General features: G+C 53.4%; 49 protein-coding genes (2 of these 49 cut by a window edge). 28 read left to right on the top strand and 21 right to left on the bottom strand.

All coding sequences use genetic code 11. The features are described from left to right. From TALK_RS15145 to TALK_RS15155, 3 genes are all read left to right on the top strand, one after another. A protein-coding gene (locus TALK_RS15145; protein WP_245829946.1) for a nucleotidyltransferase family protein crosses the window boundary here: on the top strand, positions 1-220 show its 3' portion. It extends 413 nt beyond the left edge of the window; only the last 220 of its 633 coding nucleotides appear in the window; its start codon lies off the left edge, out of view; it ends in the stop codon at positions 218-220. 36 nt (positions 221-256) lie between these two features. After that, positions 257-937 (top strand): response regulator transcription factor, encoded by a 681-nt coding sequence (locus TALK_RS15150; protein WP_085619984.1) that lies wholly within the window; start codon positions 257-259, stop codon positions 935-937. Between the two features lie 62 nt (positions 938-999). Continuing rightward, complete coding sequence (locus TALK_RS15155) at positions 1,000-2,241, top strand: sensor histidine kinase (protein WP_085620044.1); 1,242 nt, start codon at positions 1,000-1,002, stop codon at positions 2,239-2,241. A gap of 12 nt (positions 2,242-2,253) precedes the next feature. Here the strand turns inward: TALK_RS15155 and TALK_RS15160 are convergent, their stop codons facing one another. Beyond that, entirely contained in the window at positions 2,254-3,474 is a 1,221-nt protein-coding gene (locus TALK_RS15160; RefSeq protein WP_085619985.1) for an amidohydrolase family protein, read from the bottom strand. Between the two features lie 241 nt (positions 3,475-3,715). Between TALK_RS15160 and TALK_RS15165 the strand changes: the two genes are divergently transcribed. Further along, entirely contained in the window at positions 3,716-4,117 is a 402-nt protein-coding gene (locus TALK_RS15165) for a nuclear transport factor 2 family protein (RefSeq protein WP_085619986.1), read from the top strand. Positions 4,118-4,163: 46 nt separating this feature from the next. Here the strand turns inward: TALK_RS15165 and TALK_RS15170 are convergent, their stop codons facing one another. Further along, positions 4,164-4,877, bottom strand: coding sequence for a GntR family transcriptional regulator (locus TALK_RS15170; RefSeq protein ID WP_085619987.1), 714 nt, complete (start codon positions 4,875-4,877; stop codon positions 4,164-4,166). 126 nt (positions 4,878-5,003) lie between these two features. On the opposite strand from TALK_RS15170, the gene TALK_RS15175 reads away from it, so the two are divergent. The 14 genes from TALK_RS15175 to TALK_RS15240 all read left to right on the top strand — a co-directional run bounded on the left by TALK_RS15175 (position 5,004) and on the right by TALK_RS15240 (position 21,039). After that, positions 5,004-6,593, top strand: a complete 1,590-nt coding sequence (locus tag TALK_RS15175; RefSeq protein WP_085620045.1) for a gamma-glutamyltransferase family protein — start codon at positions 5,004-5,006, stop codon at positions 6,591-6,593. Positions 6,594-6,860: 267 nt separating this feature from the next. Beyond that, positions 6,861-7,919, top strand: a complete 1,059-nt coding sequence (locus TALK_RS15180) for a LacI family DNA-binding transcriptional regulator (protein WP_139833852.1) — start codon at positions 6,861-6,863, stop codon at positions 7,917-7,919. Continuing rightward, the gene (locus tag TALK_RS15185; RefSeq protein ID WP_245829947.1) at positions 7,919-8,944 is read left to right on the top strand and encodes an ABC transporter substrate-binding protein; all 1,026 of its coding nucleotides are present in this window, start codon (positions 7,919-7,921) and stop codon (positions 8,942-8,944) included. The genes TALK_RS15180 and TALK_RS15185 overlap by 1 nt, the downstream gene beginning before the upstream one ends. 109 nt (positions 8,945-9,053) lie before the next feature. After that, positions 9,054-9,881 carry an ABC transporter permease gene (locus TALK_RS15190; RefSeq protein ID WP_085619988.1) on the top strand — a complete coding sequence of 276 codons (828 nt, stop codon included), beginning with the start codon at positions 9,054-9,056 and terminating at the stop codon, positions 9,879-9,881. Continuing rightward, positions 9,878-10,657, top strand: a complete 780-nt coding sequence (locus tag TALK_RS15195) for an ABC transporter permease (protein ID WP_085619989.1) — start codon at positions 9,878-9,880, stop codon at positions 10,655-10,657. The genes TALK_RS15190 and TALK_RS15195 overlap by 4 nt, the downstream gene beginning before the upstream one ends. Next, positions 10,650-11,684 carry an ABC transporter ATP-binding protein gene (locus TALK_RS15200; RefSeq protein WP_085619990.1) on the top strand — a complete coding sequence of 345 codons (1,035 nt, stop codon included), beginning with the start codon at positions 10,650-10,652 and terminating at the stop codon, positions 11,682-11,684. The genes TALK_RS15195 and TALK_RS15200 overlap by 8 nt, the downstream gene beginning before the upstream one ends. Further along, positions 11,684-12,613 (top strand): nucleoside hydrolase, encoded by a 930-nt coding sequence (locus TALK_RS15205; RefSeq protein ID WP_085619991.1) that lies wholly within the window; start codon positions 11,684-11,686, stop codon positions 12,611-12,613. Before TALK_RS15200 ends, TALK_RS15205 begins: the two co-directional genes overlap by 1 nt. Further along, positions 12,610-14,400, top strand: a complete 1,791-nt coding sequence (locus TALK_RS15210) for an adenine deaminase (protein ID WP_085619992.1) — start codon at positions 12,610-12,612, stop codon at positions 14,398-14,400. Before TALK_RS15205 ends, TALK_RS15210 begins: the two co-directional genes overlap by 4 nt. Before the next feature lie 47 nt (positions 14,401-14,447). Next, complete coding sequence (locus TALK_RS15215) at positions 14,448-15,383, top strand: LysR family transcriptional regulator (RefSeq protein WP_245829948.1); 936 nt, start codon at positions 14,448-14,450, stop codon at positions 15,381-15,383. Positions 15,384-15,579: 196 nt separating this feature from the next. Further along, a complete protein-coding gene (locus TALK_RS15220) occupies positions 15,580-16,740 on the top strand; it encodes an ABC transporter substrate-binding protein (RefSeq protein ID WP_085619993.1) in 1,161 nt (386 codons plus the stop codon). 73 nt (positions 16,741-16,813) lie between these two features. Then, positions 16,814-17,803 (top strand): ABC transporter ATP-binding protein, encoded by a 990-nt coding sequence (locus TALK_RS15225; protein ID WP_085619994.1) that lies wholly within the window; start codon positions 16,814-16,816, stop codon positions 17,801-17,803. After that, entirely contained in the window at positions 17,800-18,783 is a 984-nt protein-coding gene (locus TALK_RS15230) for an ABC transporter permease (protein WP_085619995.1), read from the top strand. Before TALK_RS15225 ends, TALK_RS15230 begins: the two co-directional genes overlap by 4 nt. After that, positions 18,773-19,588 carry an ABC transporter permease gene (locus TALK_RS15235; protein WP_085619996.1) on the top strand — a complete coding sequence of 272 codons (816 nt, stop codon included), beginning with the start codon at positions 18,773-18,775 and terminating at the stop codon, positions 19,586-19,588. Before TALK_RS15230 ends, TALK_RS15235 begins: the two co-directional genes overlap by 11 nt. Positions 19,589-19,611: 23 nt before the next feature. Continuing rightward, positions 19,612-21,039 carry a gamma-aminobutyraldehyde dehydrogenase gene (locus TALK_RS15240; protein WP_085619997.1) on the top strand — a complete coding sequence of 476 codons (1,428 nt, stop codon included), beginning with the start codon at positions 19,612-19,614 and terminating at the stop codon, positions 21,037-21,039. Positions 21,040-21,116: 77 nt separating this feature from the next. Here the strand turns inward: TALK_RS15240 and TALK_RS15245 are convergent, their stop codons facing one another. From TALK_RS15245 to TALK_RS15255, 3 genes are read right to left on the bottom strand one after another with little or no spacing between them, the layout of a single operon-like run. Beyond that, positions 21,117-21,422 (bottom strand): antibiotic biosynthesis monooxygenase, encoded by a 306-nt coding sequence (locus TALK_RS15245; RefSeq protein WP_085619998.1) that lies wholly within the window; start codon positions 21,420-21,422, stop codon positions 21,117-21,119. 51 nt (positions 21,423-21,473) lie between these two features. After that, positions 21,474-23,039, bottom strand: a complete 1,566-nt coding sequence (lsrK, locus tag TALK_RS15250) for an autoinducer-2 kinase (protein ID WP_085619999.1) — start codon at positions 23,037-23,039, stop codon at positions 21,474-21,476. A gap of 3 nt (positions 23,040-23,042) precedes the next feature. Next, on the bottom strand, positions 23,043-23,987 hold the full coding sequence (locus TALK_RS15255; protein WP_085620000.1) for a sugar-binding transcriptional regulator: 945 nt from the start codon (positions 23,985-23,987) through the stop codon (positions 23,043-23,045). A 235-nt stretch (positions 23,988-24,222) separates the two neighbouring features. Here TALK_RS15255 and lsrA point away from each other — a divergent pair, with 235 nt between their 5' ends. The 5 genes from lsrA to TALK_RS15280 all read left to right on the top strand — a co-directional run bounded on the left by lsrA (position 24,223) and on the right by TALK_RS15280 (position 30,149). Continuing rightward, complete coding sequence (gene lsrA / locus TALK_RS15260) at positions 24,223-25,728, top strand: autoinducer 2 ABC transporter ATP-binding protein LsrA (protein WP_085620001.1); 1,506 nt, start codon at positions 24,223-24,225, stop codon at positions 25,726-25,728. Next, positions 25,721-26,773 (top strand): autoinducer 2 ABC transporter permease LsrC, encoded by a 1,053-nt coding sequence (gene lsrC / locus TALK_RS15265; RefSeq protein ID WP_085620002.1) that lies wholly within the window; start codon positions 25,721-25,723, stop codon positions 26,771-26,773. The genes lsrA and lsrC overlap by 8 nt, the downstream gene beginning before the upstream one ends. Then, positions 26,770-27,774 (top strand): ABC transporter permease subunit, encoded by a 1,005-nt coding sequence (locus tag TALK_RS15270; RefSeq protein WP_211274831.1) that lies wholly within the window; start codon positions 26,770-26,772, stop codon positions 27,772-27,774. Before lsrC ends, TALK_RS15270 begins: the two co-directional genes overlap by 4 nt. Before the next feature lie 11 nt (positions 27,775-27,785). Continuing rightward, positions 27,786-28,811 (top strand): autoinducer 2 ABC transporter substrate-binding protein LsrB, encoded by a 1,026-nt coding sequence (gene lsrB / locus TALK_RS15275; protein WP_085620003.1) that lies wholly within the window; start codon positions 27,786-27,788, stop codon positions 28,809-28,811. Between the two features lie 90 nt (positions 28,812-28,901). After that, the gene (locus tag TALK_RS15280) at positions 28,902-30,149 is read left to right on the top strand and encodes a class II aldolase (protein WP_085620004.1); all 1,248 of its coding nucleotides are present in this window, start codon (positions 28,902-28,904) and stop codon (positions 30,147-30,149) included. A 75-nt stretch (positions 30,150-30,224) separates the two neighbouring features. On the opposite strand, the gene TALK_RS15285 is transcribed toward TALK_RS15280, so the two are convergent. From TALK_RS15285 to uxuA, 13 genes are all read right to left on the bottom strand, one after another. Further along, positions 30,225-31,361 carry an ABC transporter substrate-binding protein gene (locus TALK_RS15285; protein WP_085620005.1) on the bottom strand — a complete coding sequence of 379 codons (1,137 nt, stop codon included), beginning with the start codon at positions 31,359-31,361 and terminating at the stop codon, positions 30,225-30,227. 2 nt (positions 31,362-31,363) lie between these two features. Next, positions 31,364-32,605: an MFS transporter gene (locus TALK_RS15290; RefSeq protein ID WP_169715046.1), complete on the bottom strand. Its 1,242-nt coding sequence runs from the start codon at positions 32,603-32,605 to the stop codon at positions 31,364-31,366. After that, a complete protein-coding gene (locus TALK_RS15295) occupies positions 32,602-34,515 on the bottom strand; it encodes an IucA/IucC family protein (RefSeq protein WP_085620006.1) in 1,914 nt (637 codons plus the stop codon). Before TALK_RS15295 ends, TALK_RS15290 begins: the two co-directional genes overlap by 4 nt. Beyond that, entirely contained in the window at positions 34,512-35,690 is a 1,179-nt protein-coding gene (locus tag TALK_RS15300) for an NAD/NADP octopine/nopaline dehydrogenase family protein (protein ID WP_085620007.1), read from the bottom strand. The genes TALK_RS15295 and TALK_RS15300 overlap by 4 nt, the downstream gene beginning before the upstream one ends. Further along, positions 35,687-36,160, bottom strand: coding sequence for a ParB N-terminal domain-containing protein (locus TALK_RS15305; protein WP_169715047.1), 474 nt, complete (start codon positions 36,158-36,160; stop codon positions 35,687-35,689). Before TALK_RS15305 ends, TALK_RS15300 begins: the two co-directional genes overlap by 4 nt. Next, on the bottom strand, positions 36,160-37,200 hold the full coding sequence (locus TALK_RS15310; RefSeq protein WP_085620009.1) for a PLP-dependent cysteine synthase family protein: 1,041 nt from the start codon (positions 37,198-37,200) through the stop codon (positions 36,160-36,162). Before TALK_RS15310 ends, TALK_RS15305 begins: the two co-directional genes overlap by 1 nt. Further along, positions 37,197-38,633, bottom strand: coding sequence for an alanine racemase (locus TALK_RS15315; RefSeq protein WP_085620010.1), 1,437 nt, complete (start codon positions 38,631-38,633; stop codon positions 37,197-37,199). Before TALK_RS15315 ends, TALK_RS15310 begins: the two co-directional genes overlap by 4 nt. A 97-nt stretch (positions 38,634-38,730) precedes the next feature. Then, a complete protein-coding gene (locus tag TALK_RS15320; protein WP_085620011.1) occupies positions 38,731-41,154 on the bottom strand; it encodes a TonB-dependent receptor in 2,424 nt (807 codons plus the stop codon). A 121-nt stretch (positions 41,155-41,275) separates the two neighbouring features. Then, entirely contained in the window at positions 41,276-42,235 is a 960-nt protein-coding gene (locus tag TALK_RS15325; protein WP_085620012.1) for a FecR family protein, read from the bottom strand. A 125-nt stretch (positions 42,236-42,360) separates the two neighbouring features. Beyond that, positions 42,361-42,879, bottom strand: coding sequence for an RNA polymerase sigma factor (locus TALK_RS15330; RefSeq protein ID WP_085620013.1), 519 nt, complete (start codon positions 42,877-42,879; stop codon positions 42,361-42,363). Positions 42,880-43,128: 249 nt separating this feature from the next. Continuing rightward, a complete protein-coding gene (locus TALK_RS15335) occupies positions 43,129-44,028 on the bottom strand; it encodes a sugar kinase (RefSeq protein WP_085620014.1) in 900 nt (299 codons plus the stop codon). Next, positions 44,025-45,479, bottom strand: coding sequence for a mannitol dehydrogenase family protein (locus TALK_RS15340; protein WP_085620015.1), 1,455 nt, complete (start codon positions 45,477-45,479; stop codon positions 44,025-44,027). Before TALK_RS15340 ends, TALK_RS15335 begins: the two co-directional genes overlap by 4 nt. Then, positions 45,476-46,711 carry a mannonate dehydratase gene (gene uxuA / locus TALK_RS15345; protein ID WP_085620016.1) on the bottom strand — a complete coding sequence of 412 codons (1,236 nt, stop codon included), beginning with the start codon at positions 46,709-46,711 and terminating at the stop codon, positions 45,476-45,478. Before uxuA ends, TALK_RS15340 begins: the two co-directional genes overlap by 4 nt. A gap of 127 nt (positions 46,712-46,838) precedes the next feature. Between uxuA and TALK_RS15350 the strand changes: the two genes are divergently transcribed. The 5 genes from TALK_RS15350 to TALK_RS15370 are packed head-to-tail and all read left to right on the top strand — an operon-like array spanning position 46,839 to position 51,436. Further along, positions 46,839-47,549, top strand: a complete 711-nt coding sequence (locus TALK_RS15350) for a GntR family transcriptional regulator (RefSeq protein ID WP_085620017.1) — start codon at positions 46,839-46,841, stop codon at positions 47,547-47,549. Between the two features lie 24 nt (positions 47,550-47,573). Next, complete coding sequence (locus TALK_RS15355) at positions 47,574-48,551, top strand: TRAP transporter substrate-binding protein (RefSeq protein WP_085620018.1); 978 nt, start codon at positions 47,574-47,576, stop codon at positions 48,549-48,551. A gap of 57 nt (positions 48,552-48,608) precedes the next feature. Further along, entirely contained in the window at positions 48,609-49,118 is a 510-nt protein-coding gene (locus TALK_RS15360; RefSeq protein ID WP_085620019.1) for a TRAP transporter small permease, read from the top strand. Next, entirely contained in the window at positions 49,115-50,389 is a 1,275-nt protein-coding gene (locus tag TALK_RS15365; RefSeq protein ID WP_085620020.1) for a TRAP transporter large permease, read from the top strand. Before TALK_RS15360 ends, TALK_RS15365 begins: the two co-directional genes overlap by 4 nt. A gap of 3 nt (positions 50,390-50,392) precedes the next feature. Further along, complete coding sequence (locus tag TALK_RS15370) at positions 50,393-51,436, top strand: L-idonate 5-dehydrogenase (protein ID WP_085620021.1); 1,044 nt, start codon at positions 50,393-50,395, stop codon at positions 51,434-51,436. 134 nt (positions 51,437-51,570) lie between these two features. On the opposite strand, the gene TALK_RS15375 is transcribed toward TALK_RS15370, so the two are convergent. The 3 genes from TALK_RS15375 to TALK_RS15385 all read right to left on the bottom strand — a co-directional run. Further along, the gene (locus tag TALK_RS15375) at positions 51,571-54,162 is read right to left on the bottom strand and encodes a hypothetical protein (protein WP_085620022.1); all 2,592 of its coding nucleotides are present in this window, start codon (positions 54,160-54,162) and stop codon (positions 51,571-51,573) included. A 38-nt stretch (positions 54,163-54,200) separates the two neighbouring features. Further along, entirely contained in the window at positions 54,201-56,135 is a 1,935-nt protein-coding gene (locus TALK_RS15380) for a hypothetical protein (RefSeq protein ID WP_169715048.1), read from the bottom strand. A 104-nt stretch (positions 56,136-56,239) separates the two neighbouring features. After that, positions 56,240-57,671 carry the 3' portion of a tectonin domain-containing protein gene (locus TALK_RS15385; protein WP_139833853.1) on the bottom strand. Its footprint extends 620 nt past the window's final position, so the window shows 1,432 of its 2,052 coding nt (coding positions 621-2,052); its start codon lies beyond the right edge, outside the window — the gene reads right to left on this strand; it ends in the stop codon at positions 56,240-56,242.

The raw sequence follows: 57,671 nt of genomic DNA on the forward strand, positions 1-57,671 counted from the left end.
ATTCCCGGCCACCTGTTTTCCCGAACTTGCCATGCTGGGCAGTCACCGCGGCGCACAGCAACTTTTAAACAGTGGCAGTCACGACATCAGTGCAATTGCGATGCCCAATGCCGCCCTTGATATCGATACACGCGACGATCTGAAACAGTTGATCGGTCTTGATCTCGGACCCGGTCCGATATGGGCTGACCCGCCGCTGTTTTTAGGGCAATCTGAATAACGGATCGACATCGCGGCAACCGGAAAACCATCATTTATGAAATCAACTGCGAATATCATGGTCCTTCTGGTCGAGGACAATATGGATATTGCCGGTACGATCAGTGATTATCTATCCCTTGAAGGAATTGAATGTGATCACGCCTATGATGGGGAAACCGGCTTTAACCGTGCCTTGACCGGGGAATATGATGTCATCCTGCTTGACGTCATGTTGCCGTTTCGCGATGGCATAAGCATCTGCAACGCGCTGCGCAGCGAAGGCATCGACACCCCAATTCTAATGTTGACCGCGCGCGATACACTGGCCGACAAGCTCGAAGGTTTCAGTGCCGGGGCCGATGATTATCTGGTCAAACCCTTTGCCCTTGAAGAACTTTTGATGCGTACGCGCGTTTTATCACGCCGACGCAGCGGCGAAATCAGGCGGTTCTCACTCGGCGATCTGGTCGTTGATTTTGAAAATCGCCATGTTGAACGATCCGGTCGAGCAATCAATCTGTCGCCGACCGGCTGGACCATCCTTGAAGTTCTGGCCCAGAACAGTCCACACATTGTGACCCGTTCCCGACTAAGCATGGCCTTATGGCAAGGCGACCCGCCCGATACCAATGCGTTGAAAACACATCTTTACAAATTGCGGATGCGCATCGACAAACCGTTCAATCAGCACCTGATCCACACCGTCGCCGGTCAGGGCGTGGCCCTTCGCGAGTAATTGATATGCATGCCTGTGCACCAATCCAGAAAACCTTTTCCCGTTTTGTGCGGAATTACGTTTTGCTGGCACTTGTCATTACGCTGGTGATCTATACCGGGATCGTCAATTTCTACATGCTGTATGGCAAATGGATGATCGCCGCATTCCAGTTAGAGGTCATCGCCGAACAATATGATGAATTGCGCAGCGCCAACCCAAACGCGCCCCTGCCCAACGGTTTCAATATCCAGACCTTTACAAGCTATAATGCTTTGCCGGAATTGCTGCGCGAACATTTCACGCCGGACGATATCGAACCGGGTGAACTTTTCTACCTCAACACCGATAAATATGCTGACCTAAAAGCCCCGGAAAATCCGATATTTCTGGTTTTTCCACATACTCTGAAAGACGGTAAACAGATCCTTTTATTGCAGACCTATCACGCCCGCGACGAAGATAGCATCTACTTTAAACGGCTTCGAAAACTGGCATTTTTGACCATTCCGTTTGCGATTGGCGTCGTTGTGATCTTTGCCTATTTCTTGTGGTTAATCGGCAAGCGATTAACACAGCCATCCGAAAAACTTCAAGGCTGGGCCAAAACATTATCAACCAAAAACCTGCATGAACCCGTACCCGACTTTGGCTTTACCGAGTTAAACGACGTAGCAAGTGAACTGCATCAATCGCTGGTTCGGGTGGATAAATTCGTAACCCGTGAACACGAATTCCTGCGTCAGGCCAGCCACGAATTGCGCACACCTGTCACCATCGTCAGTGGCAATGTTGAATTGCTTGATAAGACACCACTCAATGAAATTCAGGTTCGATTGGCCGCACGCATAAAACGCGCCAACCGCAATATGCAGCAATTGATTGAAACGCTTCTGTGGCTGGGCCGCGAAGCCGCCCCCAATGGCCACCATGAAAAGATCGATTACCCATCCTTTGTCCGCGAGGCAATTGTCGATCTTGCCTATCTGACAGATGGCAAGAACCTGAGCTGTGAATTCAATACCGATGATGACAGCGGCGAAATCACGGCGTCATCCGCTGCCCTGATGATTGTGGTGTCGAACCTGATCCGCAATGCATTCGAACACACCCCAAAGGGTCAGGTGACAGTCACCCTTAAAGCCAACAAACTGATTGTCGAAAACAACCTGATGACCTGTGCGGGTGACTGTATCCGTGATCAGGGCGAAGGCATTGGCCTTCATCTTGTGCGCAGGATTTGTAATCGCTGCAACTGGACGTGTGAAACAACCATCCTGTCATCGGGCGGTATGCGCGCGACCTTTACACTTTCTGCCGCCTGATAGCTGCACGCCCTATGGCCGAAGCAATCGGGCCGCTGGATATTCAAAGGTGACCTTGCCATCTTTCATGCCCCAGATCGGGCGGGCAATTTCCGAAACAACCTGTGCCCTATTCGATGCCGGCAAGGCAATAAACGTCGCCGCCCCGCCAACCGTGATTGCGTTTGAACGTCCCAGAAGCTTGGCCGGATGATCGGTAACCATGGCAAAGCACATTTCAAGTTCTTCAATCGTGCTAAGCTGGCTGACATTGGCATAAAGATTTGCCATCCGCGATAACGAACAATCACCGAATGGTGTGAACGGGTTCAGCACATTATTGGTCGCAATCGTGCAACATACCCCGGCATGGGCAAGACGATGGGCCGGGGCCACACCACGCGGAATTGAATGTTCGCAATCACGCCCGGTCAGGAAAAGGTCGGTGGACGGCAACACCGTCAAACCGATCCCGGCCTGCTGCATCAGGGCCGTGGTATCCACCAGTTGATCCTTTGGCAAAACTGACAGCTTCGTCACATGCCCGATCATCACCCGCCCCTGCCAATCAAAGGCAATCGTCTGGCGCGCGACTTCGTCCAAATGCCGCCAGGTCGGATCAAGATCAAAATCCAGATGGAAATCAAGATCGACATCATAATCACGCGCCATTTCAAACAAGCGCTTAATCTGTCCAACCGGGTCTGTATCCATATAAGGGCATCCGCCCAAAAGATCGGCCCCGCTGTCAAGCGCCTCTCGCAGAAGCTCTTCGGTTCCCGGATAGTTCAAAAGTCCTTCCTGCGGAAAGACGCAAATCTCGATATCCATTGCCCAGGCATAATCGCGTTTCAGGCGCTTGATCGCCCGGAACCCGGCAAGACCGATGCCTGGATCAATTTCAACATGGGTGCGGATCGCGTTCGTACCCTGTGTGATAGCTTTTTCAATGACCTTCGCCCCACGGGCATAAACGTCATCCTCGGTAAAGCCGCTTTTGGCCTTGGCAACCGCACTGATCGCCCCCTGTAACGTGCCACTTTCATTTTTGGCACGATCCAGAATGCAGGCTTTATCAAGATGCAGATGACTTTCAACAAACCCGCCGGTCACAAGGTTCCCACCGGCATCAAAGGATGGTGCATCGCTTGTAATCAAACGCGCAATATCAACGACCATTCCGCCGCTTACCGCAATATCAACAAGACCATCCTCGCCATTAAGACAGGCGCTCCGCACCACATAATCAAACATGTTCGCCGATCACCTTTTCATTTTTGGACTGAATTCGCCGTTGATCAACAACGCAAGCTTTATGCCACCATCCTGAATTGTGTGAATTCAACATGTTACGTGATTACCCTTTAAGACTCTTACGACATTTCCTTAATGTCTGCGCAAATTGCATGCAATTATTGCATAAAATTTACGCATGCAATAATTCTGCTGCCGTAATATGCTGATCACAGATCAATTGCATGAATGAGGACGCCAAATGACCGACACGCTGTCACCTGATGCACAGATTGTGCGCGATTTTCTTGATGCATCGATGAAGCCCGATCCGGTCAAGGCGGCGACCTATATGTCGGACGATGTCGTGATCACCTTTACCGACGGTGCCAAATACGATCATCCATCGGGCACGACGGCGTTTAACGCTGCCCGCTATAAGTGGGTGAAAAAGAAGTTCGGGCAGTTTGACGTCGCACCGGGCAAAGACGAAACCGTGGTTTACAGCGTCGGTACACTTTATGGCGAATGGCCGGATGGCACATCCTTCGAAGGCAATCGTTACGTCGATCGTTTTGTCATTCGCAATGGCAAGATCATCAAAATGGATGTCTGGAATGAAAGCGCAGAACGCATTCTGGTCCGCCAGGGCATCAGGGCCTGATCGATTTCTCCGCCTTTTCCGGCGGGAAAATCACCCGCCTGGCGGCTTAATCCCGACTTTCACGCACCTGCCGTGCATAGGGTTCAAGCGCATCAAGATAAACCAACGGACCGGCTTCTTTTTGCGTAATCAGCGCCCGGTCAGCGACCGCCGTCAGGTGCGAACGCATCAAATCACGTGCCTTTTCCTCGTCCGCATTGGCAAGGGCATCTATAATCTGGCGGTGTTCCGAAATACCGCAATTGGACGAATGCGGACGGGCATACAGCGACAATGTCAGGCCGCAGCGATAACCAATCTCTTCGACATAGCGCAACAAAACCGGGCTTCCGGTCAACTTGGCAAGAAGAATATGGAACTCGGTCGCAAGCCGGATGGAAATTGGCTCGGACGCGTGTTCGGCTTCGACTTCCTTGGCAAGATGGGCTTCAAGCTCGGCCAGTTTTTCCAGCGTCATATCCTTGATCACACGACTGATCACAAGGTCTTCTATCTGGGTGCGCAGCTCGAAAACATCACGGGCTTCTTCAAGGCTTGGCTTGGCAACCATCGCCCCGCGATTGCGACGAAGCTCCACCAGTCCTTCGGCGGCAAGCCGTTCAAGCGCCTGCCGGATCAGGGTGCGGCTTACACCGAACCGTTCACCAAGGGAATCTTCGGGCAATTTCATACCGGGCAGCAAAACACGTTCCAGAATGGCCGATCGCAATGCCGAACAGATCAATTCATTGCGGTGTTTTGCTTTATCAGAAGCCTTCATAAGATCCCGGCGACAATGATGACAGGTACAAACCTGTATAATCGACTGCATGCAATTTTGCCATCGGTGATCCACGCAATCTGATCGTTCATTTCAACACAACCAACCACCATGAAAGATGCCGATATGAGTACCGCAACCAATCCCCTTACCTGTCGCGCGATGGTCACCAGCCCAAGTGTTGCCGCAAGCGAAGCCGGGGCACAGGTACTGCGTGATGGTGGCACGGCGATTGAGGCCGTTGTTGCCACCGCATCTGTTTTGGCGGTGACCTATCCGCATTTTTGTGGCATTGGCGGCGATGCGGTCTGGATGGTGGCAGACCAAACTGGCAAGGTTTCTTCGTTTCTTGGTATCGGCCAAGCCGCACTTGGCGCCACATCCGATATCAACACACCCATTCCATTGCGCGGACCGGCATCAACCCTGACCACGGCCTGCACGGTTGATAGCTGGCAACACGCCCTTGATCATTCCGCCCGTCACTGGGGCGGCACGCGCAAGCTTGGCGATCTGATCGAACCGGCAATTGCCTTGGCCGAGAACGGTTTCCCCGTCAGCCCGTCGCAATGCTTCTGGCTGAATTTCAGAAAAGACGATTATCAAGACTGGCCGGGATTTGCTGATATCTTTGCCCCGAACGGGCGGGCGCCCAAAGCCGGAGAAATCTTTGTTCAGCCGCAACTGGCCGAAAGCCTGAAACTGATCGCAAAAAATGGCGCACGCGATTTTTACGAGGGCAAACTGGCTCGCAAGATTGCCAAGGGGTTGGCAGATGCCGGTTCTCCGATCCGGGCACGTGATCTGGAACTGACCAGCACCCGCACGGCCGATGCTGTCTCGCTTGAATATGGCGATATTACCCTGTATGCACCGCCTGCCCCCACTCAGGGATTAGCCACCTTGATGACCATGGGCATCCTGCGTGAAATGGGAACCAAGGATTGGGATGAAAGCAATGCCGATCATTTTCATCTGGTCGTCGAAGCCATCAAGCGTGCATTTCTTGAACGTGACCGCATAGGCGACCCGGACGATACCGATGCCGATTTCAGCGACATCCTGGCAATCGAAACCCTGCGCAAGAATGCGGCCGATATCGCAATGGATCACGCAATGGAATGGCCGCATCCGTTCCGCCACGGCGATACGGTTTTCCTTGCAGCAACCGATGCACAGGGCAATTGCGCCAGTGTTTTGCAAAGTACGTATTTCGATTGGGGCAGCGGAGTTGTCGCGGGTGACACCGGCATTGTCTGGCAAAACCGTGGTGCCGCATTCAGTACGGCTGAAGGTCACCCAAACCAACTAAAACCGGGCAAAAGGCCGTTCTATACTTTGAACCCAGGATTGGCGTTACGAGATGGCAAGCCCTGCCTGCTTTACGGCACCCAAGGTGCCGATGGCCAGCCACAAACTTTGGCAATGCTGCTGACCCGGATGATCGATTTCAACCTGTCTCCGGCGGAGGCCCTTGCCCGCCCGCGCTTCCTTTTGGGCAAGACATTTTCTGATTCCCGCGACAGCCTAAAACTTGAAGCCGATGCCGAACCGGCCGTCTTTGCCGAACTGGTCAAACGGGGACATATCCTGCGCGAGATCGAGCCCCAAAGCGCCCTTGCCGGGCAGGCAGGTATCATCCGCATCGCACCGGACGGATCTGTCGATGGGGCCCATGATTCACGCAGCGACGGGGCCGCCATTGGCATCACTTAGGGCAACCAACCTTCCATAGAACACCATATAAATAGCCTGCCACAGATTTTTTGACGGTGGGTTTTGCTGTTGTTTCAATGATTTCGCATGCGAATGCCGCAAATTGCCCCCTCTGATGGCGGAGACAGTATAAATTTACCCTCGACTCTTGAAAAAGACTCCGGTAGCGTATGGTTAATCGATTAACCAGATAATCAATATCATCAGATGCATCAACAAGGTGCATTGGCGGGGATTGAAGTGGCCGCATCGCGCACCAGACCAAATATGAGCAAGATCGCTAGCGCCCTTGGGGTGTCTTCGGCAACGGTGTCAAATGCACTGTCTGGCAAGGGGCGGGTATCGGCCGAACTGGTCGAAAAAATCAGAAAAAAGGCCGACGAACTTGGTTATGTCCCCAGCAGTGCCGGACGCGCGCTCCGCACGGGCCGGTCAAATGTTTTGGGTCTTGTCCTTCCCGATATTTCAAATCCCCTGTTTCCACAGATTGCCCAAGCCATGGAAGCCGCCGCATCAAACGCCGGATATGGCATTCTGATTGCCGATTCACGCGGTGATGTTACCACCCAGACACAGGCGATCAGTCGCCTGATCGAACGCGGTGTTGATGGCCTTGTTGTTATTCCGCGCCGCGGCACCCGCATCGGTGATATTGGCTGCCCGGTCGCAATGGTTGATACACCGTCAACTCCGGGCAATACGGTTTCGGCCGATCACTGGGAAGGCGGGGCAAAAGTTGCCCGCCATCTGGTCGATTTGGGCCACAAAAACTTTCTTTTGGTCGGGTATGACCCGGCATCAAATGTGCAAAATGACCGTATCGGCGGCATGAAATCGGCATTTGACCGGGGCATCAAATACGACACGATCTGGCTGGAAACACTTTTGCGCGAACGCGGCGAGCAAACGTCGCTTGGCCTGATTGACCGTGTCCGTGACGGGGTCACGGCAATTTCCGCCGTTTCAGATTTACATGCGCTTCGCGTTTTGACCGAACTGCAAACCGCCGGGATCAAGGTCCCGCAACAAGTTAGTGTAACAGGCTTTGACGATCTGATTTTCTCGCCCGTGGTTACGCCTTCGCTGACCACGGTGCATATGGATATGGCCCGGATTGCCGAACTGGCGATTGCCGCTCTTGTGCGTGAAATCGAACACAGCAAATCCGAACCGAATGCCAATACATCCCAAAAACAAAACGGCAAGGCGGCCAAACAAACCGTCACAGCCGAGCCGTCCAAGGTTTCGATGGAATTAATGGTTCGTGCCTCAAGCGGACCGATAATTCTGCCTGATACACCCATATTAAATGGAAAGACGCTGTAATGCCGATGAAAAAACTGCTTGTGGCTTCTGCTGCCCTTTTGCTGTCCGTAGGTGCCGCAAAGGCCGAGGAAAAAACCCTGACCATCTCGGTTTATGGTTTCGCACAGGATGCCTTCAAAAAATTCCTGTATGAGCCGTTCGAAGAAAAATGTGGTTGTGAACTGGTTGTTGAAACCGGCAACTCGGTCGAACGTCTGGCCAAAATCGAAGCCAACAAAGACGCCCCGGTTATCGATCTTGCCGTGATCTCGATGCGTGATGCGCTGGCTGCGGCCAATAAAGGCCTGACCGACAAGGTCGACACCGCAAAACTTTCGAACTTTGCCAAACTTTACGACATTGCCAAAGATCCGAATGGCGATGGCATGAGCGTCGGTTACACCTTCTATGCCAGTTCGATCGCTTATCGTTCGGACAAGATGAAAGTCGATAGCTGGGCCGATCTTTTGGCCGATGGCGTTGTTGATCATGTCGCCCTGCCAAATGTCACCACCACCCAAGGCCCGCTGACCCTTTATATGCTGGGCAAGGCACTGGGAGATGAAGATGCATCGCTAAAAACCCCGATTGCGGCTGTCGGTGCGAAAAAGGACGAGATTGTTACCTTCTATGTACGGTCCTCGCAACTGGTTCAACTCATGCAGCAGGAAGAAATCTGGGCGGCACCAATTGGCCGTTTTGCATGGTCGGGCTTCTCGAAAATGGACCTGCCGATCAAATGGGCAACCCCAAAAGAAGGCCAGTCGGGCGGCATGAATGTCATGGTCCTGACCAAAGGCAGCAAGAACCGCGACCTTGCGCTTGAATTCATGGATTTCTGGCTGTCGACCGAAACCCAGACCACTTTGGCTGAGAACCTTGTCGATAGCCCGGCCAACAAAGACGTCAAGGTTTCCGACGAAATTGCTGAAAACCTGACTTATGGTGCGGATACGGTTGCCAACCTGCATCTTATCCCGTCACAGGTTGCCATCGATAATCAGGAAACCTGGCTGTCGGAATGGAACAACAAGGTCGGTCAGTAACTATCTGCCGGACGAATATCGGATCGGGGCATCAAAAACGACGGCCCCGATCCGACGAACCGCATTTACGCTACCATCTATCCCTCTAACCGACGACAAGGTTGCTGAGATGTTTCAGAACCGGGCCGAGGCCTTTGCGCTGGTCCTTCCTGCGGCGATCTTTGCCAGTGTTGTTTTTCTGGTTCCCGTGGGAATCCTTCTATCCGAAGGATTTCGCACCGGCGACAGCTGGACGATACAGGCCTATATCGATTTCTTTTCACAGTCGCTGAACCAGACGGTGTTTTTACGCACCCTTAAACTGGCCGCGATGGTGACCGCCGTTTCCGCCGTGATCGGCTATGCCGCAGCATTTGCAATTGTAAACCTGCCGCCCAAGGGCAAAGGCCGGATTACCGGGCTTGTCGTGCTGCCGTTGATGATTTCACCGGTGGCGCGGACCTATGCATGGCTTGTCATCCTTGGCCGCACCGGGTTTGTCAATCAGGCGCTGGTTGGCATCGGGCTTTCCGATGAACCGATCCGGTTCCTGTTTACCGAAACCGCCGTTTTCATCGGGTTGCTTCAGTTGTTTTTGCCACTGATGATCATTTCGCTGATCAGTGCGCTTGAAAACATGCCGCGTGATGCGGTTCCCGCCGCGCGTGTTCTGGGCGCAAACTGGTTCCAGGTTTTCACCAAGGTGATCTTGCCGCTGACCAAAGAAGGTCTGGTGATTGGTGGCACTCTGGTCTTTACCGGGTCGATGACCGCCTATATCACCCCGGCGATTTTGGGCGGGTCCAAGGTTTTGATGTTGGAAACCCTGATGTATCAGCGCGTCACTGTGGCCAATGATTTTGTCGCGGCCAGTGTGATTGCCCTGATCCTGATTGTCATGGCGTTTGCCGCCAATGTTTTACTTAAACGGCTGGCAACTGCGAGGAACAAACGATGACATCACGTCTGTTTTCCCCGATTGTTTTACTCTTGGTTCTGACCTTTCTTATTGGGCCGTTCCTGATCATTATTGCCGCCTCGCTCTCGGCCGGTGAAACCCTTGCCTTCCCGCCGCAGGGATTGTCGCTGCGTTGGGTATTTAAGGTATTCGAAGTCGAAAGCTTCCGTGCGAGTTTTGGCATTTCGATGTTTTTAGCCATCGGCGGCACCTTAGCCGCCCTGATCCTTGGCATACCGGCAAGCTATGCGCTATCGCGCTATAAGGTGCCGGGGGCCGAAACCATTCGAACCATCGTATCGTCGCCAATCATTGTGCCGGGCATCATCGTCGGTTTGGCATTGCTGCGCTATTTTGTGGTGCCGTTTAATTTTGGCATTTTGTTTGCGCTATTCATGGCCCATACAGCACTAATCCTGCCCTATGCCGTACGCGTGGTCTCGGCCAGCCTGAATAACCTGCGGTCGGACATCGAAGAAGCAGCCGTACTTTTGGGGTCGTCACGTGTTGGTGCGTTTTTCCGGGTGGTGATGCCCAATATTCGCGGCGGTATTCTGGCGGCCTTCATTCTGGGCTTTGTCACCAGTTTCAATCAGGTCCCGGTATCACTGTTTCTGTCCGGCCCCGGCGTCCGTACCCTGCCAATCGATATGCTTTCCTATATGGAGATCACCTATGACCCGTCGGTCGCGGCCCTTTCGGCGCTGCTTGCCTTCATGTCGCTGGGCATTGTCTTTCTGGCCGAACGTTTCCTAGGATTTTCCCGCTATGTCTGATCTGCGCTTTCTCAGCCTTGAAAAACTGACCTTGTCCTATGGCAAAAACATTGCCGTTCCGGAAATGGATCTTGATATCGCCAAGGGTGAATTGGTCGCCCTGCTTGGCCCGTCGGGTTGTGGCAAAACCACAACCATGCGCGCCATTGCCGGTTTGATGGCGCCCTCATCCGGGTCGATCATTCTTGATAATGTCGATATCACCCGCTCCCCGGCCAACAAACGCCCGGTCGGGTTGGTTTTCCAATCCTATGCCCTGTTTCCGCATCTTAACGTGTATGAAAACGTTGCCTTTGGCCTGAAACTGATGGGCGTGCGCGGATCGCTTCTTGATGAAACAGTCAAGGAAGGCCTTAAGACCGTCGGACTTTCAACATTCGCCACTCGCAAACCGGCCGAACTTTCCGGCGGGCAGCAACAGCGTGTATCTCTGGCGCGGTCCATGGTGATGGAACCCAAAGTTTTGCTGCTGGATGAACCGCTATCCAATCTTGATGCCCGCCTGCGCCTTGAAATGCGCAATGAATTGCAGCGCGTGCAAAAAGAAAGCGGTGTCACCATGATCTTTGTCACCCATGATCAGGTCGAAGCCCTTGCCATGGCGGATCGCATTATCGTCATGCTAGATGGTCATATCGAACAAATCGGCACGCCCGAGGATATCTATAACCGACCAATTTCCGACTTCGTCGCCGATTTCGTCGGGTTTGAAAATGTCTTCTCGCTCAACGATGGCAAGCTTAAAACCGCCAATGGCATGGTCGCACTTTCTGGCGACATTCCAGCCGATGCCAAGGGCCTTGCATGGCGCCCCGCGATGGTCACCCTTGGCGATGGCCCGTTTGAGGGAACAATACGCGGCACATCTTTTGCCGGTGGCACGCGGGAATATCTACTTGAAACATCGCTTGGCCAAATCAAGGCCGAATGCGACGCCAGCCTGCCAGCCCATGCATTCGGGGCGACGCTTAAATTCGATTTGCCCGTGGCAAGGGCCGCATCCCTTTCCCGCGTCGGGAGCCTCTGATGGGACTTTGGATCGACACCGATATGGGATTTGATGATCTGGCCGCCGTGCTGGTCATCACCCATGCGGGTAAAAAGGTCGATGGCATGTCGCTGATTGCGGGGAATTCACCGCTTGAACGCGTGCGCATCAATGCGGCCAGTGCTGCCCATCTGTTTGGCTGGAATTTCAAAATCTTTACCGGTCGCGAAAATGCCGTGATGGGCGGGCTTGAAACTGCGGAAAAAATCCTTGGCCCGCATGGCATGCAATCCACGGGTCTGCATCTTCCTGATTGTCGGCCAATTGCCGAGTGCAGCGCGTTCGATGCCCTTTGCAACTGGCTTGAAAGCAAATCAAACCCCGATGATGAACGCCATATCCTCGCACTTGGTCCGTTGGGTAATATTGCATCCCTTGTCCTTGCCCGCCCCGATCTGGCGCGTAAAATCGATTGTCTGACCTGGATGGGCGGCGCGGTTGGGCTTGGCAACCATACCGCATCTGCGGAATACAATGCCTTTGCCGATCCCGAAGCGCTGGCAATCACCCTGTCGCACCAAGTGCCGCTGCGCATGGTCGACCTTGACCTTTGCCGTCAAGTTCTGGCAACCCCGGCTGATATTGCCCCAATCCGCAATGCGGGCGGTAAAAATGCCGAACTTTTGGCCGACCTGACCGAGGGATATGTCAATATTGCCCTTGCGCGCGGGCGCGATGCAATGTCGATCTTTGATCCCTGCGCCGCAGTTGCCACCATCAGCACCGATGTCATTACCTTTGCCGATGCCCATATCGAGGTCGAACTTGGCCACGGCCCGTCACGCGGCCGAACCATTGTTGACCCGCGCCCCAATGCGGCCAAAAACGCGCAATATGCTGTCGCTGTTGATACGGACTGCGCGCGCGACCTGATCTTTTCAGCCCTGAAGGCGGAAGCAGCCAAATGAACAGCCGAACCAACGAGCCCGCCGACCTGACCAATGACAAGCTTCGCACCCGTGCGGTTGCCGCCGCGCGCGGCGATGCCCCCTTTGATATCCTGATCACCGGCGGCGAATTGGTTGATATGGTCACCGGTGAAATCCGCAGGGCGGATATCGGTGTGATTGGCCCGATGATTGCCAGTGTCCATGAACCCGCAACCCGAAGTGACGCCCGCAAGATCATCAGCGCACGTGGCGGCTTTGTCAGCCCCGGCCTGATTGACAGCCATATGCACATCGAAAGTTCAATGGTCACCCCGGCGATATATGCCAAAACCGTGGTGCCACGCGGGGTGACCACCATCGTCTGGGACCCGCATGAATTGGGTAATGTCCTGGGGCTTGACGGGGTGCGTTGGGCGATTGATGCAACGCGCGATTTGCCGCTTCGTGTCATGGTTCTTGCCCCGTCCTGCGTTCCGGCTGCCCCCGGGCTTGAAATATCAGGTGCCGATTTTGACGGCGACGCCATGGCAAAATTGCTGTCATGGCCGGAAATTTCCGGGGTTGCCGAAGTCATGAATATGCGCGGCGTCATTAACCGCGATCCGCGCATGACCAACATCATGCAGGCCGGTCTGGCATCGGGGAAACTTGTTTGCGGCCATGCCCGCGGACTGGAAGGCCCCGACCTTGCCGCTTTCATGACCGCCGGTGTCAGTTCCGATCACGAACTGGTATCAAACGATGACCTGATGGCCAAACTGCGCGCCGGTCTGGCGATTGAAATGCGCGGATCACATGATCATTTACTGCCGGGTTTTGTTGACACCCTTAATAACTTAGGCTTCTTGCCACAGACCGTAACCCTTTGTACCGACGATGTTTTCCCCGATGATTTATCCAATGCCGGTGGCCTTGATGACGTGGTCCGCCGCCTGGTTCGTTATGGCATAAAACCGGAATGGGCACTTCGCGCGGCAACACTGAATGCCGCGATGCGTCTGGGTCGATCCGATCTGGGCCTGATCGCGGCGGGGCGTCGTGCTGACATCGTCATCTTTGATGATCTGACTGATTTTAAGGCGCGCCATGTTATTGCCAATGGCGAAACCGTTGCCGAAACCGGTGAAATGATAAAACCCCCGGCTGCACTGGACCCAGCACCACTGAACAACACCATGAAAATGGATGTTTTGGGCGTTGATGACTTTCGGGTTCCCGTCACAGGTTCAGGGAACAAAGTCAAAATCGCCACCATCGACCGCCCGCGCTTTACCCGCTGGGGCACGGCCGAGGCCGACGTCAAAGACGGCTATATCGTCCCACCGGCGGGCACCACCATGATTGCGGTTGCCCATCGCCACGGCAAAGCCAACAGCCAGCCCCGCGTTGGCTTCCTAAGCGGCTGGGGCGAATGGCACGGTGCGGTTTGCACCACCGTTTCCCATGACAGCCATAACGTCACCGTTTTTGGTGGCAATGCCCGCGATATGGCGATTGCGGCAAACGCCGTAATACGTGCCGGGGGCGGCATGGCCGTCGCATCAAATGGCAAACTTGATGCCCTTCTGCCGCTACCGTTATGCGGGTTGGTATCGGACGCGCCGATGGATCATGTTGCGCAACAATTTGCCGACATTCGGACCGCCACCGACGCCATTGTCGATTGGCAGCCCCCCTATTTGGTGTTCAAGGCCCTGTTTGGGGCAACATTGGCGTGTAATCCCGGCCCACACCAGACCGACCAAGGAATTGGGGATGTCACCACAGGTACGTTGCTGGCCTCGCCAATTCTGGAAGTGCTTTAGGATCAGGACCAAGGCTATCGACCGGGCAAAAAACCGGCGACAACCCGATGTCCTTGGCCTATCGTTCTGAAATCATGGCTTTTACCATTCGTCAGCTTCAGTATTTTGTCGCCGTCGCCGAACAGGGAACTGTTTCGGGGGCGGCGCATATTTTATCGATTTCACAATCGGCTGTGACCGAGGCCATCAAGGAACTAGAAGCCGATCTTGGGGTTGGTCTGTTTGAACGCCATTCACGCGGTTTGAACATCACCCATAAGGGCCATCAATTCCTACGTCATGCCACCACGATCCTGTCCAATGTATCCGATGCCAAACAGGCCTTCGATGATACCGCCGAGGCCGTCCACGGTGAATTGCATCTGGGTGTCACGTCGCTTGTCGCGGGCTATGTCCTGTCTGATATTCTCGCACGCTATCGCCGGGCCTATCCCCATGTCAGTGTCAGCGCGATCGAGGATAATGGTGAATATCTGGAACATCTTTTAATCGGTGGCGAAATTGATGTTGCCGTCATGGTGATTTCGAACCTGCGTGACCGTCTTGCCCTGCATTCGGAAATTCTCGAAGTCTCGCCCTATCGGCTTTGGCTGCCGCTGGGGCATCGGTTATCGACCGCCCAAAGCATCTCATTGGCCGATGTCACATCCGAACCGATCATTATGCTGACGGTCGACGAGATCGAAGAAGCCACCGGCAAACTGTTGGGGGCACTTGGCGCACGTCCGCGTGTCGCATTCCGAACCCGGTCGGTCGAGGCCGTCCGAAGTCTGGTCGCCACCGGGGCAGGTGTGGCCCTTTTGCCTGACCTTGTCTATCGGCCATGGTCACTTGAAGGTGACCGGATCGAAAGCCGGGATGTATCGGGCACCTTGCCCATGGTGCAGGTTGGTGTTGTCTGGCGTAAAGGATCACCCTTGTCACAGGCCGCACGTGATTTCATCGGATTGGCACAGGCCCACCGCGCCACGCGCCTTCGCTAACCATAACCCCACTCGATCAATGCGCTAACGCTATCAACACGCCAGCACCGCAAATGTCACAGGATCACACTGATATCGGAATTTCCGATATCATATTTCTGATAAATGAAATTGCGAATGCGATATATCAGCGTACCCTTTCTTGCGGGAAATAAAAGTCACACGAATTGACTTCCTGCAACTGGGAGACATCACAATGAAATCACTACTGAAAACCGGCGCATCCGCGGCGGTTATGCTTGCCTTTATTGCAGCCCCGGCTGCGGCTGCCGACATGATGACAAAATTGGGAACCCCCGAGGGCGAAGTCAATATCGTCGCTTGGCCGGGTTATATCGAACGCGGCGAAACCGATGCCGCATTTGACTGGGTCACATCCTTTGAAAAAGAAACCGGATGTATGGTCAAGGTCAAATCCGCCAATACATCCGATGAAATGGTCGCCCTGATGAATGAGGGCGGCTTTGATCTTGTCACCGCATCGGGCGATGCATCGCTGCGTCTGATTGCCGGTAAACGGGTCCAGCCGATTAATACCGACCTCGTTCCAAGTTGGAATTCGGTTGATGACCGGTTGAAAAGCTCGCCATGGCACACGGTTGACGGCGTTCACTACGGCACCCCCTATCAATGGGGGCCGAATGTTTTGATGTATAATACCGAGGCCTTCAAAGAAGCGCCCAAAAGCTGGGATGTTGTTTTTAAAGAAATGACCCTTGCCGATGGCAAATCCAACAAAGGCCGGGTTCAGGCCTATGACGGGCCGATCCATATTGCCGATGCGGCACAATATTTAATGACCCATAGCCCGGATCTTGGCATCAAAAGCCCCTATGAGCTTAATGCCGATCAATATGCCGCCGCCCTTGATCTGTTGCGGGGCCAGCGCAAACTGGTTTCTCGGTACTGGCATGATGCCTTTATCCAGATGGATGATTTTAAAAACGAAGGTGTTGTGGCTTCGGGGTCATGGCCGTTTCAAGTCAACATCCTGAAATCCGAAGGTATGCCGATTGCATCGACCATCCCCGAAGAAGGCGTTACCGGCTGGGCCGATACCACCATGTTGCACGCCGAGGCCGAAAACCCGACCTGTGCCTATCTTTGGATGGAACATTCCCTGTCATCAAAAGTACAGGGTGATCTGGCGGCTTGGTTCGGGTCCAACCCCGCTGTTCCAGCCGCGTGCAAAGGCAACGAACTTTTGGGCGATGAAGGCTGTAAAACCAACGGGTTTGATGATTTCGACCGTGTAAGCTTTTGGCGGACCCCGGTTTCGAAATGTGAAAGTCAGGGGGAATGCGTGCCCTATTACCGCTGGGTTTCTGATTACATCGGTGTGATCGGCGGACGCTGATCAAGCTACCTCACCATCCCTTGCGACCCGGGGCCCGCCTTTGCGGGCGGGCTCCCAATTATGCGGTTAATTCATGCCACCTGCTGTTTTGCTTTCAAAAGTATCGCGTCACTTCGGTGCAGTACGCGCGGTCGACGGCGTTGACCTGACCATCAAAGAAGGCGAGTTTTTCGCCATGCTCGGCCCATCCGGGTCCGGCAAGACCACCTGCCTTCGCCTGATTGCCGGTTTTGAACAACCCACCCATGGCCATATCGAAATTTTCGGCACTCCCATGGACGGGGTGCCGCCCTATCGCCGGAACGTCAACACGGTGTTTCAGGACTATGCCCTGTTCCCGCATATGAACATTATCGACAATGTTGCCTACGGCCTGATGATCCGTGGCATTGGCAAGACTGATCGCCTGCGCGCGGCCAACAACGCCCTTGAAATGGTTGCCCTTCCCGATTATGGCACCCGCCGCCCCAGCCAGCTTTCCGGCGGCCAGCGCCAGCGGGTTGCTCTGGCGCGTGCATTGGTCAACAAACCCAAGGTACTGTTGCTTGATGAACCGCTTGGTGCGCTTGATCTGAAATTGCGCGAACAAATGCAGGAAGAGCTCAAAGTCCTGCAACGCAAACTTGGCATCACATTTATCTTCGTCACCCATGATCAGGGCGAGGCCCTGTCGATGGCTGATCGCGTTGCCGTTTTCAGCGACGGCAAGATCATGCAGATCGGCACACCACAGGATATCTATCAACGGCCACAAACCCGCTTTGTTGCCGATTTTGTCGGGTCATCGAACGTATTGCCGCCCGAATTTGTCAAATCACTGACCGGCACCGCGGGCTGGGCCAGCCTGCGCCCCGAAGCCATCAGTCTGGGCACTGGTGAAACCCATATCGCAACTGTCACCGGCAGCAGTTATCTTGGTGGCTGCACACGTGTCGGGCTGGCATTGGGCGGTTTACGCCTGAATGCACTGATCCCCGCCGGACAGCCCGTGCCGGAAAATGGCAGCGCCGTAGGTATCGGCTGGAAGCCCGAAGAATTACACGTGATGGAGGATACCCAATGACGGTATCCGCAACGCCATCCCCCCACCTTGACCATGCCAATAGGGCGCTGGCAATTTTGCCGGGAAAAGGCGGGATCACGGGACGCTTGTCTGACAGTTTCTGGCGCAATCCCAAACTGCTGCTGATCCTTTTTTTAACACCGCCAGTATTGTGGCTTGGGATCATTTATCTCGGATCTCTTTTTGCCCTGCTTGCGCAAAGCTTCTTTTCAATTGATGAATTTTCCGGGCTGGTAAAATACGAACTGACGCTTAAAACCTATGGCGAACTGTTTCGCCCGGCCAATCTGGATATCATTATCAGGACCGCTTCAATGGCGGCCTGCGTCACACTTGCCGCGGCGATCGTTGCCTTTCCAATTGGCTATTTTGCCGCCCGCTATGCACGGGGAAAATGGAAGGCACTTTTTTATATCGGCGTAATGTTGCCCCTGTGGTCAAGCTATCTGGTCAAGGTTTACGCTTGGAAACTGATCCTGGCCAAAGAAGGCATTCTGACCTGGATCTTTGCCAAGCTGCACCTGACATGGCTGCTTGATGCTTGGCTCGCAATCCCGGTAATTGGCGGATATTCCCTGTCGGTTAGCTATACCGGCACCTTCCTTGTCTTTCTATATGTCTGGTTGCCTTTCATGGTCCTGCCCGTACAGGCAGCCCTTGAACGTGTTCCCGCCAGCTATATCGAAGCATCCGGTGATCTGGGCGCGAAACCGTCACAAACATTCCGTCATATTCTGTTTCCACTTGCCCTGCCGGGCATTGTTGCCGGGTCGATCTTTACCTTCTCGCTGACCCTTGGTGATTACATCATTCCGCAAATTATCGGATCGTCACGCCTGTTTATCGGGCAGGCCGTCTACGCCCAGCAAGGCACGGCAGGCAATATTCCATTGGCAGCGGCCTTTACTGTTGTACCGATTGTCATCATGGGGATTTATCTTTGGGGCGCCAAGCGCATGGGGGCTTTCGATGCACTCTGATGGTCGAACACATGCCCCACTGGGCCTTAAAATCGCGGCGGGTGCCGGACTTTTGTTCATGCATCTGCCGATTGCGCTAATATTTGTCTATGCCTTTACGACCGAGGACAAAAGCTATCAGTGGCCGCCGCCCGGTTTCACAATCAAATGGCTGGCCGTAACCTGGAACCGCCCGGATGTCTGGCAAGCATTGGTGCTGTCGCTTAAAACCGCATCGGTTTCGACCCTGATTGCCATGGTTCTGGGAACGTTTTGTGCTGCTGCTGTTTCAAGGTCCAAATTCTTTGGCCGGGAAACCATTTCGCTTTTGGTAATTCTACCAATTGCATTACCGGGGATCATTACCGGGATTGCATTGCGGTCTGCCTTTAGCCTTGCCGATATTCCGTTCTCGATCTGGACGATCATTCTGGGGCACGCGACCTTTTGTGTTGTTGTTGTCTATAACAATGCGGTTGCGCGTTTCCGGCGAACGTCGGGCTCGTTGGTCGAGGCATCAATGGATCTTGGCGCGAACAGTTTCCAGACCTTCCGCCATGTCATCCTGCCCAATATCAGCACCGCCCTTTTGGCAGGGGGAATGCTGGCTTTTGCCCTGTCCTTTGACGAAGTGATTGTCACCACCTTTACCGCCGGACAGCAGTCAACCCTTCCGATCTGGATGCTGGAAGAACTTGTCCGACCGCGCCAGCGGCCGGTCACCAATGTGGTGGCGATGGTGGTTGTTCTGGTGACGGTCTTCCCGATCCTTGCAGCCTATTACCTGACGCGTGACGGCGATCAGGTGGCTGGATCGGGCAAATGATAAACATTACGGGAGACTACGAAATGGATACCAGGATGCTGATCGGCGCTGACCTTGAAGTTGGCACAGAGGCTGAAGAAAACGTCGTTAATCCAAAAACCGGCGAAACAATCCTGATGCTGCCCGAAGCATCCATTGATCAGATTGATCGTGCGGTGAATGCTGCCGAAAAGGCGTTTCAGAAATGGTCGCGAACCACACCGGCGGAACGATCCGGCTACCTTTTGAAAATCGCCGACCGGATTGAAACCGAGGCCGATGAATTTGCCAAGCTTGAGGCCCTGAACTGCGGCAAGCCGATCAATGCCGTGCGCAATGATGAAATCCCGGCCATTGTTGACTGTTATCGCTTTTTTGCCGGGGCGGTACGCTGCATGCAGGGATCAATTGCCGGTGAATATATGGCCGGTCATACCTCGATGATCCGCCGTGATCCGATTGGTGTGGTTGGCTCTATCGCACCATGGAACTATCCACTGATGATGATGGCATGGAAACTGGCCCCGGCAATTGGTGGCGGCAACACAGTCGTTTTCAAGCCGTCTGAACAGACACCGCTCACGGCTCTTAAACTTGCCGCGATCTTTGCCGATATCCTGCCCGAAGGCGTGGTTAACGTTGTGCTTGGGCGCGGGGCAACCGTTGGCAACAGCCTGATCAACCATCCCAAGATCGACATGGTATCCATCACCGGCGATGTTGCGACGGGTAAAAAGGTGCTGCAGGCCGCTGCCAAATCGGTCAAACGCACCCATCTGGAACTGGGCGGCAAGGCCCCGGTTATCGTGTTTGATGATGCCGATCTGGATGCGGTTGTGAACGGGCTTCGCGCCTTTGGCTATTACAATGCCGGACAGGATTGCACGGCGGCATGTCGCATTTATGCCGGTCCAAAAATCTATGACAAACTGGTTGCGGATCTTTCGTCCGTGGTCTCCGATATTGCCTTTGCCCGCCCGGATGATAGCGAAAATGAAATCGGCCCGCTGATTTCCGAACGTCAGCGCGACCGGGTGGCAAGTTTTGTCGCCCGTGCTGCTGAACAAAAACATATCGAAATCACCACCGGCGGCAAAATCCATAACGGCAATGGTTTTTTCTATCAACCAACCGTGATTGCCGGGGCGCTGCAAAGCGACGAAATTGTTCGCCGCGAAGTTTTTGGCCCCGTTGTTTCGGTGACCCGTTTTTCCGACACAGATCAGGCCGTTGCCTGGGCCAATGATTCAGATTACGGGCTGGCATCCTCAGTCTGGACCAAGGATATCTCGCGCGCCATGCAAACCGCATCGCGGTTGCGCTATGGCTGCACATGGATCAATACGCATTTCATGCTGGTCAATGAAATGCCCCATGGCGGCCTGAAACAATCCGGTTACGGCAAGGATATGTCGCATTACGCGCTCGAAGATTACACCGCTGCGCGCCATATCATGATTGCCCATGGCTAACGCCGGAAAACACAGCCCCAAACAACAAACGGCAGCCCCAAAGGCTGCCGTTATATTTTGCGGAATACAGCGGGAAACTACGAGATGTAATCCGCCATTTCTGCGTTGTAATAGGTCTTGGTGCGCGGGCCTGCGATGATCGGGTCGATCCGGCGCACGCATTCTTTGTAATGCGCTGTATTGCGATGGGCCTGAAAATCTTCCTCGGACCGGAAAACCTCATAGATCATGAATTTATGCGCATTATCGGGATCGCGCAGCACGTCAAAGCGAAGGTTGCCTTCCTCATTGGCGCGCGTGCCTTCGTAATTAATACGAAACGCTTCGATAAATTCATCGACATGACCGGGCTTAACTTCGATATGCACCATCTGTACAAGCATGTTGTGTCCTGATTTCTTGATTATTGAATTGAAACTAAAAAGAATTCCGGATCAGAGCCCCGGCGCTTTCCACATGGAAGTCGTCACATCCTGATCAACCAGCCCCCGCTGCGCGGCATAGGCGCTGGCCCAGCGGTCTCCCAACTGGTCATAGGACGATTTCAGGGAAACATCCGGCTCGAACGTCTGTTCCCAGCGAACCCATTCCCGCCCCAGTTCAGCAAGATCGGAATGAAGCCCGCCACCAACGGCCGCCGCCGCCGCACACCCCAATGCGGTCGCTTCCTTAATCACCGGGGTTGCCACAGGAATGCCTGTGACATCGGCCAGCATTTGGGACCAATGCGCACTTTTGGCTGCACCGGCGGCAAAAACGATCTGATCGGGGCGTTGCCCGCTAAGCGTAAAGATTGCTTCAAGGTTACGCGCCGCAACAATACAGGCGTTTTCCTGCAAGGCCCGGAACATAACCGCCTTTCCGGACTTTTCCGGATCAAGGCTAAGATTAAGGAACGAGGGTGCGGCGTGATACCAATTGCCATAGCGCATCACATCGGAAAAAATCGGAATGATCCCATGCGCCCCAAGCGGCACTTCTTTTGCCTGCTTTTCCAAAAGGCTATAAGCCTGCCCCGGATCACTGACCTGGGCCAGTTCGGCCTGACCAAATGTATCGCGGAACCAACGCATCACCGCACCAACAAAAAAGCTGATCGCTTCGGCTTGGTTCAGGCCCGTAATCACATGCGGATTGATACGCAAATTCATTTCCGGGTCGATCAATACCGGATCAACATTGACAATCTGCTGCCAGAACGTTCCGCCCAAAACCGCACAATCCCCCGGTCGGGTCACCCCAAGGCCGGCGGTGCCCAACTGGCAATCACCACCACCAACAACGACAACCGTTTCCGTCGACAATCCGGTTTCAATGGCGGATTTCGCCGTCACCTTGCCAACTGGCGTTCCTGTTTCACAGGCCTTGGGGAAAATATCATTGCGCAGTCCAACCGCAGTCATTGCATCGGGCAGCCAGTTGCGTTCCTTAAGGCCAAAGATACCGGTTGTCCCTGCATTGGATGGGTCAGACGTAATGACACCAGACAGTCGGGCCACCACCCAATCCGACAACATCGCAATCCTGTCGATCTTTTCATAGATCTCCGGCATTTCCTGCCGGATCCATAAAAGACGCGGCAATGCGCCAAGTGCAAAAGTCTGTCCAGTCTGACGATAAAGTTTTTCTTCAACGCCGGGAAAAGCATCCTTTAGCTCGCGAACCTGCTGAACCGCACGACCATCAACATTGGCACAAGCCCAGATTTCACGTCCTTCGCGATCAAAAGCGACAATCGCCTCTCGCATGCTGGTCGCACTGACCGCCGCAATGTCACTGCCGGTTACACCGGCTTGTGCAAGGGCACCAGCGATACAGTCACAAATCAGTTTCCAGTTGCCCTCAACATCAAAATCCATCGAGCCCGGAAAGCGCGGATCGGTTTTGTGCCACCACTCGCGCTGAGACGTGCCAAGCTGTTTGCCATCACGATCAAACACAACCGCGCGGCCGCTGCCGGTACCGGCATCAATCGCCAGCAGATAATCTCCTCCCGCCATTTCCTAGACTTCCTCTAACAGTTTTTCTGCCGTTTTTTCATCCGTAATCAGGATGTCGACATATTTGCCTTTAAGTACGGCACGAAGCGCCCGCACCTTGCTGGCACCGCCTGCGGCGGCGATTACGTTTTGTGATTTGCTAAGCGATGACAGCCGTGCGCCGATCACACGATCATGAAGCGGCAAATCAAGCGCATCACCGTTATCGTCAAAGAATTGGCACAAGATATCGCCGACCGCCCCCTTGCGACGCAGTGGTTCGACTTCTGCCGGGGTGACATATCCGCTGCGGACAACGGTCGAATCGGCATTCAATTCACCAACACCAACCAACTGATAGGCCGCATTCAGGGCCATCTCGAGAACATTGGAAATGCCCGGCTCGGACATCAGCGCACGTGCAACTGCACCATCGGAAACCACAAGCGGGGCCGGAACAAGATGAACACTGCTGCCCCAGTTTGCGGTGCGCATACCATCAACATAGGTAGCAACCCCACCCGTCAGACTGACAAGTGATACATTGCGTTCATTGGCCATATGACCAAGCCGCCGGATTGCATGACTAACGGTCGCTCCCCAGCCAACAGCCAGAAGGTCGTCATTGCCCAAACGCTGCATCAAAAACTGTGCTGCGGCCTGCCCAAGACGTTCATTCAAATCGCCATTTTCAAGATTTGGAACAACGCGCACTTCGCGTAAACCCCAATGATCCTGAAGGCGCTGTTCGAATTCCAAACATCCCTGATGACGGGAATTAATTCGGACCTGTATGATACCGGAACGGCGCCCACTTTCGAGCAAGCGCGACACTTTGATCCGCGACAAACCAAGCTTGTCACCGATTTCGCCCTGCGTCATGCCGTCGTTATAATAATACCACGCAATACGAGTGAGGGTTTCCTCCTCCGCGTCGGCATAGCTCCAGTCGTTTCCTTCCGCCGCCATCAACAGCACCCTTACAATTTTGATCTTTCGTTCATTTGATTATTCATAAAACAAATGATCACGTCAACTCCCATGCTCACTTATAAAGTGCAATGGCACTTTTTGCTGCAATGCACACCATATATCGCCAATTACTGACGCGAAACACCGGAACAAATCTTGAATCAATGATATTGACGCAACCTGACTCATATGATCATATGTTTTTCATAATAACAAATGAACAGGCTCAGGGATGGAACGAAACACACCGATCAGTGCCGCGGTATGCGTAACGGACATCTGGAAGTCCTATGGCGGAACCCCGGTATTGAAAGGCATCAATATCGAACTGCTTGCAGGACAGGTACATGCCCTGCTTGGGGGGAATGGTGCGGGGAAATCAACCCTGATGAAAACCATTGCCGGTCTGGTCAATCCGGACCAAGGCTCGGTCACGATTAATGGCAACGCGCTGACATATGCATCACCTGCGGCGGCCCAGGCACTCGGCCTGTATCTGGTTCCACAGGAAGCACATATCCTTCCAAACCAATCCGTTCTTGAAAATATTTGCCTTGGTTTACGTGCCAAACCACGCGCGCTACGAGATGAGGCAGAGGCATTGCTGCGCGATCTGTCCGTATCACTGGATCTGGATGCGCAAGCCGCAACGCTTGAAATTGCCGATCGCCAGATTGTCGAAATCATGCGCGGTCTTATTCGCAAAGCCCGCGTCCTCATTCTGGATGAACCGACATCCGCCCTGACCCCGCACGAAGCAAACGCCCTGTTTGACCGCGTCCGCCAGCTACAGCAACAAGGTGTCGGCATTTTCTTTATCTCGCACAAACTGCGCGAAATTCGTGAAATTTGCGACGTCATCAGCGTGCTCCGTGATGGTGCCATTGTTCTGTCCGGCCCGCTTACCGATTATGATGACCGTCAAATTGTCGCGGCCATGACCCAAACAGCCCAATCAACAGAACTGCCGACCCGCATTGCACGCGACATCTGCTTTGATAATCGCGACACGGTTCTTGATGTCGATAGTTTCAGTGGCGAAGGTTTTCGAAACATCAGTTTTACCGTTCGCGCGGGCGAAATAATCGGACTTGCCGGGGTTGTTGGCGCCGGGCGGTCGGAACTGGCCGAAACCCTTTTTGGTTTGCGTAACGCCAAAAGTGGCGATGTACGACTTCATGGCAACGCGCTGACCAAACGGTCCCCGCGTGACTGTGTTGATGCCGGTCTGGTGTACCTGCCAGAAGACAGGCAACAAAACGGCCTGTTTCTTGAAGCATCACTGGCATGGAACATGTCGGGCTACACGATGCATCGGCTTGGCTTTTTCCCAAAATCCGGGCCCGAGGCCACGGCGTTTGATGCATTTCGCACCAGCCTTGGCATCAAGTGCGAAGGTCGCAATCAAGAAGCCGGACGCCTTTCCGGGGGCAACCAGCAGAAAGTTCTTTTGGCCAAATGCCTTGCTGCTGATCCCCGCGTTCTGATCCTTGACGAACCTACCCGCGGGGTCGACGTCGCCGCACGCAATGACATTTACCGCCTGATCCGCGATCTGGCTGACAAAGGCCTTGGCGTGGTTTTGATTTCATCGGATTTCGACGAGATCGAACAACTGGCCGACCGCGTCATCGTTATGGCGCATGGCCATCAATGTGGCGAACTCGATGGTAACGCCATTACCGTTGATGCCATTGCCCATCTTGCCTTTGAGTCCGGGGGCCATCCCAATGCTTGATTTCTTTGCACGCAACCGCGTTGCAACCCTTTGCGCTGTCACCGTTCTGGCATTCCTTCTGATCGGAATGGCCGCCCCCGGCTACCTTTCGCTTTCAACCGCATCCGTCATCATGTCCAACAGTCTTGTGCTGTTGTCGGTCAGTCTTGGCACCATGCTGGTGATCCTGACCCGCAATATTGATGTCTCAAGCGGGTCTGTCCTTGGCCTCAGTGCTGTTGTTCTTGGCATCATGCTAAACAATGGATACGGACTTGGCAGTGCAATTGCCGTCTGCCTTCTGGCCGGGGCGATTGCCGGACTGATCAATGGCGTTCTGGTCACAATCCTGAATGTGCCATCCATCATCGCAACGCTCGGCACACTTGGTCTTTTCCGCGGTTTTATGCTGATCCTGACCGGTGGCAACTGGATCGAAGAACTTCCCCAGCCCTTAAAGGCACTGGCCAACAACGGCGACATCGGCATTTCAATCCTGACCGTCGTTGTGCTGATGTCACTTGTCGCGGTCTGGGCCTTTTCGCGACAGACACGGTTTGGTCGTTATTTTTATGCCGTCGGCGATAACCGCGAGGCCGCACGCCATCTTGGCATTCCCGTGAAACTGGTTCAGATCGCGGCCTTTGTTGCCGCAGGCGTTCTGGCGGCAATCGCCGGGATCATCTTTGCGGCACAAATTGGCTTTATCCCCAATCAGGCTGGCAATGGGCTGGAACTTAAATCGATTGCCGCAAACGTTCTTGGTGGTGTCAGCCTATTGGGCGGAAGCGGCACAGTGCCCGGCATTTTTGTTGGGGTAATTTTCCTGACATCCATCGACAGTGCGCTGGTGTTTCTGAAAATCCCGGCCTTCTGGAATGACTTTATCGCGGGCGCGGTTCTGCTGCTGGTGCTGTTACTTGACGGTCGGGTCCGCATTGCCGTTGAAAAAGCCATCCGGGCGAAACGCTATGCTGTTCATGACCCGGCCCCGCACCCAGCCCCCGGCACAAATCCCGCATCGGAAAAAAACACCCGAACACGCGCACAGGAGACCGGGGAATGATGAAACGTTTTGTCTTGCGCTGGGAAACGGCCCTGCTTTGCATGCTGATCGCTGAATTTGCCATCTTTGGCATGATCAATCCGCGTTTCCTTAATCTGTCGAACCTGCTTTACAGCACCAGCGACTTTGCCCAGATCGGCATTGTTGCCCTACCGCTGACCATCGTGATTATCGCAGGCGGCATTGATGTGTCTTTTGCATCCGCGGTTGGTTTATGCGCGATCATCTTTGGTATTTCGAACTTCTTTGGCATGCCGCTTCCGATTTCCATTCTGGCATCGCTTGTTGCCGGGGCTGCTGCCGGGTTGTTCAATGCCACGATTATTCATGTGTCACGCATCCAGCCGCTCGTTGTGACACTGGGCAGTCTTTATCTGTTTGGCGGTGCGGCAACGGTTCTTTCGGGTGTTGTCGGCGCCAGTGGATATGAAGGGATCGGCAACTTCCCCGATGTCTTTACCGCGTTCGCCTATTTCGAGCTTGCCGGGCTTCCAGCCCCGTTCGTCGTCTTGCTGGTCGAAGCGGTCATTCTGTTTGTCATCCTGCATTATTCACGCTTTGGCCGGTCGGTCTTCATGTGCGGGCTTAGCGAACATGCCGCCCGATACAGCGGCCTGCCGATCCGGACCATCCAGACCATCACCTATGTCATGACCGGTGTTTTTGCCGCCGTCGCGGGGCTGGTTCTGTCGTCCTATTTCGGATCGGCCCGTGTTGATCTTGGCACGGCAACACTGTTGCCCGCGATCACAGCTGCCGTCCTGGGCGGCGCATCAATTTATGGCGGACAGGGGTCTATTATCGGCACCCTGCTGGCCACCCTTGTCATCGGTTATTTGCAGCAAGGCCTGCAAATGAGCGGTGTCCCAAGTCAGATTTCCAGCGCGCTCTCAGGTGCGTTGCTGGTCGTAGCGGTAGCATTGCGCCACGGAAGTGCTGTGCTTACCGACTTTATCGCTGCGCGGATAATGGCGATGAACCGAAAACGCGCAGCATCATGAGGAGGAAAAAAATGTCAGGAAGAATTCTTAAATGGACGACGGCGGCCGCACTTGCCGGGTCACTTTTGGCAGCAGCCCCTGCCTATGCTGAAAACCAGATTGCCTTTATTCCGAAACTGGTTGGTGTCGGCTTCTTCACCAGCGGCGGCAACGGCGCAACAACCGCCGGCAAGGAAATTGGCGTTGATGTGACCTATGATGGCCCGACCGAACCAAGTGTTTCGGGTCAGGTTCAATTCGTGAACAACTTTGTCAATCAAGGTTATAACGCAATCATCCTGTCGTCGGTTTCGCCCGATGGCCTTTGCCCGGCACTTGACCGCGCCATGAAACGCGACGTTCTGATCATGACCTGGGATAGCGACGTCAAACCGGAATGCCGCAGCTATTATGTTAACCAAGGCACGCCGGAACAGCTTGGTAGCTTGTTGGTCGATATGGCCAATGATGGAATCAAAAAGGAAAAGGCCAAAGTCGCCTTCTTCTATTCCAGCCCGACCGTGACCGACCAGAATGCCTGGGCCAATGCAGCAAAAGCGAAAATCGCGGCTGAACACCCGGAATGGGAAGTTGTCACCACCCAGTACGGTTACAACGATGCACAGAAATCGCTGCAGACTGCCGAAAGCATCCTGAAAGCATATCCGGACCTTGATGCAATCATTGCACCGGATGCCAATGCCCTTCCGGCATCTGCACAGGCGGCTGAAAATCTGGATCGTGCCGGCAAGGTTGCGATTGTTGGTTTCTCGACCCCGAATGTCATGCGCCCCTATGTCAAACGCGGCACGGTCGAGCGCTTTGGCCTTTGGGACGTAACCGAACAGGGCAAGATTTCGGTCTATGTCGCCAATCATGTTCTTGAAAACGGCCCGATGAATGTTGGTGACACGCTCGATATTCCGGGTGTCGGCACTGTTGAAGTCTCGCCGAACAGTGTTCAGGGTTACGACTACGAAGCTGACGGCAACGGCATCATCCTGCTGCCGAAACGTACCGTCTTTACCAAAGACAATATCGATAACTTCGATTTCTGATCTTTGGCGAAACGGGCACGGCGTTCCTGGGGGGATGCCGTGCCCGCATTCTTTTTTGTGATTATTTGATCGAATTTACGGAAGCGCCCCATGGAAAACCTCTGGAACGATAATGACGCGGCCCAATATGCCAACGATGCCCGTGCAAACGGCCAACCCCAGGCATTAGGCCTTCGTGTTTATACGTCGCGGATCATTGGCAAAGTCGCCGACCTTGTCTTGCACGGTGGCGGCAATACTTCGGTCAAGGTTACAGATGCCGACGGGACCCCCATCATGCATGTCAAAGGCAGTGGCTGGGATCTTGAAACCATCGAGGCAGCTGGACTTCCGGCTGTAAAGCTCGCGCCGCTTCATGATGCCCGCAAAGGCAAAAAACTTTCCGATCCGGAAATGGTCGCATTGCTGCGCAGCAATCTGCTTGATCCGTCCGCTCCAAACCCATCGGTCGAAGCATTGCTGCATGCCTATCTTCCATTCGACTTTGTCGACCATACTCATTCAACGGCTGTTCTGGCACTTGCCAATCAGGATAATTCCGAAGACCTGATGCGCGAAATCTATGGGGATCGCCTTGCGTTTCTGCCCTATGTCATGCCGGGCTATGATCTTTCAATTGCAGGTGCCGACCTGTTTGATCGTTTCCCCGAATGCGAGGGGTTGTGGCTTAAGAACCATGGTCTGTTTACCTTTGGTGATACGGCGCGACAGTCCTATGACCGGATGATCGATTTCGTCACGGATGCGGAAAACTATCTTGCCGCCCGCGGCATCACCCTTCCCGGTCCGGAAAAATCCGATGGTACCATTGATGCCGATCTTGCGGGCAGGATCGAAACCGGACTCCGCGCGGGCAATTCGCCATTTACGTCGTCACTGGGCATGGATTTCCGCACCGGTCCGTCGATCCGAAAGTACCTTACCAACGATGCCCTCGACACCATTGCCGTGCGTGGCACCGCAACCCCCGATCACGTCATTCGGATCAAACCGTTTCCATTGATCTTGAATGCCGACGCCTCGGCGGAGGACATCCTGGCGGCACTTGACGACTACAAAACCCGTTACAAGGCCTATTTTGATCGCAATGCGCCAAATGCATCCGAGAAAAAAGTCATGCTTGATCCCTGGCCACGCATGATCCTGATCAAGGGGCTTGGACTTATCGGTTTGGGGACGAATGACAAAGCCGCAAGCATTGCTGGTGATCTGGGCGAGCAAACCGCACGCATCATTAATGCCGCCGAAGAAGTCGGCACCTTCGCGCCAATCAACGAAGCCGATCTGTTTGATATGGAATACTGGTCACTTGAACAGGCAAAACTTCAAAAGAAATAAGATATCGGGAACCCGATACGCCAAATCAAAAGGCCGGACTGCCACCCAGCAGCCCGGCCTTTTTCTATTCCAACCCTATTGTGCCCCAGCCAATGTCGCGAAGTAACCCGGCTGATAATCGATTGGCAGAAAACGATCATGCAACTGACGGAACGTTTCGTCCGGATCAAGATCGGCAAACAGATCGGGGTGGAACCATTTTGCCATCTGCTGGATCGCAACAAACTGATACGGGCTGTTGTAAAACTGATGCCAGACCGCGTGGAATGCATGCGTTTTTTGCGCAGCAATGCCCAGATAGGCTGGGCGCGTCGGATAATATTCCAGCTTCTTTTCGACCAGATCAGCATCCGCCCCCGGACCAACCGGCACCCATTTGCCACCCGGCACATAGGCATCCCATGCCGCACTGGTGACGATCACATGATCGGGACTTGAAATCAGAACCTGTTCAGCATTGATTTGCCCGAAAGTACCCGGAATAAAATCCTTGGCGATATTGTCACCACCCGCCATTTCAACCATCGCGCCAAAATTGCCATCGCCAAACGAATGACAGCAATCTTCGTAAAATCCCGCTGCGCGGTCGATAAACACCTTGGGCCGGACCAAATCAATTTGTGCCAGTTTATCGGTTACACGGGCGATTTCATTGGCGCGAAACGTAACGAATTCCTCGGCACGGGCTTCCTGATCGAACAACTTGCCAAACAGACGAATGGACGGCTCGGTATTGTGTTCCGGATCATGACGAAAATCGACATAGATCACCGGAATGTCCAGCGCATCAAGCTTTTCAATATAATTGGCTTCATCGACTGCCTGCTGGGTTTCAAGGTTCAGAAACACAACATCTGGTTTTTGCGCAATTGTGGTTTCAATATCAATCAGGCTTTGCTCCAACCCGGCAAAGGCCGGGATATCACCAAATGCCGGGAATTTTGCCAGATAGGCCTGATAAGTTGCCGGATCGGCATCAATCAAATCCTTACGCCAGCCAACAATACGTTTGGCCGGATTTTCACGATCAAGGGCCGCAATCATATAAAGCTGGCGACCTTCACCCAGCACGGCGCGCTGGATCGGTGCGTTAACCCTGACTTCGCGGCCGGCGATATCGGTTACGGTAATCATTTCGGCAAAGGCCGCCTGAACAGATAACACACCAAGGCCGATGGCAGCGATCAGGCGGAACGTCATTTTTACGATCATTTTTACTCTCCCGGTATTTCAGAGGGCCGGGCTGAAAACCCCGCACGTGCGCGTACAAACACGGTCAGAACCAACCCCATGGCGTAAACAAACCCAACAAGAAAATAGATATTTGAAAGTCCGGCAGCCTGACTGAACCAGCCGCCAAGCGCGATCCCCGCGATGGAGGCAAATTGCGCCGTACTTTGCGCAAGCCCCAAAACATGCCCTTGCCGGTGATCACCTGCTGCGCGTGATACAAGGGCTGTTAAAACCGGCGTGGTCGCGCCCAGCAACACACCCCAAACAAAATACATCGCGGTAAAAACAAAAATCGACCGGGTGAACCCGGCCAGAAGCGTGACCACAACACATCCGGCAATCACCAGACACATCCCGCCCAGCACGTCACGCGCGGTGCGGCCTTCGAAATAGCGCGCCCAAAGTGATGCCGATGTCACAAACCCAAGTGCCAGCAGGCCATAGCAAAGCCCGACAACCCAGTTGCCAACATCAAAGATGCTCAGCACATAGATCGAGAATGGCGACTGGGTCACCATCCGCCCCAACAGCAACACACCCAAAATGGTCAGCAATGAAACGATCTGGGGGGATCGCAAAATACTGACCTTTCCAACCGGTGTTGCGTTGGTGATTGCGGCACGGGCCCTGTCTTTTGGCGCAACAACGGGCAACAAAATCCAGACAGATACCAGACAGGCCGCACAAAGAATGGCTGCCGAAAAGTTGATCCAGAAAAAGGCCGCATGATCAAGGATCACCCCGCCGACCAATGCACCGCCCAGCGACCCGACATTGGTGGAAACCTGCAGATAGGCAAACAGCTTGGCCCGTTTGGCCGGACTTTCGATACTGACACCATAGGCCTGCGCCGGGGCGATATAGCCCGCACAAGCACCTTGGAAAAACCGCAACATCAGGATCAACCAGATATCATTGGCATAAGCCAAAGCCAGTTGCGTGATAGCAAGCCCCAAAAGAGCCCGCATCATCATCGCCTTGTGCCCGTATCGGTCCCCCAGACGCCCCCAAAAGGTACTGGTCAACATGATGCCCAGCATCGGCCCGACATAGACAGCAATACTGGCAAAGGTAAACACACCATCTGAATGGCTAAGCGAACGCAGATGAACGGGCCAAAACGGCCCGCTCATTTCCATTGCACCCATCGAGACAAGTTGAATGACAAACAAAAGATGTATCTGCCAGCGAACTGATAGCGGTTGTCCCACCCCTGCCATCATGCGGATTTTGCCTCGATGACCATCGGATTGGGCAATTGATGCTGAACACGATAATCCGCATATTTTTGCATATGCATCCGCAAGACGGATCGTGTTGACCAATCCTGCGTCAGGAAAACTTCCCGCTCTTCCCGCCAGAATACAGCGGAGTTGAGATGCGGTTTCGCAGCATCAAAGGCACGCTCGGTTTCCGCCCTCATCACCTGCCAAAGGATATTGCGATCAAGCCCATAATGCGCGCTCAGCGTCAGGGCCATTTCATGCAGGTGGCAGACGAAACAGGCATCAATCACAAATGACCGTACCGGTTCAATATCACCATCAAACACCGTCGGCAGGATACCCTTGTAATAATAGGATTTCAGATCGTATCCGCGTTCGTTCAGCAATGGCATATAGGTTCGTCCGTCGCCAAAATCACGGATCAACATGCGAACAGGTGTGCCGTTTTCATCAAACAGGATAGATGCATTTTGCTGATGGGCTTCCAATGCGATGCCATATATCAAATAAATCTGAATGACTGGATGAATGACCGCACGCGCATAGGCACGGAAAAAATCGACAACCTCGGCCGTGGTTGCACGGCCATTCGGACCGTCAACCATTTCGGAAATCAATGGCCCATCGCCCGATGGGGCGCGGGTCAAAAGAGCCGCAACCGTTACCGGCAGCAAGCCATCATTGCGGTCCAAACGCCCCTTGGTCGCCCGGAAGATCACAGACAAAAGCTTACCTTCGGCATCATCCTGACGAACTGCATGTTTATAGTGAATGCCAACATCCTCGGTAAAGATTTCAAGCGATTCATCAAAACCGTTTTCGGCTTCAAGGATTTGGCTGATCACCGTGCTGATGCGCGGGCCCATATGGATTGATTTCGCCTGAAGACTGCGCAATTCACTGGTCAACCAGATCGCCACCGGCAATTTAATAAACGGACTATTTTGCGGATCGGTTGGCAACATGGTTCGGAACGACATACTGGGCCGGGTTTCGATATCCGGGCCGTCAACAATCAGGATGCCGTCGGCAATCTCGTTTGCGAAATGGATTTTTACATGATGTTCAAGATGCCAGCCATGGATTGGCAGTGGCAACCAATCAGCACTTGAAAGCCCCCGGGCCACCAGCGCACCTTTCCAATCGCGATAGACTGATGGCAGGTTTTGGGCAAACCATTCATGAATGTCGATGATATGGGGCATATGTTCAAGATGCGCCATATCCGCACGCAGTGCCGCCATACGCAAAGGAACAATCGCGGCAAATTCCGGCGAAAGATCCATAACTTCCCCGACCGTCAGGTTCGGTTTGGTTTTCCACGTTGGATAAAACGGATGACCTTCCAGCGACCCCCATTGATCAAGGATAATCGATGCATCGCGTGCATCAAATTTCTGGCGCATATAATCGATCAAACCATTTGCACCACTTGCCGTAATCTCATCCTTAAGCGATACATTCCATTTCGCACGGAACATGCGGGCCAGAGCATCATTTTCAATGCTGTTGGCAATATCGCGTTTAAGGTTTTCCGCCCCGCTATCGGCCGGTTTAAAATCAAATCCGGGCAACATCGCATCGATCAGATCGGCTGCGGTTGAGATAAACTGCCAATCTCCGTCCGGTTTTCGAAATTTGACGGCGCCATGATTGATAAAGGTATTGGCCGGTGCGTGTTCGATGTCCTCAAACCAGAGCATGTCCTCGCCGCCACGCATCATAAATTCAGCACTTTTACCATCCGACAGAAAAACGAGTTGATCAGGATCGATGATCCGCTCGGCAAACAGGCAACGAATGACGCGGCGCAGCGCGTTGGCCTGCGCATAGGCATTGGCTTGTTTTTCGATACCATCAGAAGAAAGGGGGTCAGTTGCGACCTGAATAAAGAGATTCTTGTTCATGATCCGTTACTTTCAATCGGCCAGTTCGCCGGAAAGTAATCCAGCGAGGACGCTTTGAGCCCGCCCATATAGGCAACACTCCAATCAAATATTTCTTCGATATGCGGCAGGGCGACGGACAGTCGGCGGCCCATTTCAACCAAAAGGGCAAGCCCAAAGGCCACGTCTTCCTGAAAAGCCCGACTTTGCGGGTCCATGATCAGGCCGGTTTTATTCTGTCCGGCGGGGACAAGCGGTGCCCGAATACCTTCATAGGCCCGATTGCTGCGCAAAACCGACAACATGGTGTGGCGATCAATAATCTGATCACCATAGGCATCAACGATTTCATCCTTAATCGGCCTTACCGATGAAAGATCCGCCGCCAGAACCTGTTCTATTTTGCTGCATAATGCCTGACTTTCGGCATCGCAACGTTCCAGGAAATAAGCTCCGACTTCCGGGCATTCTGACCACCAGCAGATCGGCGATGCAAAGGTCCGGTTATGCCACTGACCAAACGGACCGATCAGGCCATAAATCACCGAGCTGTGCATGATCGGGTTGCCCGGTGTCAGGGTAATTTCAAGAAAACTGTCAAGAAGCACAACCGGGGCGTCGTAAAGCCGTTTGAAATGCCCGGCCAGCTCATAACGCGCAGTATCGGTTTCACGATCATGCGTTGCGACATGCAAAACACTTTTTGCCCCGCCCATCCGAATCGACCGGCCCGGGTCAAGTTCGAACGCGGTATGGGGCACATCCTTCATGCCCCAAATCACAACATTTGCGTTCTCAGCCAGAATATTTTCTGCCAGCCAGTCAAAACCGCAAAATCCGGGAATAGCCCCGACGTAAACCGGCTTATCTGTTGGCAGATATGGTGCAATCTGGCGCAACAAGTCCATTCGGGCATGTGCAGGCAATGTCACAATGACAATATCCGCATCAGACATGATGTCGCCGGGGTTTGAACTGATACCATCCAGCCGTGCGCTGATGTCACCGCCATCCGGCAGAAGTGCCTGAATGCCTGTGCCCGTATTATGCGCCGCAACCACGGCATCATTCCCGGTCAGAAGCCGAACTTCGACACCGGGAAGCTGTTTGAACAACACAGCATTCAAATGTCCGGTCCGGCCACCGCCACAAATCACCACGCGAAGCGGTTCCGGCGTCTGGGTTTGTGAAATCATCCCGCACACCTCCCATCCACATCGCGATGGGGGCCATTTGCCAACGAATAGTTCAAGGCCGGCATCACACGCAGAAGATCCAGATCAATCGCACAGGCAGCATTCCATTCAGCGGGAATATGGTGACGTGTGGTTTTGGGTGGATAAAGTGCCCCGGTGCGGGCCCGCTTGCGGATATCATCGGGTGTCACGACAAAATCGGCACGGCGTGTTTCGACCCGGACCGTCCGGTAATCTGCCATCAGGCAGGGCACATGCGACAATCCCGCAGCACAAGCAACAGACAGGCGATGATGCCCGTCCATGACAATCAGGTCTTCCCATTCGACAACAATCGGAGTTGTCCAAATACCGGCCGCCAATATGACGTTACGCAGGGCATCTGCATGGGCAGCAACATGTTCTTCGTGGCGGCGCAAACGATGCGGATCAATCAGAACGATCGGCCATTTCTGCTGTGAGATGGCCATTAAGCGACATCCTCGATAAGTTCCGGATGTGCCGCATATGGTCGCGCCAGCGGCATCCATTGCGCCAGTTGACGCCACACGCCAGTATTTAGCAAATCACGCGCAGCAAGCCATTTCTCATCAAAGACCGTGTGCAGGTATTTCTCGCCGCCATCGGCAACGGTGCAGACAACCGTGCCGCCAATCTTGCCCGCATGGATATGTTCCAATGCTGCATAAATCGCCCCACCGGTAGACCCGCCAACCAAAAGGCCACAATTTTGGGCAACATAGCGTGCGGTTTCAAAAGCCTCGGCATCACCAACCTGAGTCCCGATATCGATCACATCGTAATCAAGAACCTTGCCAACTTCGTCACCTTTCGGTGTGCCGGTACCGGACTGGTAATAGGCATGACCGGGCTGACCAAAAACAATCGATCCTTTTGGTTCGACCCCGACAGTACGGATCGCCGGATTGAATTTTTTAAGACCGCGGGCAATACCGCTCAGTGATCCGCCCGTTCCGGTACAGCCACAAAATGCATTAACTTCGCCACCGGTCTGGGCAATCAGTTCATCGACAAACCCCTGATAACCAGCCGGGTTGGCCGGGTTATCAGACTGGTTCATAAAAATCGCCCCGGGAATATTTGCACCCAATTCCGCAGCAAGACGTTGCCGTTCAACCACGGCAACCTCATCCTCGGCGTATTCACCATCGACAAAACGAAGTTCGGCCCCCATCGCCCTCATGACGGCCAATTTATCGGGTGCGGCATGATGATCGACAACGGCAATGAAACGCAGCCCCAGTTCGGCTGCGACAATTGCCAGACCAATGCCTGTATTGCCTGATGAGGATTCAACAATCGTCCCGCCTTCGCACAGACGCCCCTCTTTGATTGCCGCCAAAACCATACTGCGTGCCATGCGGTCTTTCATGCTGCCGCCGGGATTGTTCTTTTCGATCTTCAACAAGAAACGGACATTCGGTGCCGCGACTGGAAGTTCCAGCAACGGGGTATTTCCGATCAGATTGGTAACCTTGGTCTGTATCATCGGGATGTTCCCTTTTGATCGTCCGGTTGAACTGTCGCCAGATCGGCGCTGATGGAAATACGGCGCGGCATCGGAACCCGGTGGAATTCATTTTCCAACAGGTCCATCTGGTAACCGGCCGTATTGCCATAAACGAGCAAATCGCCCTTTTGCGGCTTGGTCGTAAAAGAAATCAATCGATTGGAAATGATGTCCTCGTCGAGGCAGCTATGGCCTGCGACATAGGCCCGAACAGGACCATTTTCCGGCTTTTCACCAGCATTGTCTTGCCCCGGCACAGCAGCCGAAATCAAGATGGGGTCCACAAGAAATTCAGACGCGAACCATGTCTCACAGGCACTGAAACTGCTGCCTTCAGCAAACAGAACACATGTGCCATCAGGCAGGTTTTTAGTGCGTGTAATGCGAAATACCGAAATCGCCGTTTGATCGGCAAGACTGCGGCCCGGCTCCAACCCGATAGCAATTCCGGTAGCGCGCAGATATTGTCCGACGGTCATGTCCTCTGGCCCGACGGCCAAAAGGAACCTGTCGATCCATTCTGTGGCATCAACCGCACCGCCATAGGGATAGAAAGAACGCGGCACGATACCATTGCGGTAATGATCCCCGTTCTGGACAGCCAGAAAGGCAGCATAAGAATCCGGTTCAACGTAGCGAACCGGCAAGCCACCACCGATATCAATCATTGAGACCGAAAGACCAAGATCAGCGGCAACCCGCACCCATTCGGTGATCTCGCAAAATGCCTGCACCCGGTTTTCATGGGCATAACCACCGAGATGAAAATGGAAACCTTCAAACGCAAGATCCCCGGAATGCTGCGCAACAAACCGCAATGCTTCAGGCATATCTTCGGGGGCAAGGCCGAACCTGCTCGCACTTGCATTGATCGGACGATAGCGCAGCAGGATACGGGTTCTATGTCCCTGTTCCCAATTGCCGGTTAATGCAACCAGATCATAAAGTTCCTCAAGCGAATCAATCGATATCAGGGCACCGACATCGATCAGTTTCTGATGAAAATCCGTAGGTTTAGCCGGCCCCGACGCACAAATCAGACTACCATCACACCCAGAAACCAAAGCGTCTTCAAGCTCAAACAGGCTTGAAACATCAACACCGATCCCGCAGGAAACCGCCGCAGAGATAAGCGAATGAGACTTATTCACTTTTGCAGCATAAAAAATGTTCGACTTTACCGCATGCCGGTCAAACGCATTGGCTATCCGCGCAAGGTTCTGACCAAGGATATGTGGGAAAACAATATTAAGCGGCGACCCGTATTGATTGGTTAACGTCGCCAATCTGTTGCCATCATCCGACAACAATCGGTGGACCGCCGGATCAAGAACCGGCAACAGTGCAGGCAACCGGCTTGGATCAGGATCAGGGCATTGCCCGTCCCCCTTAACCTTGGACAAAAATGTCATTTGCTCCGTCCCGTAAAGTGAATGCATCTTTTCGATGTCCGTTTTTTTTATTGTCGGATTGGGTTGGGCGACACTGTAATCGATGCCGCCCGCACCATCAGAAATCGGCAGTCAGAGACAGCAATGCTGTACGCGGGGCACCAACTGAAATCATGCTGAATTCGTTCACACCGGACCAATAATCCTCGTCCGTGACGTTCTGAATTGTTGCCCGCAAGGTAACCGGCGTTTCGGCAAGAGTTGTTTTATACCGAAGGCCAAGATCAAGCGTCGTCCAATCAGGGATATCCTGGGTATTGGCAGTGTCGATATATTGTTCGGAAGTGTGCGTAATCGTACCGCTAAGCGTCATCCCTTTGACAAAGGGAGTGTCCCATTCTGCGGTCAGGTTCGCCTGCATTTCTGGCGCACCAATGGCACGATTTCCTTGGGTCGAGGTACTGTTGGTCTTGGTCAGTTCCGCATCAAGGAACATCACCCCGCCCAGCAAGCGAACATTCGGCGTAACTTCCCCAAAGACGTTCAGCTCAAACCCACGGTTCCGCTGTTCGCCGTCACTGCTATAACTGCCGCTTACATTTTGGGCGAAAGGCTTTGTGATTTGGAATACTGCAGCAGTTGCGCCAAATGAACCAAAGTCCAATTTCACACCGGTTTCGATCTGTTCGGCAACATAAGGCGACAATGCCTGTCCGGTGATCGGTGCATTCGCCCCCTTGCTGAGACCTTCAATATAGTTGGCGTAAAGTGAAACACTTTCCACCGGTTTGAATACGATACCAGCCATGGGCGTCAGAACGCTTTTGTCATAGGTCGAGGTTGTAGCACCGGTTGTTTCGCTGAAGTTATCGGTTTCAACGCGCTGCTGGCGCGCCCCAAGCGTTACAAGAAGCTGATCATCCCACACCGACATGGTGTCAGCCAATGCCACACCGGTCATAGCCGTTTCAGAGATTTTTGGCTTGGATGCCGGGGCTGCAACTGCAATCGGTGCATTGGCCACCGGCGCATAGATATTCGAAAATGGATCGGTAGCCGAATACACACTCCCGCGACTAAAGATATCCTGATACCGGCTGGCCTCAAGGGTCACTTCGTGATTGACGTCCAAAGTTTCAAATTCGGAACGGACGCCACTGCTCGCCGTCCAACGTTCTGTCTGGAACCGCATATAAGACAGGCTGTCATCTTCGATTGTGCCATCGGCACCGCGAATGATCGGATAACCGAATAACCGGTCGACTTCGGTTTTCCCGCCGCCAAAATTACCAAACAGGGTGAAGCTGTTATCAAGATCGTATTCACCCTGCAACATCGCGGATTGATCAACGGCATCCGACCATTCCCAATCATGGGTAACGTTCTTGTTGCCATCCGGGGCAGACGGCATCGTCACTCCCGACGCAATCCGGTATTCACGGAATGGTGCGTTCAGGTTTTCACGCTGATCAATAACATCAAGCGAAAGACGAAGGTCTTCGCCACGATAATCAAGGGCAAGGGCACCAAGTGATGTTTCGCGGGTCTGGTGATCCAGATAGGTATCGCCGTTATGGTATCCACCGTTAAAACGAACCCCAAACTCGCCGTTTTCACCATAACGACGGCTAAAATCAATGTTGCCACCTGCCTGTTCGCCAAGTCCGTAATCGGCACTAACCCGATTAAGGTCCGTGTCACCGGCACGTTTGGGAACAATATTGATAACCCCGCCAACACCACTATTTGGCGCCATTCCGCCCAGCAAAGCCGCCGGACCTTTAAGAACTTCGACACGTTCTGCAAAACCGGAAAGTGCGCGATAGGTTGGCGCAACGCCATAAACACCGTTCAGCGCCATCTCGCCGGAATTCCCTGTATTGATGCTGAACCCGCGAATTTGATAGGTATCAAGCATCCCACCGCCACTGTTTGGTGTTCTGACGGACGGATCATTTTTCAGGACGTCTGCAATCGTTTGCGCCTGCTGATCAGCAATTCTTTCACTGGTGTAGCTGGTGATGCTGACCGGGGCGTCCATGATGTCGGTATTGCCCAACAAACCAAGACGCCCGCCGGTCGCAACCTGACCACCGGCATATGCTGGCGCCAAATCGGACTTTACACCAACGCCTTCGACACGGATCGGGTCGACAATTGTGGCGCCAGATTGTCCAGCCTCCGCCGCCAGATCAATCAGGATCAGGGCGTTTTCACCGGTTTCGCGATAGGACAGCCCGGTACCACGTAGCAAGATTTCCATTGCAGCAGGAACCGTCATGTCACCGCGGATAACGCGCGTGCCTTCAATTCCCGGAAGATCAACCGTATAGGCGATCCGCCAGCCCGATGCTGCGCCGATCTCGGCGACACCATCAGCAAGCGTCGTAACCGAAATATCAAATGAATGTATTGCCTGTGCAATTTCGGTTTGCACATTCGCGGCCATCGCCCCCGATGCCATCGGCACGACCATTGCGGTTGATACCAGCAAGGCCGAGATAAGAGAGTATGTTCTTGTTTTTGCCTGTTTGAATTCCAACTTTCCGCTCCATATGCGTCTTATCTTTCAGGCAGGCCCCCCCTGCTTCTAATAAGGACAAACGAACGGGAAATAAGAGTCCTCACATCACCGGGCACTTTTTTGCGAATTTTTCGCAATCTCAGTAAATGACGGTGAGCCAAGGTGAGGTTTTAACGACCGACGCACCAATTGCATCGGCCACGGTTTCAAGCGATCCGGCGATATCGGTGGTCGGGAAACTGCCTGAAATGCTTCGCCCGGCAATCTTGCCGACAACAACAATCTTGCCGTCGCTGTAATTTTCCAAACGGGTCATCAGATCAGCAACCCGCATATTGCGCACACTAAGCCGACCTTTCATCCAGGTCAGCGCCAGATTAACATCTTCGATTTTCGATGTGGCAAGTGCGTCGCCCCTGACCGCAACCTGTTGCCCGGGGCCCAGAAGAACACCATCCGCATCCCGATTGCTGGAAACACGAACAGCACCGTCTTCGACAACAACAATCGTTTGGTGTGACAGATAATCAACGTTAAAGCGCGTGCCAACAACGCGGATTGTTGCATCACCAGTGTGAACCCGAAACGGATCACCGTTGCGATGCACGACGTCGAAAAATGCCTGACCGCGCAAAAGTTCAACATCACGATGACCATTGGCAAAATCAGTTGCAAGCGCGCTGTTTGCCGCCAATTGCACAACCGATCCATCAGGCAATTCAATCGGTGTAACCGTGGTATGATCGGTAACGATATCGGCCTGTATATTGCCAATGATATCCGGCTGCAGGAAAAAGATGCCCCCGACAATGGCGGCCATCCCGGCCATCGCAGCAAAAGACCTGTGAGACGGAGACCATGAACGGAACCTGGACAAACTCATTTTCGGTCGATTTGTCGACAGGCGTCTTGCCGGATCTTCGATCTGGGCCCAAAGGACACGCATCTGGTCAAACGCCAACCGGTTGTTGCGATCCGAATTCAGCCAATTTTCAAATTCATCTTCCTGTGCCGCCGACAGAGATCCACCTGCACGTCTGGTATGCCAGAGTGCGGCTTCGTCCTTTTGCTGGTCGGTTGGCTCGAAAGCGGCTTGCATGGGGTCCCGGTTTATCCGTTATGGCTTGGCGTTCATAGCAGCAAATAATGCGGCCCGCCAAATTCCCTTTCTATATCTAATAACGGATGACGCGAAAATATCCTCATAGTTCGTATGGGAATTTATCAGTCGTCGTTGCGATAGGCTGCCAGCCGTTCCTGACAATGGCGCATGGTGCGCGCCAATTGCTTTTCCACCGCACTGACAGAAATGCCGTATTTTTTGGCCAGCTTGGTATTCGGAATCCCGTCTACGCGATGCAAAATAAACATCTCGCGCGCCTTTGGCGACAGCTCCAAAAGGGCACGATCCAGTGCCGAAAGTGCCTGTCGGGATTCGGCATGTTCCTGTGGCGATGTGGTTTCACACAGCCACAGCTGGCTGGGCAAAATACCGTTCATGGCCTGGGTCCTGCCATAGGTACTGCGATGATGATCAATCACGGCATTTCGAACGGAAGCATAAAGCACTTTGGTATTGGCTTCTTCTGCACCGCAATCCCCCGATTGCATCAACCGTGCATAGACATCCTGCACAAGCTCGGCGGCAATTTCACGATCACGCACGCGGCGCACAACCATGGCAACAAGTTGACGCCGGTGATCTTCAAACAGCTTCGCAAGTGTATTGCCCCAGAAACTCATGACCACACTCAATCATTACCTATGAAGTCCTGCCCGACGATCACAATAGATGATTACAGGCCGGAAGTCCCCGCAGTGGCGACGGGCGGAACGTATCAGTAATGATAATCATTTTCAATATCATTGCTAATTTTTATGCACGCGTGGATTGATCCCCACTCTCTTTACTGGAATTTCCACGCAACAGCACAGTGATAAAATTTTGCGCCCTGCATTGTTATGCCAGCTTGCGTAAACTGCAGATGCTTATCAGACAGGCAGCATAGCCCCATGGCACTGAATAACACGGGCCGAAAGCGCCTGACCGGCCATGATTGCCGTGGCACAATCCGCACCACCAAGACGTTTGGCCAAAAAGGCCGCGTTAAATGAATCCCCCGCACCGGTCGCGTCAACAACCTGTGTCACAGGCGGCGTATCAAGCGCGTGAACATTGCCGTCCTGTGAATAACAACACGGATGTTTACCGTTTTTCACAACCACCTCGGCCGCGCCAAGTTCAAGATAACGGTGAACCGTTTCCTGTGGTGAAGGATCCCCAAACAAAGTGGATTCATCATCAAAACTGGGCAGGATAATGTTGGAAATTGCCGCAACGGCCGAAATGTTTTCCTTGCAGGTTTCCATATCCTGCCAAAGGGCAGGACGAATATTGGGATCGAATACAATGCGGGAATTTTTCGACAACTGCGTTAACAAATTAATCAACGCGGCACGACGATCAGGTGCCAAAATCGCAAGCGTTATGCCAGACAGGTAAATCACGTCTGCATCACACAATCCCGATGACAGTTCATCAATATTATCGGCCATTTGCCGCGCAGCAGAATTTTCCCGCCAATAAGTGAAAACGCGATCGCCCTTTTCCTGATCAATCAGATAAAGCCCCGGCCGTTTACCCGGCAATCGCTGAATAGCATCATGGTCAATGCTGGCATCAGCAATGAATTTAACAATGCGATCAGAATACCGATCATCCCCAAGGGCTGTGACATAGCGCACCTGCCATTCATCTGACGAACTGACATTGCGAAAATGCCAAGCAGTGTTCAACGTATCCCCGGCAATGCCCATTTTCCAATGGTCCAGAGCACCACCCGACATCTCGATCATGCATTCGCCGATGGCGACAAACCGTTGCATTGTCATACGGCGATTTCTTTTTTGATCGCAGCATCTGCACCGTCCGCCAGCAACAGTGACAATCGCGCAATCACAGCATCCCGCCAAACCGGCGTATTTTGCAGTGCTTTTGGCATCCAGCCGGGCAACATGGCAAGACTGTCATAGATTTCGTCAGCCGCCTGTTTACCCCCCAATGCTTTTATGATTTCACCACCGCGCGGATCATTTAACAGGTCATCGGCCTTACCGGGTTCAGCATCATTGATACGATTACGCATCACCGCCATCCAGGCCGCAAGACATAGCGCGAATGTACCAAGTGCCGGGCTTCCCACCGTCAAATCACTTGCCGGTGTAAAAATTCGCTGTGGCAGCTTTTCCGTACCATCCGTGGCAATTTGACGGGTTTCATGGGCGATTTCCGGATTATGAAAACGATCCACCAGTTCAGCGCCATATTGCGCGAAGTCGATCCCGGCAAGCGGCGGCATGGTCAGAGCAGCATTTTTCATATGCTGCGCAACAAGACGCGCAAAAGCATCATCAACCATCGCATCGCGCACATAACGATATCGGCCAAGCTGCCCCAGATAGGCAATCAACGAATGACTGCCATTAAGCATACGAAGTTTCATGCGTTCATAGGGTTCGACATCATCGACCAATATCGCCCCACCAGCTTCCCATACAGGGCGGCCGTTAGGGAAATTATCTTCGATCACCCATTGCGAAAACGGTTCGGTTTCAATGGCAACCGGATCATCAACACCGGTCAAACGTTTTGCATCCGCGCGCGTGGTTTGCGTCGCTGCCGGGGTAATCCGGTCCACCATGGTCGATGGAAAGGAAACATTGGTCGCGATCCAATCCGCAAGCCCCCCATCAATCCGTAACGCAAAATCAATCACGCCTTTGCACAGCAAAACACCGTTTGATGGCAAATTGTCACAGGAAACAATTGTAAACGGGGAAAGCCCCGCCACCTTGCGACGTTTCAACCCCGCAACCAGCAATCCAATCAAACCAGATGGCTTGTCCGGATGAGCAAGATCATGCGCAATCGCCGGATGATCTTGCTGTATCTGGCCGGAAAGACGATCAATGCCATAGGCCTTTTCCGTCACCGTAATGGTGACAATCCGGATCGCGGGATCAGAAAGGGCGGCCAGAACAGGTTCAACATCACGGGCCGCCGCAATCGCGTATGACAAGCTGGTGATCCTGCGCGCCTGAGGACCATCCGGGTGACGTTCGATCAGGGTAAACGCACCATCCTGAGCATTGAGCGCATCAACGATATCGGTGCTGCGCAAACTGACACCAATAATGTGCCAATCACCACCATGTTGCGCCATCGCCGTATCGGTATAGGCCGCCTGATGGGCGCGATGAAAGGCTCCGATGCCAATATGCACGATCCCGACATTGCCGAGTTTTGGATGGTTAATGTCCTCAGATACGGTCCGCCCCGTCATTTCGCCGTCCCGCCTTGATCATCGGTCTGATCCATCCGGGCGGAAAGTGCGGTCATCACACCGCGCAATTCAGCCAGTCCCTTAAGGCGGCCAATCGCCGGATAGCCCGGCTGCCCCTTGCGGTTCAGGTCATCAAGAATGTCATGACCATGATCGGGACGCATCGGGATATTCCAATCTGCGCGGCCTTCTGCCTTGCGGCGTTTTTCTTCGCGCAAAATCTGTTCGATCAGATCGACCATATTGGTATCGCCACCAAGGTGTTCTGCCTCGTGGAAACTGCACGGCAGGCCTTCGGTTTCACGTTTGGTATTGCGCAAATGAATGAAATGCACCCGATCCCCCAAACGCGCCATCATGCCCGGCAGATCATTTTCCGGATGCACACCAAGCGATCCCGAACACAGGGTGATGCCGTTTTCCGGCAGATCAACCGCGTTCATAATATGGGTGTAATCGGCCTCGGTCGACATGATGCGCGGCAAGCCCAAAAGCGCAAAGGGCGGATCATCAGGGTGGCAGCACATCCGAATGCCAAGATCACGCGCAACCGGCACGACTTCTTCAAGGAACGCCACAAGATTTGCCCGCAATGTATCGGCACCTATATCGGCATAGGTCGCAAGAAGTGCCCGCAAATCATCAAGTGACAGGTTTTCGACCGACCCGGGCAAACCAAATGCCACCGTGCGTTCAAGTTCCGCACGGCGCGGCGCACCCATTTCGGAAAATCTGATTTTTGCAGCCTCGACCACGGCCTTGGGATAATCATCTGCCGCGCCATCGCGTTTCAGAATGAAAAGATCAAACGCAACAAAGTCGGTCAGATCAAACCGCATGCACGTTGCGCCGGTTGAAAGGCGCCAGTTCAGATGCGTTCGGGTCCAGTCAAGAACCGGCATGAAGTTATAGCAAACAATCCTGATCCCGGAATCGGCCAGATTGCGCAGGCTTTGCTTATAGGCAGCGATGTGATCGCGCCATGGACCAACCTGACGTTTGATCGCCTCGGAAACAGGAAGGCTTTCCACAACATCCCAGGTCAAACCGGAAGAACCGCCGTCTTTCATGACCGCGATTTCAGCATGACGCTTGGCAATTTCATCTGGCGTCCAAACCGCACCGCTTGGCACATGGTGAAGGGCTGAAACCACGCCATGCGCACCGGCCTGACAAATATCATCGATGCTGACCAAGTCGTTCGGTCCGAACCATCTCCAGGTTTGTTTCATGTGTTTCTCTCTGTATTGGCGTGATGTCTGCAACACCGACTATAACGTGTATGGACAGTATCATGTCATAATTTTGTTGACTAGTATGGTAGTATGCATCATGACTCACAAACGCAAGGAGAGATTGATGGGCGATCCCGAACAAAACGACTGGGAAATCACGCAAGATCAGGCTGTCGGCCCGCAAATCCATCGCATTATTCGCGAACGGATTGTGTGTACCGATCTGTTGCCTGGCGTGCGCCTGTCCGAAGCCGAACTTGCCAAAACTTATAATGTCAGCCGCCAACCGGTTCGCGAGGCATTTATCAAGCTTGCCGACGAAGGGCTTTTGGAAGTCCGCCCACAGCGCGGCACCTATGTTCGGAAAATTTCGGTCGCGGCCGTTCTTGATGCGCGTTTTGTACGCGAAGCGATCGAAGCCGACATCGCCCGTTTTGTCGCAAAAGAACCCGACGATGCCTTTCTTGCCCAACTTGAACAATTGATTGCCGATCAACGCAAGGCAATGGAAGGCGACGCCCGTTCGTTCCTGAAACTTGACCACGATTTTCACCGTTGCCTCGCCGAGGCTGCTGGCAAGAATTATGCATGGAAAGTCGTTGAAGACGTTCGCGCCCAGCTCGACCGGGTGCGTTATCTCAGTTACTTCCAGTTCCCGATGAATGAAATCATCGAACAGCATATTCGAATTGTTGCGGCGATCACATCCCGTGATCCCGAAACAGCCAGCGCTGCCATGCGCGAACACCTTCGTGAAATCTTGCATACGCTGCCCGATATTGCGCGCTCCAGAACGGAGCTTTTTGACAACGCTAATTCCGCGTTGTCACCCTAGGCATCACCACACAGGGAGGAAAAGATGCTTAAAATAAAAACGACCAAAAAACTGATAATCGCCGGTGTTGCAGCCATGCTGATGAGCAATTCTGCCATTGCGGCCGAAATGACCCTTAAGCTTGGCCATCTTGCCAATGAACAGAATGCCTGGCACAAGGCCGCCGTTAAATTCGGTGAAGAACTGTCATCGCTTACCGATGGCCGCATCGATGTTCAGGTTTTCCCCAACGAAACACTCGGCAAGGAAGTTGACCTGATCAACGGCATGCAGCTTGGCTCTGTCGATATGACGATCACAGGTGAAACCTTGCAAAACTGGGCACCGATGGCCGCCCTTCTTGCCGTTCCCTATGCATACGCGACCCTGGAAGACATGGATGCCGTCGCCGATGGTGAAATCGGTGACAAGATCGAACAGCAGATCCTTGAAAAAGCCCGTATTCGTCCGATTGCCTATTTCGCACGTGGTCCGCGCAACCTGACATCTAGCCGTGCGATCAAAAGCCCGGACGACCTGAACGGCCTTAAACTGCGCGTACCAAACGTGCCGCTGTTTGTTGACGTCTGGAAATCGCTTGGCGCACAGCCGACCCCGATGGCATTTTCCGAGGTCTTCACCTCGCTTCAGGCTGGAACCATCGACGCCCAGGAAAATCCGCTGGCGCTGATTGATTCCGCAAGCTTCTACGAAGTTCAGAAATTCGTGAACAAGACCGAACATGTCCGTTCATGGATTTATCTGACCATTTCGGACATCACATGGGGCAAACTTTCCGATGCCGACAAAAATGCCGTCATGGAAGCTGCCAAACGCGCCCAAGCCTATGAGCGCGGCCTGTTCACCGCTGATGAAGATCGCCTGACCAAGGAACTTCAGGACAAAGGCATGACCTTTGTCGAGGTCGACAAACAGGCATTTGCCCAAAAAGCAAAGGCCGCCGTACTTGCGAATGTTTCCGATGAAATCCGCCCGATTGTCGAAAACCTTTTCGCGAAGTAACTTCGATTGGTTCGGTCGCACTGTTGCGGCCGAACCTTTTCACGACGGGGAAGTGACGTGCTTTCTGCCAGATTATATACATCTATCATTGCGCTTTGCCGGATCGGAACAGGGATTGCTTTTGGTATTCTGATCGCAACAGTCCTGACACAGGTCTTTTCCCGAACATTCCTGCCAGACTCACCCGTCTGGACCGAAGAATTGACCCGTCATGCATTGCTGTTTTTGGCAGCTTTTGGCGTTGGGCTTTCATTTCGGAATGGCGAATTGGTCAATGTCGACATCGTTTGCGAAATGTTGCCGCCGCGCATTCAGCGCGCCCTGATGTTTGTTTCCGCCGGACTAACGGCTGCGTTCTGTCTTGTTCTGCTGTCACCGGCATGGATGTTTGTCTCAATCGGCGAGCTTCAGACCTCGCCCGCCCTTGGTGTCCGGATGGACTTTATCCACGTCACCGTTTTCATTCTTCTTGCCCTTCTGGCACTTTTTGCGGCTCTGCGGATGATACGTGTCATCACTGGCGCATCCGACGGAAAACCTGAAGACACGACGAAGGACTTCCCATGAGCCTCGCGATTTTACTTGGCGTTTTCTTCCTTAGCCTTGTCATTGGCCTTCCTGTTGCCGTGACATTGGGGCTGTCCTCGCTTTGCTATCTGCTTCTTGAAGGTATTCCGCTTGTCGTGATCCCGCAAAAGATGTTTGCCGGGATGGATGTGTTTGTCCTTCTGTGCATTCCGGGCTTTATCCTTGCTGGTAACCTGATGAATGGCGGCGGCATCACACCCCGGATCGTTCGATTTGCCAATGCCATGGTCGGATGGATGCGCGGCGGGCTTGGCCTGACCAATGTGGCAGGTTCCATGTTGTTTGGCGGTATTTCAGGAACCGCCGTCGCCGATGCAGCATCGATTGGCGGCATGATGATCCCGGGCATGATCCGGGCGGGCTATACCCCGGCATTTTCCGCCGCCGTCACGGCCGCATCCTCGACCGTTGGACCGATCATTCCGCCCAGCATGCCCATGATCATTGTTGGCGCGCTATCGGGCATATCGGTGGGCAAAATGTTTATCGCAGGTGCCATTCCGGGCATCATGATGGGCTTGGCCATGATGGTCACCTGTTACATCATCGCGGTAAAGCGCGGTTTCCCGCATCAACCATGGCAGGGCTTTGGCGAATTGGCCCGATCCTTTACCGGTGCCTTCTGGGCACTGGCCATGACCGGTCTGATCATCGGCGGCCTGCTTAGCGGCATCGCAACCCCGACCGAAACCGCCGTGATTGCCAGCGTCTATGCCTTTTTTGTCGGCTGCTTTGTCTATCGCGAATTGCCGCTGCGCAAGGTTCCAAAAATCATCATCGACAGTGCGGTAACCGCGGCCGCTATTCTGGCCCTTGTCGGGCTTGCGAATGTATTTGGCTGGATTCTTGTTTCCGAACGCATCCCACAGATGATTTCGGACGGTGTATTATCAATTACCGATAACAAATACGTCGTTATCTTGCTGATCAATCTGGTTCTGCTGGTCGTCGGGATGTTCATGGAAACCATTGCGGCCCTGATCATCCTGTTCGTGCCGTTACTGACCCTTGCCACCAACGTCGGTGTTGATCCTATTCATTTCGCGGTGTTTGCCGTTTTGAACCTGATGATCGGTTTGACCACCCCACCGGTCGGAATTTGCATGTTTATTTGCGCAAACATTGCCAAGGCACCGGTCACCACCGTAATCCGGGCACTGGCACCGTTCCTTCTGACCAATATCATGATCCTGTTTCTGGTTTCATATATTCCGGCGCTGTCGACCTGGCTGCCGTCCTTGATGGAGTAATAAATGCAAACACGTGTTTGCCGTCTGTATGGCCAAAATGATCTTCGGATTGAAACCGAAACCGCCCCTGCCCCCGCACAGGGCGAAGTCCTTGTGCGCGTCGGGGCCGGTGGTGTTTGCGGATCGGACATGCATTACTATTTCGACGGCGGGATCGGTCAGATCCGGGTGCGCGAACCGATTATTCTGGGCCATGAAGCAGCCGGGACGATTGTTGCACTGGGTCCGGATGTTACCGATCTTCAAATCGGTCAAAAAGTCGCAATCAATCCAAGCCATCCTTGCGGTACGTGCCGTTATTGCCAGCAAGACCTGCAACAGCATTGCCTGAATATGAAATTCTTCGGGTCCGCCATGCCGATGCCCCATATTCAGGGTGCCTTCCGCGATCTGGTTAATGTTGCTCAGAACCAATGTGTGCGCATCAGCGACCAAACAGACATCGGGCGCGCGGCCTGCGCCGAACCCCTTGCCGTTTGTTTGCATGCCGTCGGACGTGCCGGTGACCTTGCAGGCAAGAAAGTCCTGATCACCGGGGCAGGCCCCATCGGCAGCCTGTGTGCCGCGGCCGCCAAACGTGCCGGGGCCAGTGAAATTGTTGTCACTGATCTTCAGGATTTCGCCCTTGGTGTTGCGCAACAAATGGGGGCAACCAAAACCATCAACATCGCGACCTCAGCGGATGAATTAAAACCGTACGAACAAGACAAGGGACAGTTTGATGTCTGTCTGGAATGTTCGGCATCCCCGGCAGCCCTTCGATCCGCCATCGCGGTTTTGCGTCCGCAAGGTCTTCTTGTTCAGGTCGGCGTTGCCGGTGAAATCCCGGTGCCGTTTAACCCACTGGTCGCCAAGGAACTGACGATTACCGGCACATTCCGATTCCACAGCGAATTTACAGAAGCCGTTCACCTGATTGATACCGGCGCAATTGACGTGGCCCCGGTGATCACCCAGACCTTCCCGCTTGAAACAGCACAGGAAGCCTTTGACATCGCGCGTGATCGCAGCAAATCGGTTAAGGTTCAGCTATCCTTCGCAAGCTGATCCGATCCTTGCCGACCACATGCAAAAGGCCGCTAAACCATATGGTTTAGTGGCCTTTTTTTAAATTTAACGTCGGGCGCCGCGACGCGGCCAACAGGTGACAGGAAAGGGCGTTATGAATTTAGGTTCAAACCCTAATCTTTCCCGCGTTTCACATCAGCGTTTTCGCTGGTATAGGCAATCCAGGGACGGCCATCTGAAGTCACATCCACCTTATCAGCATGTATATTTTTGACCGTATCGAATGACTTGTTTGTGGCATTCCATTTTTTTAAAACATACGTGCTGCCATCCCAAAAAGAGATATAGACACTTCCGTCCGTGCCCGCACCAATGTCCTGTACTCTTACGCTTTGACCCAGTGGTCGGTTTTCAAATTTCGTTCCCGTAAATTGTTGAACGATATTACCAGAATCAACAATCCACAAATCGTCCGCACGTCCAACCGCGACCTTATAGACATCGTCGTTGCTGAATTTGGTAAACACGCTGGTTCCAGACTTAAGATGATAAAGCGTTTTCTCGATCACAACATAAACAGTGTCATCCGGGCCAATCGACAGATTTCGGATTTCGCCGGACGTTACCGAATAAGTTCGCAGCACGCTGCCCGTTGAAGACAACTTATAAACCGACCCGCTATTTGCCGTCCAAATGGTGCCATCCCTTGCCACATCGATATTGCTCAGATTTCCAGAGAATGAAATCGAGACTTCTTCGAATTTCTTTTTTGTACTGTTAAACTTCAGAAACTTATTTGAATCCTGCCCACCGGGCATACCGTAAACGTAAACCTCATCGTCTTGCCCAACGACCAATTCATCCAGGCTGCTAAGACCTGTGGTATATGTATCAAAAGCCATATTCTTTGAGAATGTGAAGTCAGTATTAGATGACACATCAACCACGGCAGCAATACTGCCACTGCCAGCGGTATCGCCACCCGTCGATACAGCGACCGCACGATCAGATTGCTCATCGCGTTCAAAAAATGTCGATGCCAGTGCAAGCGTATCCGTCGAAACCACCCAAGGATAACCATTAGGCCCCACCGCCACACTTTGCGGCGTATGACCGGACGTCCGAACCACTTCAAAGGTTTTGCCATCAGAGGCCAGACGCATCAAAAATCCTCTGTCCGACACCACATAGACGCTGCCATCCGGGCCGACGGCGATGCTTTTGGCTTTTTGCGCGAACATTTCGCAAGGCGACGATGTGCAACGTTGCACCAGATTGTCAGAACGGATTGTCCAAGGGGTCCCATCCGGGGCCACCGCCACCAACAGGCCCTGTCCGGGAATACGTTCAAACCGGGTCATCGCATCATTAAGTTTGGATAGATTTCCTGACGCATCCGCGATCACCACCGATCCATCCGCGCCAATAGAAATGTCAGAACCCGTCGCGTTGGGGATTTGCTTCCACAAATTGCCCGTATGGCGAAACACCCGCCCCAACGTGGAAATCCCCCATGGATTACCATCTGCATCAACCGCTAGGCGCACCAAAGTGCCAGGAAAACTTTCGAACCGCTTGCGACTGTTTGACCAGCGCAGGATATTCCCGCCTGCATCCAGACCAAACACACTGCCATCCCGACCGATTGCCAGCACAGAGGCGCTCTTGCGGGTATTGACGAAAGTAATGTCCTCGTTCGTTGTCACTGCCGTCGGATCCGTCGTGCCCGCCACCTCTGAGGCAGGGGCAACAGTCCTTGCGGCATTTTGTCCGGTTCCATTTGTTTCAGGTGAAACCGGGGCCGCAATAACGCCATCGGCCGTTTGCACCTGTGCCGTCACTGGCGCGACTTGAACCGAGGGCGCAACGGCTGCCGCTGGTGTTGCAGGGGCCGCCGCAAGACCCGAGGCAACTGCCACAGGGGCACTATCAACAGGTGCAACAGCGGAGGGGGCCTGAATTTCCGGTGCCCGGCCTTCTTCGGTTTTAATTTTCTCTGGTGCGACGATCAACGTAGTCGCCATGATGCCACCATCCGCGATTACCGCCCACGGCCCACCATCTGATGTTGCGGCCACCGCCATCACACCCTCAACCCCGGAAACCACCCGCCAACTACGCTGTACCTTGTTCCAGATCCTTACCCGACCATCTGCATCGGCAATCACCACCGTATCATCACCGCCAATCGCAATGTCTACGGCACGCCCGGGCATGGCAATCCAACCCTTGCCGTCATAGGCTCTAATCCGCCCATCACGGGCCAGACTCCAAGGATTTCCTGCCATGTCTAAAGCGATGCGATAGGTCTGGCCTTCAAGCGGTTGCCATTCACTGCGCAACGGATTCCATTTTTTGATTTCACCGCTAATTTTGGCTATATAAACATTGCCCAACGCATCGGCGGTAACATCGGCAACATCGGTATCTTTGTTTTCCCACCACAAACCGTTATAGCGAAAAACCACGCCTTCTGCGTTGACCGCCCAAGGGCGGTTTCCCTCTGCTGCTGAAATCCTAACGAAGTCCCCCGACATTTTGCGCCAGCGTTGTTCCAACGCATCCCACCGCCACGGCGTTCCATTCGGGGCAACGGCATAAGCCTGTCCCTGACTGTTGATCGATATATCAACAGCCTTGCCGGGCAACCGGGTCCAAGTTACGGAGGTTGAACTATTTTGCGCCCAAGCATCCTTGATAGGCTGGCCTGTACCAAATACGACACAGAACAGAACCAGACAAAACCGCACTATCGCCAGCGTCATTAGACGACCTCGCATCACATTTTCTGAAAACAAAAACGTTATTTATTAAGCAACCGGTCACGCACCATCGCAATATGTTGCTGGCCGTTGGCGTCGCTTTGCCAAGACTGAACTTTCACATCCCCGTTTCTGAATTCCTCAAAGAATTCACGTCCTTGCAGCTTTTCCATGACTTCGCTAAATGTCGCGCGGGGCGTAAACCAATCCTTGTGACGCTGCTGAAAGCGTTCGATATCGCGTTCCAAATCCGACATTTCTTCGTTCGCGATATCACGATCGGCTTGCGCCCGGCGGGCGTATTGCGGGCGACGGGGTGTCATCAAAATCAAGACCGAACGTTCGAACTGGCGTTCAACACGCTGCGAGAACAACAGATTAAGGATCGGCACATCCATCAAACCCGGCACACCATCGGCTGATTTAGATGTCTCACGCTCACTCAATCCCCCCAGCACCAAGGTCTCGCCGAACTTCATTGTCACGGTTGAGTTAACATTGGTCTTGGTAGTGTCGAGGCGGAATTCAAATACAACTGAATTGGAAGGATCGGTCAGGAAGGTGCGTTCTGCAACGACATGCAAACGGATCATATCATCAGGCAAAATTTCCGGCGTCACCGCAAGCTTTACACCGACCTCCTTTTGCACCGAAACGCTGTCGCCATTGCCGCCCGAAACAGCCGCAGCAAGAATTTCAGTACCCGAGAAAAATTCCGACGTTTGCCCCGCCTGCGCCACCAAACTTGGTTTGGCCAACACCTGATTATTTGCATCGGCAGAATTGGCGATATTCAAAGAATAAGTCACCGCAGGAATACTAATGGCTCGGGTCAGCGTTTGGGTGCTTTCCTCCAACCCGGTATTCAAATAATCCTTGGTTCGTGTGCTTTCATAACCAAAGCCTGTCGTTCCGGTCAGCGGATCACCAAACTGTAACTGCAATCCGTTCAACAGATTAATGCCGCGCGAATTACGAACATCTTCCTGCGTACCAATCAAAACGACATCGACCACCACCATGCTTGAATCAGCAAAGCCTTGTTGTGTCGCGCCTCCTTGCTGACCGGTCGCACCATAAGCACCCTGCTGCTGCGAACCATACGGATCAGGTGCAGAACCATAAGGATCGCTTACGGAGCCATATGGATCACTGCTATAGGGGTCGTTGCCATAAGGATCACTACTTGAACCATATGGATCACTGCTATAGGGGTCATTGCCATACTGGGCCATCAGAACCTTGGCATCACTGTCATAAAATGACTGCCAACCTCGAACTCGACGTTCCAGATAATTGACGTTTTCAGGCCCCAAAACCGCATCACGATAAGCCGAGACAAAGGCCGCCGCCCCTTCACGGTCATCCATCGCTGCCAAGGATAATGCCGCGGCTTTCAGAACTTCGGGTTGTTGTTTTGCTTCCGGTGCAATGGCGATCAGACGCTTTAACGCCGCTTCCGATGTTTTGGGGTCACGCGCATAATAAGACGCTGAAGCCAGGCTATAAAGCACCGACGGATCGTCGCCACGATGCAGCGCAACTGCCGCAAAATAGCCCTGCGCCAGGCCATAGCGCCGTTGATCCATATATAAAAGACCCAATTGGTAATTCGCAGCCAAGTTACCAGGGTCGAATTTAAGTGCTTGCTTATACCCTTGTTCCGCTAACTCAAATTTGCTGGCGTCCCCCTGAACCCCCATCAGGTGGTACGTCAGTCCATTAAAAAACTGCAAATCCGGGTTGGTGATATCAAGCTTCAAAGCCAAATTGATCAAGCGTGACGCTTCATCAATTTTCTGGGCTTCCAACGCCTGAATACTTTCGCGCACCAGTTCCTGGACGGCATCGGTTTGGGCGGCAGGATTAACAACAAACTGCTTTTCCGGGTCGTTCGGCGCGTTCAAAGCCAGCGTTTGACACCCCGCCAAAGTCACCAAAGCACAAACCGCAACCGTGCTGCGAAGAGACGTCATAAACAACCGCATAGAATTCCCATTCTTATTTTCTTATTGGACCAGACAGCTTCATCAACAAAGCGACACGGGTTGAGGCGAAATACGCCCCAACCCGTGACCGATTATTGCAATCGATAAAGACCGTACTGCTTGGTCAGCCGCCAAACTTCGCCGCCACCTGCACCAATAGCCGTTGATTCAGCTTCTTCCGAAATCCGATCCCAATTGCGTTTTGTGGTGTTATAGACGTAGGTCTTTCCGTCCTTGCCAATGACCCGTGTCATGCCCAGCACATCGGCTGCCACGTCAATGGCGGACCCTGGCAACTTCACCCATTTTTGTTTATCGTTATGGACGAAAATCTGCCCCTTCAGGTCGACAACCCAAGGGCGGCCATCCTGATCAATATCGACCCGATAAGCCGTTCCGGGAATATTCTGCCAACCATTCCCTGATCGTTTATGGATTTTGCCCTTAAGGTCGATAATCCAAACGCCACTCACACTGGCACCGATATCTTGCGCTGCCGGGCCTGCGACTTTTTTCCATCCAGAACCGGCCTGCGAGAAAATCTGACCATCATCGGTCACGACCCAAGGCTGGGTGCCCGCAACCGCAATGCGAACAGCAGCACCTTTGATCTTGGTCCAGGAAGTTGCGTTTTTGGCGCGTTTAAACATCCTAAACCCACCCCTGCCCTTGGGCGTTCCAATCGCATAGGTCGTACCATCAGACCCGATCGCCACATCCTGAGCCTTGCCGGGAACTTTGGTCCAAGTCGAAGATGCAGCAGTAAGTGCAGAGCTATTGGGATGCGTGGTCACACCTTCAATATCAATGGAAAAATTGTCCAAATTCGGCATGTTCTGTTGCCCTTGGGCAAGTACGAGTTCCTGTATTGAGGTTGGCTCTGACGTCGGTGTTGATGACATCAACTTATGCCAAACGAGCGGCCTTGGTTTGAACTGCTCTTGGGTCATCAAGGCCCAGTTGCTTGAAACTTCAGTCCGCCCTTCCTCGGTCAGTAAAAGCCGCGATAAAATTACCGGGCGCTTCGCAATCTCCATCGCATCTTTGACGATGGCGCCTTGTTTATCCTGATCGGCGGCAATGTCGGTTGCAATCGACGCAATTATCGTCGCGACCGTTAGGAAAGCAAAAGGAGCCGCAACAATACCCGCAGCTGTGCTGGCTGACGTTGAAAGCGATATGCTTGCTAATTTTGCGAAGTCTTTGGCGTATGGGAAAATTTGACGCATTACAGTCTTAGCCACTTTGGCGACCGTAATAGACGTATGTAGTGCACGCGTCGCCCCATACAACATCGTGCCGACCAAGGCACCGGGCGACAATGTCATGATGTCTTGGAGTGTGGTTTGCATATTGGGTGGACGGACGCCCGTATTATAGGCGCTGACCATGTTAGATCCGCTGAGACGCCGGGTGTTCATCTCTATTCCACGATTCCAGCTTTCCCAAACGCGGCTCATTTCCTCTGCCACCAACATGCGGGATCCTTGAACGTAATTGCCCAAGGACCTCACGATGTCCCGT

This window comes from Thalassospira alkalitolerans (assembly GCF_002115745.1).
In the GTDB taxonomy this organism is placed as follows: domain Bacteria; phylum Pseudomonadota; class Alphaproteobacteria; order Rhodospirillales; family Thalassospiraceae; genus Thalassospira; species Thalassospira alkalitolerans.

Coding starts and splice junctions, on each gene's coding strand:
- TALK_RS15150 (WP_085619984.1), top strand. CDS start 257: ATGAAATCAACTGCGAATATCATGGTCCTTCTGGTCGAGGACAATATG.
- TALK_RS15160 (WP_085619985.1), bottom strand. CDS start 3,474: ATGTTTGATTATGTGGTGCGGAGCGCCTGTCTTAATGGCGAGGATGGT.
- TALK_RS15165 (WP_085619986.1), top strand. CDS start 3,716: ATGACCGACACGCTGTCACCTGATGCACAGATTGTGCGCGATTTTCTT.
- TALK_RS15170 (WP_085619987.1), bottom strand. CDS start 4,877: ATGAAGGCTTCTGATAAAGCAAAACACCGCAATGAATTGATCTGTTCG.
- TALK_RS15175 (WP_085620045.1), top strand. CDS start 5,004: ATGAGTACCGCAACCAATCCCCTTACCTGTCGCGCGATGGTCACCAGC.
- TALK_RS15180 (WP_139833852.1), top strand. CDS start 6,861: ATGAGCAAGATCGCTAGCGCCCTTGGGGTGTCTTCGGCAACGGTGTCA.
- TALK_RS15185 (WP_245829947.1), top strand. CDS start 7,919: ATGCCGATGAAAAAACTGCTTGTGGCTTCTGCTGCCCTTTTGCTGTCC.
- TALK_RS15190 (WP_085619988.1), top strand. CDS start 9,054: ATGTTTCAGAACCGGGCCGAGGCCTTTGCGCTGGTCCTTCCTGCGGCG.
- TALK_RS15195 (WP_085619989.1), top strand. CDS start 9,878: ATGACATCACGTCTGTTTTCCCCGATTGTTTTACTCTTGGTTCTGACC.
- TALK_RS15200 (WP_085619990.1), top strand. CDS start 10,650: ATGTCTGATCTGCGCTTTCTCAGCCTTGAAAAACTGACCTTGTCCTAT.
- TALK_RS15205 (WP_085619991.1), top strand. CDS start 11,684: ATGGGACTTTGGATCGACACCGATATGGGATTTGATGATCTGGCCGCC.
- TALK_RS15210 (WP_085619992.1), top strand. CDS start 12,610: ATGAACAGCCGAACCAACGAGCCCGCCGACCTGACCAATGACAAGCTT.
- TALK_RS15215 (WP_245829948.1), top strand. CDS start 14,448: ATGTCCTTGGCCTATCGTTCTGAAATCATGGCTTTTACCATTCGTCAG.
- TALK_RS15220 (WP_085619993.1), top strand. CDS start 15,580: ATGAAATCACTACTGAAAACCGGCGCATCCGCGGCGGTTATGCTTGCC.
- TALK_RS15225 (WP_085619994.1), top strand. CDS start 16,814: ATGCCACCTGCTGTTTTGCTTTCAAAAGTATCGCGTCACTTCGGTGCA.
- TALK_RS15230 (WP_085619995.1), top strand. CDS start 17,800: ATGACGGTATCCGCAACGCCATCCCCCCACCTTGACCATGCCAATAGG.
- TALK_RS15235 (WP_085619996.1), top strand. CDS start 18,773: ATGCACTCTGATGGTCGAACACATGCCCCACTGGGCCTTAAAATCGCG.
- TALK_RS15240 (WP_085619997.1), top strand. CDS start 19,612: ATGGATACCAGGATGCTGATCGGCGCTGACCTTGAAGTTGGCACAGAG.
- TALK_RS15245 (WP_085619998.1), bottom strand. CDS start 21,422: ATGCTTGTACAGATGGTGCATATCGAAGTTAAGCCCGGTCATGTCGAT.
- lsrK (WP_085619999.1), bottom strand. CDS start 23,039: ATGGCGGGAGGAGATTATCTGCTGGCGATTGATGCCGGTACCGGCAGC.
- TALK_RS15255 (WP_085620000.1), bottom strand. CDS start 23,987: ATGGCGGCGGAAGGAAACGACTGGAGCTATGCCGACGCGGAGGAGGAA.
- lsrA (WP_085620001.1), top strand. CDS start 24,223: ATGGAACGAAACACACCGATCAGTGCCGCGGTATGCGTAACGGACATC.
- lsrC (WP_085620002.1), top strand. CDS start 25,721: ATGCTTGATTTCTTTGCACGCAACCGCGTTGCAACCCTTTGCGCTGTC.
- TALK_RS15270 (WP_211274831.1), top strand. CDS start 26,770: ATGATGAAACGTTTTGTCTTGCGCTGGGAAACGGCCCTGCTTTGCATG.
- lsrB (WP_085620003.1), top strand. CDS start 27,786: ATGTCAGGAAGAATTCTTAAATGGACGACGGCGGCCGCACTTGCCGGG.
- TALK_RS15280 (WP_085620004.1), top strand. CDS start 28,902: ATGGAAAACCTCTGGAACGATAATGACGCGGCCCAATATGCCAACGAT.
- TALK_RS15285 (WP_085620005.1), bottom strand. CDS start 31,361: ATGATCGTAAAAATGACGTTCCGCCTGATCGCTGCCATCGGCCTTGGT.
- TALK_RS15290 (WP_169715046.1), bottom strand. CDS start 32,605: ATGATGGCAGGGGTGGGACAACCGCTATCAGTTCGCTGGCAGATACAT.
- TALK_RS15295 (WP_085620006.1), bottom strand. CDS start 34,515: ATGAACAAGAATCTCTTTATTCAGGTCGCAACTGACCCCCTTTCTTCT.
- TALK_RS15300 (WP_085620007.1), bottom strand. CDS start 35,690: ATGATTTCACAAACCCAGACGCCGGAACCGCTTCGCGTGGTGATTTGT.
- TALK_RS15305 (WP_169715047.1), bottom strand. CDS start 36,160: ATGGCCATCTCACAGCAGAAATGGCCGATCGTTCTGATTGATCCGCAT.
- TALK_RS15310 (WP_085620009.1), bottom strand. CDS start 37,200: ATGATACAGACCAAGGTTACCAATCTGATCGGAAATACCCCGTTGCTG.
- TALK_RS15315 (WP_085620010.1), bottom strand. CDS start 38,633: ATGACATTTTTGTCCAAGGTTAAGGGGGACGGGCAATGCCCTGATCCT.
- TALK_RS15325 (WP_085620012.1), bottom strand. CDS start 42,235: ATGCAAGCCGCTTTCGAGCCAACCGACCAGCAAAAGGACGAAGCCGCA.
- TALK_RS15330 (WP_085620013.1), bottom strand. CDS start 42,879: ATGAGTTTCTGGGGCAATACACTTGCGAAGCTGTTTGAAGATCACCGG.
- TALK_RS15335 (WP_085620014.1), bottom strand. CDS start 44,028: ATGACAATGCAACGGTTTGTCGCCATCGGCGAATGCATGATCGAGATG.
- TALK_RS15340 (WP_085620015.1), bottom strand. CDS start 45,479: ATGACGGGGCGGACCGTATCTGAGGACATTAACCATCCAAAACTCGGC.
- uxuA (WP_085620016.1), bottom strand. CDS start 46,711: ATGAAACAAACCTGGAGATGGTTCGGACCGAACGACTTGGTCAGCATC.
- TALK_RS15350 (WP_085620017.1), top strand. CDS start 46,839: ATGGGCGATCCCGAACAAAACGACTGGGAAATCACGCAAGATCAGGCT.
- TALK_RS15355 (WP_085620018.1), top strand. CDS start 47,574: ATGCTTAAAATAAAAACGACCAAAAAACTGATAATCGCCGGTGTTGCA.
- TALK_RS15365 (WP_085620020.1), top strand. CDS start 49,115: ATGAGCCTCGCGATTTTACTTGGCGTTTTCTTCCTTAGCCTTGTCATT.
- TALK_RS15370 (WP_085620021.1), top strand. CDS start 50,393: ATGCAAACACGTGTTTGCCGTCTGTATGGCCAAAATGATCTTCGGATT.
- TALK_RS15375 (WP_085620022.1), bottom strand. CDS start 54,162: ATGACGCTGGCGATAGTGCGGTTTTGTCTGGTTCTGTTCTGTGTCGTA.
- TALK_RS15380 (WP_169715048.1), bottom strand. CDS start 56,135: ATGACGTCTCTTCGCAGCACGGTTGCGGTTTGTGCTTTGGTGACTTTG.